Origin of the sequence: Ehrlichia canis str. Jake (assembly GCF_000012565.1) — a bacterium.
Taxonomy (GTDB): Bacteria; Pseudomonadota; Alphaproteobacteria; order Rickettsiales; family Anaplasmataceae; genus Ehrlichia; species Ehrlichia canis.
This window is the reverse complement of record NC_007354.1, coordinates 1,268,775-1,315,030: the sequence shown is the minus strand read 5'-3', so window position 1 is coordinate 1,315,030 and position 46,256 is coordinate 1,268,775. Positions and strand designations below refer to the sequence as shown.

Below are 46,256 nucleotides of genomic sequence, written 5' to 3'. Positions count from 1 at the left end.
TATTCTTATTAGGTAAATTGATAATTAAAACTGTTGTCATTACTAAAATTTATTATTTGTAATTAGATTGATTAGATAATATAGAAGGGGTGTCTATAAAACTTATGATTTGAAAGTTTAATTATTTAGTTTTATTGTAACAAATTATGATGATTTAACAGTTGCAAATATATTTGATATCTTTAATGCTTTGATATGCTTATTGCTTGGTAATTGAAGTGATAATTCAAAGCATTGGTGAGTTGTGTTGTTTAGTGTAGATTGGTAAAGGTATTAATTTTTTAAAGATCTGGATATTATGTATTGTTTAGTTATTTCATATTTGATACTATAAAAATCTTTGGATTTACGTTTTTAACATGTTTTATTATCAAAATTGTTCATCTAAATACATTATTACTAGTGAGTCTGTTTCTAGTGGGCATCCCGATAAAATTGCTGATCAAATATCTGATGCTATACTTGATTATTATATATCGTTGAATCCAATTGTTCATGCTGCAATAGAAACTTTAGTAACTAAAAATAAGGTAATAATTAGTGGCGAAATTTGTGGTGTTAATGTTAATAACTCTGATATAGAATGTATAACTCGTCAAGTTATAAAAGATATAGGTTATGAACGAGATGGATTTCATTGGAATTATGTTGTTATTGAAATTTTAATACATGAACAATCGCAGGATATTGTTGCTGGAGTTAATTTTGGTAAAAATCAAGGTGCTGGTGATCAAGGTATAGTGTATGGGTATGCAATAAATGAAACTGAAACTTTTATGCCTGCATCGATTTTTTATTCTCATTTGATTTTGAAAAATATTATTTCTGCGGTAAAAAACTTTGAGATACCAAATCTTGGACCAGATGCAAAAACTCAAATTACATTATTATATGAAAATAATGTACCTGTTAAAGCATCTAATATTGTACTTTCAATACAACATTCTGAAGATATATCACAAAGTCAAATAAGAGATATTGTATATCCATATGTTAAGAATACTTTACCAGATGGATGGATGTGTTCTGATAGTGATTTTTTAGTTAATCCAGCAGGTAGATTTGTTATAGGTGGTCCAGTTGGAGATTGTGGTTTAACTGGTCGTAAAATTATGATAGATACATATGGTGGGCACATACCTCATGGCGGAGGTGCTTTTTCTGGAAAAGATCCAAGTAAAGTAGATAGATCTGCTGCTTATATGGCTCGTTACTTAGCAAAGAATGTTGTTTCTGCTAAACTAGCAAATCAATGTTTAGTTCAATTATCTTATGCTATTGGAATTTCTCACCCTATTTCATTTTATGTGAATACTTTTGGTACTGGAGTTGTAAGTGATGATATTATAAAAAGTTTTATAGAAAATAATATAGATTTATCTCCTTATGGAATTTGTAAACATTTAATGTTGCTTAATCCTATTTATAAAATTACATCTTGTTATGGTCATTTTGGAAGAATTCCTGGTGAAAATGGCAGCTTCTCTTGGGAAATGGAAGATTTTGCTTTAAAATTAAGAAATGAATTTTATTTAAACTAATAATTTTTATTCTATTTTGTAAAGTCAATAGATATATTGCATTTGTATATCATCGTTATGAAGATTTATTTAATTTTGCATAGTACTTTTTGTTTTGTAATTTTTTTATAATTATTTGTTAGTGTGAAATTACAATACCTGTTAGTTGTGTTATTTTATATCTTTTTAGTATTTATGTTGTGATTATATAAAATACTATTCCATTTTTTAAATTATCATTTACTAATAAGAATTTATTTATTGGATTTTTTTTCTAATAGTAATTTATAAGTATTTGTATTGTACTACATTGATAGTACATCATATTTTTTTATTGTTACTTATTACAGGGTTTTCTATGTTCAATTATTTTGTAAATGATCTTTAAATTTATGTTATTTGTAATGTTTAACTATATTCATTTTTAATCACTTACTAAGTTATACTTAAATACATGTTTAGTTGAGTATAGCTATTGGTAAGTGTGAGTGTTTTTATTATTTGTTCTGATTTAATATTTGAACTATTTATGCATTAAAAGATGTACTTTTCGTATTTAATATTTTTTTTAAATATGTAATAATTTTTTAGTATTTATACCGTATTGATGTTTATAAGACCATTCATTAAATTACACGTAAAATATATGTTTAGGATTATTGGTATTTTATAAGTAATGTAATTCTTTAGAATACTTTTATTATTGTATTGTTTTGAACTATTTGTGAATTGCTGTACTTACTAAATCGCATATTTCAATATGTATAATCATTTACATTATTTTTATTGGGTTTAGTATTACACAATTTTTTGAATTATAACTTACTACTTAAATTACTATATTAGCTTTATTTTATAAATGATAATTTCTATTATTTGTACTGCATTTAATGTTTTATTTTTTCTTTATAGATTACTAAATAATTTACGTTTTTTACTATAATGTAATTATTTTATTTTAAACATATTACAATCTTACATTTATACTGTCATTGATGTTGTAGAGTTAAACTTGCTAAATCATAAATTAGATGTATGTTTAATTTTATTAGTTATTGATTTTTATAAGTAATCTTTTATGAGTATTTCTGCTATTTGTACTGCATTTAGTGCTGCGCCTTTTCTTAAATTGTCGCTTACTAACCACATATTAAGACCATGTTTTACTGTGTTGTCTTTTCTTAACCTTGATACGTAAACTTCATCTTCGTGTACACAATCTAATGGTGTTGCATATCCTCCATCTTCTCTTCTATCAAGTATTAGAACTCCTGGAGCATTTTCTAATGCTTCATAAGCTTCTTCTTCTGAAATCTCAGAGAAAAACTCAACATTTACTGATTCAGCATGTGATACAAATACTGGTACTCTAACGCATGTTGCGCTTACTTCTATATTGCTATCTAGTATTTTTTTTGTTTCTACAGCCATTTTCCATTCTTCTTTTGTTGATCCATCTTTCATAAAAATGTCTATGTGTGGAATACAATTGAAAGCAATTCTTTTTGTAAATTGTTTTGGTGCAATGCTTTGATTCATAAATGTACCTTTGGTTTGTGAATAAAGCTCATCCATTGAAGATTTTCCTGCACCAGAAACTGATTGATATGTTGATACAACAACTCTTTTTATTTTTGATATTTTATGTAGTGGATGTAAAGCTAAAAGCATTTGTATAGTAGAGCAATTTGGATTAGCAATTATATTATGTTTATGGTATTGAGATATATCGTTTGGATTTATCTCTGGTACCACTAACGGTATTTCATCTTCCATACGAAATAAAGAAGTGTTGTCTATAACTATACATCCTTTATTTGCTGCTGTTCGTGCATATTGCTGTGATATTGAAGATCCGGCTGAAAAAATTGCTATATCTGTATCAAAAAAATCGTAACTATCTAAATCTTGAGATTCTAGTATTTTATCTCCGTAACTTAACTTTTTTCCTACAGATTTTTTTGATGCTAATGCTATAACTTCCTTTGCTGGAAATGATCTACTTGATAAAACGTTTAAAATAACTCTACCTACGTTTCCTGTAGCTCCTACTACTGCTATCTTGTAATTCATAGTTTTTTGTTTTATATTCCAAATGGTAGCAGAGAGCTTATAAGGTTTTTATTGTAGTCGGATGACTTTTTCAGTGCATCGTTGAATGCAGCTCTAATTAAGTCTTCTATTAGAATAGCCTTTTCTTGTAATAATGATGGATCTAATTTTACTTCAGTTACCTGGTAACTTACCATATTAGATACATTAATTTTTACAGATACTTTCCCTCCAAGTGATGAACCTTCAAAAATTTGAGGTTTTTGATGTTCTTGAAAGTCAGAAAACTTCTTTTTTAACATTTCCTGTAGGCTAGATAATTGATCACTAGAATACATATATTACTCCTTAGTTATTGTTCTTTTTTTATATTTTCTATGTTTACAACTTTTGCACCATCAAATTCTTGCAATATGTTGCAAACAGTTGAGTTAAAGCTTTGATTATAACATGTGTTGCTATTTTTATTTATATTAAAATTTTGTTCAATTGATATATTCCATTTTTTATTTGTTGAGCTATTAAGAAAATTTGATAGATCATTATGTAAATCTTTGGATAATGTATTATTGGCTTTTATATTTAGTATTCCGTCATTGTAATTTGTTATTTCTAAGTCGGATTCATATATTTGATTATATAAATCTTGCATGTTATTGACTTTTAATAATTCAAGTAATTCTTCTTTATAATTATCAGATTTGTTATTTGTTTTTATATTGTCTTGTATTTTATCTATTATTTGTTTTGGAGATGGTAATGGTGATAGGTAACATAATCTGATGATTAGCATATTAGCAGCATGTTTTGTACAACTAGATAACTTTACTTCTTGTATTCCTTTGAAAAGCATCTGCCATAATCTCGATAAAAATGTTGTAGATAAAATCTTATCATTTTTTATATGTGTTATGACATTATTGTCAGATAAAGAGTCATTGTTTTTTGTTATAGAGAAATAGCATATTTCGTAAATAATCTGCAACATGTTATCTAGAATTATAACAGGACTATATGAATTGCATGATTCTTCAAATTTTTTAAGTGCTTCTAAAGTGTTTCCTGTAACTAGTGGTTCTATTATTTCTAGCAGGGTATGTCTACTGACATATCCTAGCATTTCTTTTGTGCTTTTTTCAGATAGAACTTTATTACTATATATAGCAGCTTGTTCTAATATAGATAGTGCATTACGTATTGATCCATCAGCATTATCTGCTATTAGTTTAATGCTTTCTTCATCAGATGTTATATTTTCTTTTTCTGATATTGCTTTTAAATGCTTTATAAGTTTGTCTGTAGATATTTTTTGAAAATCAAATCTTTGGCATCTAGATATAATTGTTACAGGTATTTTTTTTACTTCAGTTGTTGCTAAAATAAATTTTACATAATGTGCAGGTTCTTCTAACACTTTTAATAGTGCATTAAATGCACTGTTAGATAACATATGTACTTCATCTATTATGTATACTTTAAATTTTGAGCTAATTGGCATGTAGCGTGAATTTTCTAAAATCACTTTTACATCTTCTATACTTGTATTACTTGCTGCATCTATTTCTATTACGTCTGGATGATTGAAATTTTTAATTGATATGCAATTTTGACATGTGTTACATGGATCAGATGTTGGTCCAAAAGCACAATTTAAACACATTGATATTATTCTTGCAGCGGTTGTTTTTCCAACACCACTAGTACCTGTTAAAAGTATTGATTCTGGTATCTTGTCTAGGTGAAATGCATTATGTAAGACGCGAACTAAAACTTCTTGTCCTATAAGATCCTTAAAATTACTAGGTCTGTACTTTAATGCGAAACTCATTTTAAAGTGGTAAAATAAAAAATGGGCAATACAACCCAAAGGGACAATGCTACGGCTGCTTTATTCCTAACCTGACCGACTTCACAAGGCCTTTGCTCATATTACCCTCTGCATTATAATTTAACTAAAAGAAATATCAAATAAAAATTTATAATTTGTTTTTCTATATGTTTATTATAGATATATGCATTATTTATTATGCATATCTTTTAAGTATAATAACCTTTCCATTGCTGCTTTTAAACATGAACTAATTGTTTTAGGTAAATCTAAATTTAGTACTTGCAGTGCAGCTTGTGTTATTCCACCACGACTTGTTATGGATGATATAATATTACTAATAGTAGTTTTTCTTGTTTCTAATAGTTTAGCACTTCCTATAAATGTTTGAGATACTAATTTAATAGCATCTTCTTCATTGATGCCTGCTTCTACAGTGTGTTTTACTAGTTCTTCTGCAAGAGAAAAGAAGAATGCAGGACCAGAACCAGTAATAGGAGATAATTTATCAAAAATATCTTCCTTTTGTATCCAATATATGAGTCCTGTATCGTTAAAAATAATTGATACTTTTTGTTTTTCATTATGTGATTCTTCTTCCATATAAGAAAGATTTACACTTTTACTCAATGACATTGCAATATTAGGCATTACTCTTATTATTGTTGCTGTATTTCCTAAACATTTTTTTAATAAATTAACGTCAATTCCAGCACATAAAGAAATAAAAGATGCAGATTTACTGTAGATTCCATAATTTGGCATTACATCAAAAATTTGTTGAGGTTTTATTGCTATTACAACAACTTGTGGAACAAAATCTCTGCTTATTTTTTCGTAATCCTTTACAAATGTAACTTTAGTTATACTGTTGAAGGCATCTCTTTTTGATAAGCTTGGTTGAACTACAATGACTTTTGATATTTGGGCATTATGTGACCATTTGTTTAGTAGTATGCTTCCTAAGTTACCACATCCTATTAATAATATATTCATTGTTTATTAGATAAGTGATCATTGTGATATAAATTTATAGCATATATAGTACTCAAATAAATTTGTAAATTACAAATTGTTTTTATAAAATTAGCATTTAGTTAATAAAGGGTGTTTTATGAAGTTGAATTCTGCTGTTATTTTATCTGGTTGTGGTCATATGGATGGGTCAGAAATCAGAGAAGCTGTTTTAGTTATGCTTGAGCTTGATAGAAATAATGTGAGTTTTAAGTGTTTTGCACCAAATAAAAATCAGAAACAAGTTATAGATCATCAAAAGAAAGAATCCGTAGAGGAAGTGAGAAATATTTTGGTTGAATCTGCAAGAATAGCAAGAGGGTCCATATATGATATAGAGCAAATAAATGTTGAAGAGTTTGATATGTTAGTAATTCCTGGTGGATATGGTGTAGCAAAAAATTTTTCTAATTTGTTTGATGAGGATAAACAAGGTGAAAGTATATTACCTGAGTTCAAAAATGCTGTGTGTAAATTTTATAATGCTAAAAAACCTATAGGAGCAGTTTGTATATCACCTGCAGTAGTGGTTGAAGTATTAAAAGATATTGCGAAGGTTAAAGTAACAATAGGAGAGGATTCTAATAATTTAATAGATAAATTGGGAGGGATTCATGTTGATTGTCCTACTATTAAATCTGTTCAAGATGATGTGAATAAAATATTTTCTTGTTCAGCATATATGAGAAATGATAGTCTTTATAATGTATATCTTGGAATACAAGATATGATATCATCTATGGTAAATTCTATAAAGTAGCTGATTTTAATTTATGTGTTGATCTACAAAGTATAAATTTATATTGTTTAAAGTTACTTAGTAAAAAATATGTTTTAGTTATATTTTATAATAATTAGTAAGTATTTTATTATAAATATGTTTAATTTTTCGTTTATTTTGCAATAAGATATACCTACAACAACAGGAGCAACAAAAACCATTGATTTAATAATACCAGAACTAAAAGGAAAACTTAATGGAACAGCTATACGTGTACCAACACCGAATGTATCTATGATAGATTTAGTATTTAATTCTATTAAATCAACTTTTATACTATGAGTTAGTACAGTTATGTAATTTACTAATCTAGTTTTGTATTAATTCTGATAATAATGATACTATATCTAACATTCTCATAGCAAAAGCCCATTCATTGTCATACCAAGCTGCTATACGGCATAGGTTGTTATCAGTAACACATGTTTCATTTGCATCTACTATTGAGCTATATGTACTATGGCAAAAGTCTATAGATACCAATTTTTTATCCGTTATGCTTATAACTTTGGAGTTTTGTGATGAATTTTTTATGATATCATTTATTTCATTAGCATTAGTTGATTTAACAGAATTAAATACTAAATCTATCATAGATACATTCGGTGTTGGTACACGTATAGCTGTTCCATTAAGTTTTCCTTTTAGTTCTGGTATTATTAAATCAATGGTTTTTGTTGCTCCTGTTGTTGTAGGAATAATGGACATCATACATGCTCTTGCTCTTCTTAAGTCTTTATGGTTATTATCAACTAAATTTTGATCATTTGTGTATGAGTGTACTGTTGTAATGAACCCATTTTTTATTCCTACAGTATCATTCATTATCTTTAAAATAGGTGCTATACAGTTTGTAGTACATGATCCAGCTGAAATTACATTGTGTTCTTTTTTTAGCATTTCATTATTTACACCATATACAATTGTTACATCAGAATCTTGTACTGGTGCTGATACTATAACTTTTTTTACTGTAGAGTTAATGTGTTGTATTGCTAAAGATTTTTTGTTAAACTTCCCTGTACATTCTAGTACAATATCTATGTTATGTTTTTCCCAGAAAATGTTTTTTGGTTCTTTTTCAATTGATAGTGGAATTTTTTTATCGTTGATTATTATATAACCTTCTTCTGATTCTACATTATATGGAAATTTTCCATGTACAGAATCGTATTGAATAAGGTGTGCATGTATTTCTGATGATGTAGATCCGTTTAATGCAGATAATTCTATTGATGATTGTGTGTTTTCATATATTGCCCTTATTAAACATCTTCCTATACGTCCTAGCCCGTTTATTCCTATTTTCATAGATCTAACCTTTATTTTTTATATAATTATAGATATACTTATTACATTCTGTTACTTTATTTAGTATACAGTTATATAATTTCATAAAACTGAAAAAGTTAATAGCTTTTTGTTTTTTCTGATTTATAATATAAACTTGTGTTGCCGTATCTTAATATTAGGTTTAGTTGTGCATTTTTTATAGGAATAGTGAGGTGAAATAATTGATATGTTAGATAATAGTAATAAAAAAGGTAAAGGCATAGCTGAAGAGCAATTGTTAAAAACCCTTAACTATAGTTTATACAAATTAAATAGTCAAGACGTGACTAGAAAAAAAATTGTCCTGGCTGTATCTTTACTTTATGCATTAGTTTTTGCTTCAGGTGCTATTTTACAGTCAGGGATTCTGGGTATAAGTAAGGAAAATACAATTTTTCTTGGTTGTCTTGTTGAATTTGTAGCTTTGCTTTTATGTATATCTTTTCTTGTTACAGGTTTATATAATGTTTTGTATATAGAAAAAGAGAGAAAAAAATTAAATGAAAAAATAAAAAAGTGTAAAGGACAATATGATACAGTATCTTTTAGCAATGATGTTGCAGAGTTTTGTGATGGTCATGCAAATAAATTTGATTTAACTGGTGGATTCCTTACCACTATTATGCAAGCAGTTGCTGTATTTAGTTTAATGGTTACAACAATGTTTGATGTAACCAAGATTCCTTATGGTACTGCATTTAATTTGCAAGGGATTGTAGATACTGTAGGGAATATATTTTTCTTAATCGCTGCAAGTATGTTTTTAATTTCTTATTTAATTAGATGTAAGAATAGTAAGGATAGGGATGGTAGATCTTCAGGTAGTCCTGCTCAAGCATTTATTTTTAGTAGTATATTTTTTGGTACTTTTTTGATTTTTGCTGGGAAAGTACTGCTTTCTTTTGAATGTAGAGCTGGCGCAATGTATACAAATAGTCTTGGTCCTTTTGGTATGGATGCATTGCCATTAGGGTTTATAACTCGTTGTATTGGTATGATGATATTTTGTACAGGATATGCATTAATGTTACATTTCAGCATTAAATCTAATAAAGAATTATCAGCAAAAGTACAAATTGATGATGAACAATATATTGCTTCTGGTATGGAAGAAAGTTACGTTCAACATTTTTCAGATAAAGATCAAATCTTATCTGGTTCATGATAAATTAATATTGATATTTTTATATTTTTTGTTATAATTAATTGGCTTAAATTTTTTCTAAAGTGGAGTATTTATGGATAATTACAGTAATGTACGTTTTCAAAGTGCTTACTATAGTGTTGGTCTGAGGAATTATCTAGTGAAAGTATATAACTACATGGCTATGGCTTTAGGATTAACTGGTATAGTGGCGTTTTTTGTTTCTTCATCTTCCGCTCTTATGTCTGCGATATATAATACTCCTTTACACTGGGTAGTTATGTTTGCTCCTATAGGGTTAGTTTTTTTAATGTCGTATAAATTAAATGTTTTCAGTTTTCAAACTGTACTGACGGTATTTTTTAGCTTTGCAGCATTGATGGGTGTTTCCATTTCTTATATATTTCTAGTGTATACTTCAGCAAGTATTGCAAAGGTGTTTTTTATATCATCTTCTATGTTTGGTATCATGGCCTGGTATGGCAATGTTACCAAGAAGGATTTGTCTCAATTTGGAACGTTCTTATTTATGGGACTTGTGGGAATAGTTCTTGCTTCTTTAGTTAATTTATTTTTGCATAGTGGCCCATTGCATTTTGCTATATCAATTGTTGCAGTAGTTTTATTTACTGGTATGACTGCATATGATGCTCAAAGAATTAAAGATGTGTACTATAAGTTCAATGATGGAACTGATGTTTCTGTCAATAAAATGGCTATATTAGGTGCAACTACTTTATACTTTAATTATGTTAATATATTTTTAAGCTTATTGAATCTACAAGGTGAACGTAGATAGTTTTTATGCAGTTTATGGTATATAATTGCAATTTAAATATAATTCTGTTGACTTAGTTTTTTTAGAGAAACTAGCTCATTTTGTTGCTTTAAATTTAAAAAAGTGTGACTCTGTTTCTTTAGTTGGTGATTTAGGTGTTGGTAAAACTGCTTTTGTTAGGTTTTTAGTTAATACGTTAATTCCATCTGAAGATGTGAGTAGTCCTACTTTCAGTATTATTAATGAATATCATTCTAGTGAATTTATAATATACCATGTTGACCTTTATAGGATTAATTCTTTAAGTGAAGTATATGACTTAGGTTTAGATTGTATTTGTAATAACGGTATTTGTATTGTAGAGTGGCCTAACTTATTAGATAGCATATTAAATTTTAATTTAAGAATAAATATAAACTGTTCTATAAGAGAAAATCTTAGAGATATTGAAGTTATTACCAATGATAGTGATTGGTATAATGCTTTTAAGAAATTCATACATCAAAATAATTGAAGATAGCAATATGTTAATGTTCTTTTATTAAATTAGAAACAGTAATTAATTAGTGTAACTTGAACTGTTTTATAGGTTGTTTCAAGAAAATTGGATGAAATAAGTACATAAAGTTCTAACTAAGTATATATCATGTTGGAATACTGAAAATTACAATTATAAGATTATAAAACGCAAGTAAGTGATGTATAAAATTTTATGCACTATTTATTATTGGTAACTGATCTAATATGATGAATGATTAAGTCACTGTATTTATAAACTATATAACTTTACATTTTAGTAAATAGTAGATTATTTAAAAATAATTAAAAAAGAATTATCCACTATTGCACTTCATAATACTGAAAGTTACAAGTAATATCATAATAGGAAAATTTTTATATTTTCAAAGTGATATATTATTTATTGTGAAAAAATCAAATGCTATTGGAAAATATGTATAATTAATATCATTATTGTTGTTATCAAATTCAAGTGTTAAAAACATACTTAAATCTATGAAAAAAGAATATTATCAATAGTAAGAAAATATCATATTACATTAGTAATAAACTTTCTTAGATAAAAATATTATTGTAGAATTAAAGTAGAAAGTACTTATATTTCAATAATAACGTTAGACTATTAGTATGGTATTTTTATTAACATTTCAAAAAATAATCTACTCCATTTTATGGATTTTTGACTTTAGAAATTACTGTTAAATATAAAATTTTTTGAAAATGTGTGGTATTAGCTGAAATATTTCACAAAAATAATAAATTGTTTATAAATGCTAAGTATTGATATTTCAATTATGTAACTGTATAGGTTATTGATATTTAAACTTACTTATTTGCAATATTATTTCAGTAAAATTATAATTGTTTATTGTAGAGGTGCAAATGCTTACAATGAAATAAAGTTATTTATGTGTACTAAATTATTGATGTTTTAGTTATGTAGTGACTATATGGGTTGTAAAATCTAAAACTTGCTTTGAATATAGAAATTTATAACTTGGAATTCATGATATTGACTCAGGATATATTATTTGTGAATACTATAGTGTAATGAATATAGTAACTAAGTGTAAGTTGTGGATTCTTTAAGACTTAGTTTGGTGGTATATAGTTTACTGTCGAACTACATAATATTAATCAGATGTTCATTAATAAATGTTTTATAAACACTGAAGCTTATTGATATTTGAGATAAGGTTATAGGTTTTTAGCACTAGAATTTACTGATAGTTGATGTGACTGTGATAGTTTTTATATGAGGCATAATATTAATTACATTCACAGTTTATAAACACTGAAACTTATTGATATTTGAGATAAGGTTATAGGTTTTTAGCACTAGAATTTACTGATAGTTGATGTGACTGTGATAGTTTTTATATGAGGCATAATATTAATTACATTCACAGTTTATAAACACTGAAACTTATTGATATTTGAGATAAGGTTATAGGTTTTTAGCACTAGAATTTACTGATAGTTGATATGACTGTGATAGTTTTTATATGAGGCATAATATTAATTACATTCACAGTTTATAAACACTGAAACTTATTGATATTTGAGATAAGGTTATAGGTTTTTAGCACTAGAATTTACTGATAGTTGATGTGACTGTGATAGTTTTTATATGAGGCATAATATTAACTACATTCACAGTTTATAAACACTGAAACTTATTGATATTTGAGATAAGGTTATAGGTTTTTAGCACTAGAATTTACTGATAGTTGATGTGACTGTGATAGTTTTTATATGAGGCATAATATTAACTACATTCACAGTTTATAAACACTGAAACTTATTGATATTTGAGATAAGGTTATAGGTTTTTAGCACTAGAATTTACTGATAGTTGATGTGACTGTGATAGTTTTTATATGAGGCATAATATTAACTACATTCACAGTTTATAAATACTGAAACTTATTGATATTTGAGATAAGGTTATAGGTTTTTAGCACTAGAATTTACTGATAGTTGATGTGACTGTGATAGTTTTTATATGAGTGCATAATATTAACTACATTCACAGTTTATAAACACTGAAACTTATTGATATTTGAGAGTAAGGTTATAATGTTTTAACACTACTGTTAATTAGTGAAATTTGTGACAGAGTGTCATTTGCATGCATAGTATTAAACTCAATGTTTAAATATGTTTTATGGATACTAAAGTTTTGAAAATTATTAACTTTTTATTGTGAATAAAACAAATATAAGTTGTATGCCTAATATATTATTTTTGATTTACTAATGTGTCTTGAAAATGTAAAGCAGGTTATAATGCTACGGTAAGTACAGTTGTTAGTGACTTCAATATTGCGTTAAGATATTCTGTAATATTTGTAACAATAAATCTTTTACTAAAATAATGAACAGTTTTTTTTAGTATTTTTCTTTCAATGACATATATTGTAGATAATACTGACTATCATGTAAGGATTTTTATCATATTCTGTTTTATAGCAAATGCAAAAAATACTGTGTACTATAATAAATGAAATTTCTATAAAAATTCTATCCTATAAGTTGAAGAGTTTAAATTATTAAAACAGTGTAACAAATGTGTTGTTGCCTTAGGATTTATGCTTTAACTCTTGGTTTATAGAAGGAAATAAGAATACTATAACTTAGGTATTATAGTATTCTGTAGATGTTTATTTGGCAGTTAACACCATATTAATCAGATTTCCTTCCTTTTTTAGTAAATTTTCTGGCTTTGCAATGTCAGAAGTGTCCTTTATGAGTCTTTCTATAATCTCCATTCCAACTTCTGGGTGGAGTATTTCTCTTCCTATAAATCTGAGTGATATTTTTACTTTATCGCCTCTTTCTATAAAACTACGTAACATGTTTAGTTTTACATTATAGTCATTATCTCCAATATTAAGTTTGAACTTAAGTTCTTTTACTATGATGGTTTTTTGTTTCTTTTTTGAATCACTTATTTTCTTTTTATGGCTATACCTGTATTTACTGTAGTCGAATATTTTACATAGAGGATATTCATCATCATGTACTATTTCAACTAGATCTAAATTAACAGCTTTAGCTCTAGATAAAGCGTCTTCAATATCTACAACTCCAATCATAACACTATTTTGATCAACAAGTTTTACTTTTTTTTCTGTAATCATTTCGTTGATCCTGTTTTTATTAGAGAATTTATTTGTTTTCAAATCTTACACTCCTGACTAAAAATTACTAGATGCTAACACAAGTTAATAATGTTTTCAACGCTTTATCAATAGGCATTACTTGCTGTGTATTTGATTCTAAATAACGTATAGATACAGAATTTTCATTAACTTCTTTTTTCCCTACTATCCAAAACACAGGTATTTTTTTGTGAATGTGATTCCGTATCTTGTAATTTATTTTTTCATTTGTAGCATCAAGCTCAACTCTTATGTTATGTTCTTCAGCTTTTGTTTTTAAAGAATTAGCATATTCGATTGATTCTTCACTTATAGTTAATATTGATAATTGTGTAGGAGCTAACCATATTGGAAATTTACCTGAATGGTGCTCAATTAGTATTCCTATAAACCTTTCAAATGTGCCTAAAATTGCACGATGTAGCATTATTGGATGATGTTTTTTTCCATCACTACCTACATAGTATGCGCCTAATCTTTCTGGTAGCACAAAATCCATTTGTAAAGTTCCACATTGCCATTCTCTACCTATAGCATCTTTGAGTACAAATTCTAATTTTGGTCCATAAAATGCTCCATCTCCAGGATTTAAAACATAATTTAAATTAGCAGCTTCAACTGATTTTTTTAATGCTGATTCAGCTCTATCCCATGTTTCATCGCTACCAGCTCTATTTTCTGGACGGTCTGAAAATTTTACTAATATGTTAGTGAATCCAAAATCTTTGTATACCTCCATTAATAAGTTACAAAATTTTAATGCTTCAGAGATAACTTGACTTTCTGTACAGAAAATGTGTGCATCATCTTGAGTAAAACCACGCACCCTCATTAATCCATGTAGTGCTCCTGATGCTTCATATCTATGACATATTCCAAATTCTGCCATACGTATAGGTAAATCACGATAACTTCTAATTTTTGAGTTGAAAATTTGTATATGACATGGACAATTCATTGGTTTTATTGCTAAAACTTTGTCTTCTGCTTCACTTAAGAACATATTTTCACGAAACTTATCCCAATGTCCTGACTTTTCCCAAAGCTCTTTGTTTAGAAGCATAGGAGTTTTTACTTCTATGTAACCGTTGGTTTCTAGTTTCTTTCTTATGTAGTTTTCTATGGTTCGGTAAATAGTCCAGCCTTTTTTGTGCCAAAATACTTGACCACATGCTTCATTTTGAATGTGGAATAACTCTAGTTCTTTTCCAATTTTCCTATGGTCTCTCTTTTCTATTTCTATTAGGTTATTCAAATATGATTTTAGTTCTTCTTCATTACGCCATGCTGTACCATAAATTCTTTGTAATTTCTCATTACTTGAATTACCTTGCCAATAAGATCCAGATACTTTTGTTAATTTAAAAGATTTTGATGTTTTTGTTGAAGGTGCATGTGGACCACGACACAGGTCAATGAAATTTCCTTGTTTGTAAACAGTGATATTTTCATTGTTTGGAATTTTGGATATTATTTTAACTTTGTAATCTTCTCCTATGCTAGAAAAAAACTTTATCGCTTCTTCTCTAGTCCATACTTCACGTATAAAGCTTTCGTTTTTGTTTATAATTTCTATCATTTTTTTTTCTATTATCTCTAGGTCATTACTAGAAAAGTTATGTTCTGTTGCGAAATCATAATAAAAACCATCTTTAATAGTTGGACCAATTGTTATTTGAGTATCTGGAAAGATTTCTTTTACTGCTTGTGCCATGATATGTGCAGTATCATGGCGTATAATTTCGAGACCTTCTTCGCTATTTGTTGTTATGACTTCAAAAGTACAGTTTTCTGTAATTTCTCTTGATAAATCGTAAGATTCTCCATTTACTTTTACAGCTATTGCTTTATTTTTTAATTCTGGAAATAGATCAGCTACTACATCGTATCCTTTGATTCCACGATGAAATTGCTTACATAGATTGTTATTGAAATAAATATTTATCATCTTACATTAACCATAATTAAACATATAATTTTAAAGTACATAACCAATGTTTTGTTATTATATCTTATTTGTTTATGTATTACATTATAAACTTGTATAATAATTTAAGAATTTTTTTATTCTACTAAATGTATTTTTAATAATGATATCTTTGCAATTTTTATAACTAATTATATTGATTAAAGAACTTTATAGGTTTTAGGTTTATGGAAATGTAAGTATAATTTCTAATACTAGTAGTATATTTATTATATTTTGTTAACAGTTGTATAACACAATTTGTTTATTTTTAATTGTTTCACTACTTGTTAAGTGATATAAGTTTGTTTGTTGTTTATATAATGTTATTACGTGATAATAAAACAAGAAATATTAGAAAAAGCTAAAACATGTGTTTTAAAACTAGTAGAAAATAATTCTAAAATAGTAATAGCTGAATCATGTACAGCAGGATTGATGTCTTTTTTGTTATCTTGTATTCCAGGAGCATCAAAAGTATTAGATTGTAGTTTTGTTGTATATTCGAATGAAGCTAAAGCTAACATTTTAGATATTGATAAAGAACTTATTGATAAATGTGGTGCTGTGAGTTCAGAAGTATCTATTTTAATGTCAGTTGGTGCTTTAAAAAATTCAAGAGCTAATGTGTCTATCTCGATTACTGGGTTTGCTGGTCCTGATGGTGAGCAAGTGGGATTGGTTTATGTAGGTTATGCTTCAAATGTTGATAGTGATTATAAAAAGTGTTGTTTTAGTGATAATATGAGTAGAAATGAAATACAAATGTTATCTGTGAATGCAGCTATGGATTTTCTATTATACAAAATAAAATAGAGGTTTTATCATTAAAAACTTGGAATATGTAGAGTAAATAGCGTACAGTAATACATATTTTATCTTTACTATAAAGAAAGTATATGACAATTAAAAATATTTCTTAATAAAAACTTTAATTTATTACAATGCAAACTTGTAAAATACCTTAGCAAATGAAATATATAGAAGTAATACACTATGTTTTTACTGCAATGAATACACAACATCATAGCCTTAAAATGCTGTGCAATTTGCAAAATTAAGAAGCATGTCTTGCAACATTACTGCGTTCTTTTATTCTTGCAGATTTACCAAATAGACTCAGCATATAATAAAGTTTTGCTCTACGTACTTTACCAAATTTTACTACTTCTATGGATTCTACTGTAGGGGAATATAAAAATACTTGCAATTGTATACTTTCATTGTAGCTTATTTTTCTTAAAGTAAAAGAAGAGTGTAAACCGTTATTTCTTCTTTTTATGCATACACCTTCAAATACTTGTATACGTTCACTTACTCCATCAAAGATTTTCATGCTTACTCTTAGTGTATCACCTGCGCTAAACTTTGGTATTTCTTTATTGGACAACAATTTCATCTGTTGTTCATTGAACTCCTTAAGCAAATTACTCATATATATCTCCATTTATTGTATCAGTTAATTCAGGACGCCTTTGCTTCGTTATACAATAAGATTGGTTGGCTTTCCAAAGATTAATCTTTTTGTGATTTCCAGAGAGTAAGATATCAGGAACTTCTAATCCTCTCCATTTTGCTGGACGTGTGTACTGAGGGTACTCTAATTGATTATTTAAAGTAAAGCTCTCATCACATATACTTTGTGTATTATTAACTACTCCAGGTATAAGCCTGACACAAGCTTCTATGAGAACCATGCAAGCAACTTCTCCACCTGATAATATATAATCTCCAATACTTATTTCGTGAAAATCATAAAAATCTAAAATTCTCTTATCTATTCCTTCAAAGCGACCACATAGTACAGTTATATTAGAAAAATGTGTTAATTGTCCAGAAATATCTTGATTTAATTTTACTCCACTAGGAGACATGTATATTAGTTTTGTATTTTTATTTTTACTCAATACTTCATCTATTGCTGAACCTATAACATCTGCTTTCATTATCATACCAGGTCCGCCACCATAAGGTTTATCATCTACTGTTTTATGTTTGTCTTTTGCAAATGACCTTATATCAATAACATTTAGATTCCAAATACCTTTATTTAAAGCTCTTCCTATTACTGAATAACTTAGTGGACCTGGAAACATTTCTGGAAATATAGTTAGGACGTTAACATTAAGTGTCACTGCTATTCCCTATAGTTTCTGGTAAATTTATTATTATATATTTTTCTTTAATGTTTATATAAGGGAATATGTTTTTTGTAAAAGGTAACATAGTACTTTTTTTAGAATTGGAAAGACATATTTCTATAATATCACAAGATCCAAAATTATGAATTTTCTTTATATTTCCATAAACTTTGTTGTTTTCCAATATGACATTCAATCCTATTAAATCATTGTGGTAGAATTCATCATTATTTGTAAGGTTTGGTAGTTTGTCTTTTTCTATGAAAAGCTTTTTATTTCTTAGTAAATCTGCATCATTTCTTGATACTATGTTTTTGATTTTTGCAATTATTATATTTTGTGATATGACAGATACTATACTTATCTTATATGTATTTGTTCCATCAGTTAACATTCCATAAGATGTAAAATCTTCTGGACTTTCTGTAAAAGTTCTTATCTTTACATGTCCACTAATTCCATGAGATGATGTGATCACACCAAGACATATTAGGTCGTTTCTCATTTTATATGTATGTAATACGATTCAATATTATAATATGGTATATAAAATTATCTCAGTTGTAAATTTTTAGAATCATTTTAATTTTAGTTGGTGTGTTTTGAATTAAAAGACTTTATATTGGATTTTTTAATTTATCTAATATTGAATTAAATTGTTGTTGATTATTGTATTTTATAACAATATTTCCCTTGTGATTTAATCCTTTTATTTTAATTTTTAGTTTTAACATTTCAGATAGTGAATTCTCTAATTCTGTGAAGTTTTCTAAGATTTTATTTCTGTGTGGTTTTTGTAAGTTTTTGATTAGTAATTCAGTTTGTCTTACATTTAAGTTTGAAGAAATAATTTTTTGTGCTATTTCTTCTGGATTCTCTATATTTATTAAAGCTCTAGCATGTCCAAATGATATGAGTTTATCATTCACCATTGATTTTATAGAAGGTGGTAAAGATAGTATTCTTATCATATTTGTAATATGACTTCTACTTTTACCTAAAATAGAAGCTAAATCTTCGTGTGTATAAGAAAAAGTATTGATTAAATTAGAGTATGCTTCTGCTTCTTCTATAGGTGTTAAATCTTGTCTTTGTATATTTTCTATAATTGATAATTCTAAACACTGACTATCACTTATTTCTTTTACAATTACGGGTACTGATTTTAATTTTGCTAAAATGCTGGCTCTCCATCTTCTTTCTCCTGCTATTATTTCATAACCTTTTTTGTGTGGATTTTTCCTGATAATAATTGGTTGTATTATGCCGTGTTTAGAAATAGATTCTGCTAGTTCTTTAAGTGATGCTTGATCAAAAGTTTTTCTTGGTTGTGATGTACTAGGGTTTAATAAGTTTATTGGCATTGTTAAGTGATTGCTAGTATTAATGTTATTACTGGTGTTATTGTTGATTTCTAAATTACTATTTCCTATTAACTCAAAAATGCCTTTTCCTAGTCTTTTTGTCATTTTAAATACCTATTATTTTTTTTGTTTTTTTAGGATTTCTTTTGCTAGATATATATATGCTTGTGAACCTGCGCATTTGAAATCATATATAATAGCAGGTTTTCCATGAGATGGAGCTTCAGATAATCTAACATTTCTAGGAATTACTGTTTTATATACAGATTCTTTTAAATACTTTCTAATATCTTCTTCTACTTGTTCACTTAGCTTATTTCTTTTATCATACATAGTTAGAATAATTCCTTCTATTGATAAAAGTGGGTTGAGATGTTTCTTGACTATTTCTATGGTTTTTATTAAATGGCTAAGTCCTTCTAAAGCAAAAAATTCACATTGTAGTGGAATCATAATAGAGTCTGCTGCTATTAATGCATTTACTGTTAGTAGTCCCAAAGAAGGTGGACAGTCGATAAAGATATAGTCGTATGAATTTTTTACTTCGGACAAAGATTTTTTTAAAATAAATTCTCTTTGTTGTACTTGTGTTAACTCAACTTCTGCTGCAGATAGGTCTACTGTTGATGGTAATAAATGTAAGTTTGGTATTTCAGTTGTGACAACAGCTGATGATATAGGTAGATTATTGATTAATACTTCATATACTGTATTTGTTCTTTGTTCATATGTTATTCCAAAACCAGTACTGCTATTACCTTGAGGGTCTAAATCTATAAGTAAGGTCTTTTTATTTACTATAGAAAAAGCTGTTGATAAGTTTATACTAGTTGTTGTTTTCCCAACACCACCTTTTTGATTTACTATTGCAAAAACTTTGCTCATACAGATAATTTACATTTTTTTTAATTATATATTAGATGAAACTACTGTCACTGAATTTTTTATTTTAAGTATTGTATATTAGGATATGATACAAAATTTGCAAGATGAATGATTTTTGTTTTAATTTTTTGAGTAAATCATAAGATTTTTTTGTTACTGGTTTATATAATCATTCATTAATATATTGATATAATGGTTCTTTGTGTTTGTAAATGAAATAATAAGTGAGTAACATAATGTTTTTTTATTCCTAGTTTGTATAGTAATTTAACAGATTCCGTTATATTTGTATATTGAGTAGATGATGTTTAGTTATCATAATATGAAGTAATAAATGAGAAATATAGATCTTATTAATTGAATCTTTTGTTTGAGTGTTTATGTTTCACGTGAAACATAAGGGTTTTTTATTCCTAATTTGTCTAATAACTTAATTTCAATAGATTCCATTATATATTGATCTAATGGTTCTTCATGATCGTAATCTAAAATATGTAATAATCCATGAATCAACATATGAGAAGTATGATGTTCTATTGGTATATTAAGATCAACTGATTCATTCATAAGTACATCTAATGAAATAAAAATTTCTCCTAGATAACAATTTTTATCTAATTTATTGTATGGAAATGATAAAACATTTGTTGGTTTGTTTTTTTTTCTATATTCATAGTTTAATTGCTGTAATAATTTGTTATTTGCTAATACGATAGAAATTATAGGTTTGTACTCATAAATATTTAAATCTATTAGGGAAGTATTGATAATATTTTTCACGAAACTTTTTGGTTTTCTTATTACATTATACCACTTTTTGTAGTAAACATTAATTTCAATCACAATGCAGTTTCTCCTAGTTGTAAAATGCAATACCACTCTTGTTCTGTTATTGGAGAGACTGATAATCGTGGTTGTTTTAAAACAATCATATTTTTTAATGTAGAATTTGATTTTATATCTTTCAAAGATACTGTTTTATTTAATTTTTTATTTGTCTTTACTTCAACTACGCCAAACTTATTGTTTATGTCAGTAATGTAGAATTCTTTATATATAGCTACTATTCCTATTATTACTTTTTCTTTTCCAGAATGATAAAAAAAAGCAAGATCATTATATTTCATTGCTTTTAAATAGTTCTGTGCTTGATAGTTTAATACGTTATCCCACACAGTAACTTTATCATGCACCATATTATCCCAAGAAAAATCTTTAGGTTCTGTTTTTAAGAGCCAATAAGACATTGCACCTTATTTTTTTCTTAAAAAAGTTGGAATATTAAGTGATTCTTCATCCCAGAATTCGTTCTTATTGAATTGTGCTTTATAGGCTGATTCATATATTTTGTTGTTAGATACTTGATTTTCTATGTTATCTTGTTTCCTAATATGATTTATAGAATTAATCATATCTTGTCCTGGATCACTAGGTTTATAATAAGCAATTTCATTGTCTGATGGGTTAAAAGATTTATTTGATATTTCAGATAACTTATTATCTTGAGTTTCTTTGTTTTTAAGTGTGCTTTTGTTTTGTATGACTACTTCTTCATTATCTATCCCAGTTGCTAAAACAGATACTCTGATCTTTCCTTCACTTTCTTTGTTGAATGTTGATCCAAATATTATATTAGCATGGCTATCTACTTCTTCTCTAATGCGATTTGCAGCAGCATCAACTTCGAATAGTGTCATATCTAATCCACCAGTTATGTTGATTAATATTCCTTTTGCTCCTTTCATTGAAATATTATCTAATAGAGGATTAGATATAGCTGCTTCAGCTGCTAATATGGCTCTATTTTCTCCTTCTGCTTCTCCTGTACCCATCATTGCTTTACCCATCTCGCTCATTATTGCTCTAATATCAGCAAAATCTAGGTTGATAAGCCCTGGCATTACCATTAAATCAGTTATACCACGAACACCTGTATGAAGTACAGTGTCTGCAAGCTTGAATGCATCTGCAAATGTTGTTTTATCGTTAGCAATCCTGAATAGATTTTGGTTAGGGATTACTATCAATGTGTCAACATACCTTTGGAGCTCTTCTAATCCAAGCTCTGCTGTTCTCATACGGTGTGCACCTTCAAAATGAAAAGGTTTAGTGACAACTCCTATAGTTAGAATCTTGTTTTCTTTTGCAACTTTGGCAATTACAGGTGCTGCACCTGTTCCTGTTCCACCACCCATTCCAGCAGTTATGAACAACATATTGCTATCTGAAATTTCTTCGATAATTTCATTTATTGATTCTTCTGCAGCTCCTCTACCTACTTCTGGTAGTGACCCTGCACCTAACCCTTTTGTTAATCCGATACCTAATTGAATTTTCTTTTCTGATAAAGAAAGCTCTAATGCTTGTGCATCTGTGTTTGCTACTACAAAGTTAACACCATGTAGATTGGACTGTATCATGTTATTAACAGCATTACCTCCAGCACCACCTACACCAAAAACTGTAATTCTTGGTCTTAATAGGGATTGATCTGGTAAACAAATATTTAAAGACATACTGAACACATAATAACGATAACTTAATATACTACGTCAATTAAATAATGCAAATAATTTGATAGATATAAAATAAATTAAGTATGTATATTTAACTAATAATAAATTTATATAAATATATAGTTGTTTCTATTGGTAATTTATAGCGTAATAGTTACTCAGTGGAAGTATTGAAATTAGTTTGAACTAAAATATATATAGTGGAATTAAGATAAATATTGTATGTGATATTTAATATATTACAGTGCTAAAGAAGTAATAGAGTGTGAATACGTAAGAAGTTGTAATACGTAATTATTATATAAGAATAAACTTTATATAGGTTTGTTTACAACTGTATAATACTTGTGTGTGTTTATTAACATATTGTAGGTTATGTTATGAATAATGGTTATAATTATCATTATCATGCACATCAGGTTGACTTTTTGATTCAAAAAAGTGACAGTCCTAATATTGATTTTTATCATGGTGTTTTACATTTTAATGATGAAGATAGCAGGTACTTTGCTACTGCGGAGGTCATTAATGATTTGACAGGAGATAAAGGTACAATAAATATACTTGAATATGAAGACGGTATGTACTATGATGACGGGCATATTGCTAAATGTGATTTGGGAATTTTGCTTGAGCATTATGATTCTGTGAAATCTATTAATGAAGTTACATCAATTAATAGGGCTTTTCTACCTACTCTTCTTGGGAATTTAGATCAATTACTTATTGATCCATCTAAAGTAGATGCTAATGAAGCTGCTATTACTGTGCTTATACATAATGGTGTAAATTCTCAGATGATTTCTTTGGTGTGAATAATGAAGATAATCAAGTTGAATTATTAGAACTGTAAATGTAAATAATAAGTAGGTTTTTGTTATACTTCATTATTTTGTATGTAAATTGTATATGCCCACTGGAGGTTTTGAATTATTTAATAATTTAAACTCTAGTGTCATTATATTTAAGTATAAGCTTGTTATTGATAATTTGTATGTTGCAGGTTTTTTCTTCTATCTCGTTAAACATAAGTTAAATGTAATAAATATCTGGTATTTTAAATTAATAAAGTATATAGTTAATATATTAATATATTTTTTTAATAGAGTTTTATTATGGGTTTATATTATAATGAATATCAGAATGATCATCAGATTGATTTTTTAATTCAACAAAATGGCCATTCTAATGTTGATATTTATCATGGTACATTACATATCAACGGTAATGAAGGTAAATATTATGCTAGTGCATCTATTGTTAATGATTTGACAGGTGATAAAGGTACGATAAATATACTAAATCATGGTGTAAAAGGTATTTATAGTAATGAAAGTCCTAAATGTGATTTAGAAATTACTCTTGAACATTATGATCCTGCTAGTTCTGATAATATTATTACTTCAATTAATAAGAGTTTTATTGTTTCTGTATTTAGTAATTTACAGGATTGTCTGTTAATTGACTCACATAATCCATTGCTAATGGATCCATCTAAAGTAGAACAAATTAATAAAGAACCTGTTATTGCTGTGCTTGTGCACGATGGTATAGATACTAAAAAGATAAGAGATTCTTTCTTTAATGAAAAACCTGAAAATAAAGAACATAAAGCAGGTGGATGTACTTATGTTTATTCTCATGGCAAAACGGAAACTAAATGTGAGTGATAAATAATTTTCTTATAGAAATATTGTAGAGAGTTATTGCTTATTTGAATGATTGAAGTTTTGTGTTAATACATTGATATTTATTACATTGCTTTTTTCTACTGTTTATATCTATTAAGTGTAAGTAACGTAATTTGTAGTCTAGGGTATTATATTGTAAGTGAGGATTTATTATATTAATGCTTTTAGATAATTATTTAATTTATAGGAGGTGTTTATGAGTATAGATTATGATTCATGTCAGATTGACTTTTCAATTCAGAGAAGTGGTCATCCTGGTGTTGATGTTTATCATGGTATTATGCATGTTAATGAAGAAGGAAGTAGTTATTATGCTAGTGGACATATTGTTAATGATTCAGGAAATGAAGGGATAGTCAATATAATTAAGTACTGTAATAGAGGTATTTATAATGATGAACATTGTACTGAATGTGATTTAGAGGTTATTCTTGATGATCCTAATAGTAGTAGATATGTGTTTCATGTAAGTAAGGATGACACTTGTTTGATGTGTGATGAACGTAATATATTATCAATGATGAAACCTTCTAGGAAGGTACAAATTCAAAATGATGCTGTTGTTGCTTTAGATATATATGGTTGTAAAAACACTTAAAATGATTGAGTGTTTTTAATAATAAATATACACAAGAATAATCAATTAGTGTCTATTTTTGTTCAATATAATTACGTGTAAATGATTAGTTATGTATTGTTTATGTTTAAAAACTATTTGCTATATGTATTAAGTTAGCGATTAATCATGTGCATAATAAAAAACTTTTAATTTATTATAAACTCAAATATTAATTAAGTATTGTTGTTTTATAATTTGTTGTAGTAGTAGTTTATATTGTATGCTACTAAGGTTTATATAGATACTTTCTATATCAAATACAGTTGTAGTATATCTTTAAATGTTATACATATTAAGCGATTTTTGCTATTAAGTGATGAGAAGTATATTAGTGTTAATGTTGTTATTTTAGTTCTCATAATTCAGTGATTCTAATAATGACAGAGTATGTTTTTATATTAGTTATTATTATGAACCAAAATTAATTGCATATGATTCAATTTTTTGAATATTATAAGTACTAGATATGTTATTTTCATAGTTGATAATAGCATTGAGATTTTCATTAGAGTTAAACAATAGTTGTTGTTTTGTTGCTATTATAATAATAATTTTTATATTCTGAATTTGTTATTGTTTAATGTATAGTCTTCAGAAAAAGTAACTTATGATTTTGTTATTGCACTGATAGTGATAATTATTGTTGTTGCATACTTACATACCATGACAATGCTTGAATTTTTTTCCTGATCCGCATGGACATTTTTCGTTGCGTGAAATTTTAGTGTGATTAATGTTATATTCTGGTATTTGTGTTTCACTTAATTCTATATCAAATCTTAAGTGGGACAGTCTTTGTGTTATTAATTCGTAGAACTTATTCATCATGTTCTCGAGCATAGAAAATGCTTCAGCTTTAAACTCATTTAATGGGTCTTTCTGTGCTATAGATCTTAAATTTATTCCGCATTTTAAACTATCTAGTGCAGCGAGATGGTCTCTCCATAGATAATCTAATGACATGATCATGACTTTTTTTACTGCATAATCCCATAGTTTTTGATCTCTAGATTTAAATTCTTCTATCTTTTGTGTAAAATGTTCATCAACAATTTTGTTGAGATATTCTATAACTTTTTCCTTACTTTCTAATTCACTGATGATGCTGTAATCCAAAGTAAGAGCATATATTCTTGTAAACTCAGATGATAATATTTTATATGTTTCATCGTCTAAGTTGTAGTACTTATCGTGTATTATACTATTGACTATTTCACTGTTAAGATCTCTATATATAATAGAAATATCATAAGAATCATTATCTAAAATACGGTTCCTTTGGTCAAAAACAACTTTTCTTTGTTCATTTATTACGTTGTCGAATTTTAATAAAGATTTTCTGATATCATAATTTCTTGATTCTACTTTATGTTGTGCTTTTTCAATAGACCTACTTATCCATGTATGTTGAATTGCTTCATCTTTTTTCATTCCTAATTTTTTTAGCACACCTTTTATTTTGTCCGATCCAAATATTCTTAATAGGTCATCTTCTAATGATAAGAAAAACTTAGATAACCCAGGATCTCCTTGTCTTCCTGATCTTCCTCTTAATTGATTATCAATTCTTCTGCTTTCATGGCGCTCCGTTCCAATTACACATAAGCCACCAGCTTGTATTGCTATCTCTTTATCTTTTTTTACTTTTTCTGATAATTGTTTATATTTTATTTCTATTGCTTCTTTGTCTGTAGTATTGGCAAGTGCTGTTTTTGCCAACATTTTTAAGTTACCACCAAGCTGTATGTCTGTGCCTCTACCAGCCATATTTGTAGCAATAGTGATTGTTCCAGGTATGCCAGCTTGTGCTATTATGTATGCTTCTTGTTCGTGATAACGTGCATTAAGTACTGAATGTTTTAGTTTATTTTGCGTTAATAACTTGGATAACATTTCTGATTTTTCAATACTTACTGTACCTACTAATACAGGCTGTAGTTTTTGATGGCATTCTGAAATGAATTTAATGACAGCACTGAATTTTTCTTCTTCTGTACAATATATATCATCATTTAAGTCTATTCTTTGTACTGGTATATTTGTTGGAATTTGTACAACTTGTAAGTTATATATACCTAAAAATTCTTCAGATTCAGTTGCTGCGGTACCGGTCATTCCAGAAAGCTTTGTGTACATTCTGAAGTAGTTTTGGAATGTAGTAGAAGCTAGCGTTTGGTTTTCACTGTTGATGTTTAGTTTTTCTTTTGCTTCAAGTGCTTGATGTAGTCCGTCTGAATATCTCCTTCCATCCATCATGCGTCCTGTAAACTCATCTATGATTACTATATTACCATTTTTTATTATGTAATCCTTGTCTAAAGCGAAAATTTTATGTGCACGTAATGCTTGAATAATATAGTGCATGATTATAATATTATCTATGTCATATAAGGAAGTATTGGAAGGAATAAGATTATGTTTAGTTAATAAATTTTCAATTTTTGTCGTCCCAGCTTCTGTTAGGAAAATATTCTTACTTTTTTCTTCTAATTCGTAATCTTCCTCTACTAATTCATAAATCAGGTTATCTATTTTTTTATACATTTTGATATCTTGATCTACTTGTCCAGAAATTATAAGAGGTGTTCTTGCTTCATCTATTAGTATAGAATCTACCTCATCAACTATTGCATAGTTGAATCCTCTTTGTACCATTTCGCTTCTGGAAAATTTCATGTTGTCACGTAAGTAATCAAAACCTAGGTTATTGTTTGTTGAATATAATATGTCACATTGATATGCGTTTTTTCTTTCTAAGTCGTTTGTGTCAGTTAATATACATCCTACAGTAATGCCTAATGCATCATACAGTTCTCCCATCCATTCAGCATCACGCTTTGCCAAATAATCATTTACTGTGACTATATGAACTCCTTTTCCTTCTAGTGCATTTAGATATGCAGCTAAGGTTGCTACTAGAGTTTTTCCTTCCCCTGTCTTCATTTCGGATATCATTCCTTTATGTAAGACCATTCCACCTATAAGTTGTACATCAAAATGCCTCATATTAAGTACTCTTTTTGAAGCTTCTCTTACTACAGCGAAGGCTGGTACTAATATATCATCTAATGTCTTTCCATTTTTAAGTTCTTCTTTAAATTCTATAGTTTTATTTTTTAATGCTTCATTAGAAAGAAGTTGAAATTCGTGCTCTATTGCATTTATGTGTTGAACCACTTTATAAAATGATTTAATTATTCTGCTGTTTGCTGAGCCAAAGATTTTATGTGCAATACTAAGCATAATTAAATTAATATTTAATTTATTAGTTTGTGAATTATATGATTAAATAAGATAAAAGTACAACAAAATTAGCAGCAGTCTATGTAAATGTTTTTGATATTTCATGTACTATAGAAGTTATGTACAATAGCATTCAGAGTTTTTGTGCTTATACAAATTAATAATCAATACAAGCATCATTTAAAAGCATTATAGAGTTATATAAACTATATTCAATTTACTATGCAACACACTATAAAGCAGTTATTCGTAGAACTGAACAACTGCTTTACAAATATTACAGTTTATTAACTATGATAAAAAATTATATTAATAATAGTATTAGGCTAAATTGTTATTTATGTTTTGTTAGGTTGAGATGCGCCTTCTTTTGTTGGATCATTATTTACACCATCAGCAGGTGTAGGTACACTTTCTTGCTTTTCCTGAGGAGTATTAGCGGCAGGTTGTGGTGCTCCATCTTGATTTTCTTTTACATCAGTAACAGGTTTTGATACTTCTGCTTGACTTTCTTTTGCATTAGTGACAGGTTGAACTATTTCTGAATCTGATAATATAATTTTAATGTTATCATTACTATTGTCAAAAGCAATTTGGTGAGGTAAAGCTTCCTCAGCAGATGACACTATTTGTCCGTTAAATGAGTGTAGAATAGGTAATGTTGGATAAACTATACGTTGTTCAAATATGTACTCAAGAATATAGCTGTTTTCTTTTGTTTCATTATTTTGAGATATATTCCCACAAAGGTGACCTAGAGTATCTACACCGTCTGCCAAACTGAGATTAGTATCAAAATTTCCATTGTTATCTATAATAACTTTTCCTTCATATGTTGTTCCATTCACATGAACAGTAGCATTAAGTTCATTGCTGAAAATATCCATTGTAGCTTACCTGAATTTATTAATGATTACATTATATCTTGTTAAAGTAATAAAACAACATGTTTTATTTGATACAAAGAAATAAATTGTCAAAAATTATAAGCCTTTTTCCTGTATATCATAAACATTTACATTAAAAACTAAATTAATATCTGATATTAAAAACAATTGTACTATGTGTAATTCTTTCAATAATAAAAAGCACATTGGCATGACAAAACTTTAATATACTAAAGTGTTTGTTAAAACCTTAGATTCATTATGTGTTATTAACACGAAACAAAAATTAACTTAAAGAAGACCTTGTCAAACTTATTAGAGAAGACATAGATCTCCCTTACTGAAGTTTTTAAAAAATCAATAACATTCAATTATTGAGCAGAATCTTTGTTATCTATTACTTTTGTGCAACTTAAGCATAAATTTAACATATCTTCATTTAATACAATAGATATATCATCTTTGTTTAGGTATAACCTATGATCTGAATGATCTAATGAAGCTTCAAATTTCCCTGACTTATGCTCTACCAGACCATATGGTTGTTGTGCTTCATATTTTTTATATGAGAAAACAACAGAATACATACCTTCATCAATGTGTTGATCATGATACAATGGAACTGAAGGAGGAAGTATGGTGATTGTGAACTGAGAAATAAAGTTTTGATTGATAAAATTAGAAACAGAGAATGCATCATCTTCTGTATTATCAAATATATTAATCATATCCATTATCTTACCTAATACTAAATAGTATAATGCAATCTATATCAATTACTACAAAAAAGCAACATATTAAATCTTGTACTATTTAATTTTGTTGTATATTTAATTTCTTAAAGCAAAAGGTGAGTAACTTAATTGTAGGCGTTAAAAGAATTTAAATTTCCTACTATTGAGTATTATTTGGTTTTATATCTATTATATAATGTTATTAGTATTATGGAGTTTGTATACCAAAATTACACAATACTATATTGCTTATGCGATATTTGGGTTTATATGCAGTTATTATTTATTTCTATGTATTGGTTATTTTGATTTTCTTCTGACATGTAGTATGGGATTTAGTGAGAAATGTTTTATTTTAAAAATAATCATTTGTGATTTCAATTGTGTAATAAGTTTGTACTTATATGCTAAAAAGTGTATAATGAATAAACAATACTTTGCTAAATTTGCTTTTTTATCATATTATTAGTATGTTTTTATATAATTTGATAATTGTGTTTGTAGATTAGTAACATTTTTAGTATTTATCTAAGTTATATAAGTTTTTTTTCTAGATAAATTGAATTATGAAGTATGAGATTGTAAAACTTTGATTATATATATTAGAGTTATTAATACCTAGTTATATAAGCTTATTGTATTTTTTATGTGTATTATACAGTATGTACAATCATTTTTCGCTAGTGATTTTTTACAGATTTTATATGCTTTTTTAATAAGTGAAACACACGTGGTCTAAGAACTTATGAGATTATTTTATTAAAGAAAAGTCTTATTCTTAGTGCTGATAGATTGATAAAATATTATGGTAATTTATTTTTCAGAAGAGTATGTTCCAGAATATTGGTAATAATCTTCTTGGGTTACCACTTACATTTAAATATTTATGAAGATTTAACAGCTGATACTATAGGGCAATAAGAAACGTAATAATTGAAGATATTTTGCTTTAACTATAAAACTGATATTTTATATGTTGTTTTGACAAATCACATTATAAAATCTTACTCTTAATTATCATGACTTTGTAAAATATGGTACTATGCGTTATTCCTTTTTCTTTGATATAGGTGTCTGAGAAGACATTGTTAAAGTTTTTTACTCAATAGTATTGAAGCATTTCTTTAGTAGGATTATGGGTTGGTTGATTAATATCTCATGGATATTACCGTAGGATAATTGGTAATGAATAGGTATTGTGTAGTGGTACTGTAATGATATTCATTTTTGTTAGTACTTCAGCAGTAGTCAAACTTAATATTGGAATATTTTGGTATTGAGGTTAGTGTTAAGGTATTTGTATAGTAGATTAGTTAATATGGTTTTATTATTTTTTTGTTGTTGTAATAAAAAGTGAGATTTATATACTTTGCTAATTGTTAATAAGTGTTTTTATGTGCTTTGGATGTGTTCATTGATAACAGATAGAATTATTTACAATTACTTGACTTGGCATAGCTTGTTGTAGTAAATTATCATGGTTTACCTTGTTATTAATGGTTATTAAGATGAATTACAAAAGATTTGTTGTAGGTGTTACGCTGAGTACATTTGTTTTTTTCTTATCTGATGGTGCTTTTTCTGATGCAAATTTTTCTGAAGGGAGGAGAGGACTTTATATAGGTAGTCAGTATAAAGTTGGTATTCCCAATTTTAGTAATTTTTCAGCTGAAGAAACAATTCCTGGTATTACAAAAAAGATTTTTGCGTTAGGTCTTGATAAGTCTGAGATAAATACTCACAGCAATTTTACACGATCATATGACCCTACTTATGCAAGCAGTTTTGCAGGGTTTAGTGGTATCATTGGATATTATGTTAATGACTTTAGGGTAGAATTTGAAGGTTCTTATGAGAATTTTGAACCTGAAAGACAATGGTACCCTGAGAATAGCCAAAGCTACAAATTTTTTGCTTTGTCTCGAAATGCTACAAATAGTGATAATAAGTTTATAGTACTAGAGAATAACGGCGTTGTTGACAAGTCTCTTAATGTAAATGTTTGTTATGATATTGCTAGTGGTAGTATTCCTTTAGCACCTTATATGTGTGCTGGTGTTGGTGCAGATTATATAAAGTTTTTAGGTATATCATTGCCTAAGTTTTCTTATCAAGTTAAGTTTGGTGTCAACTACCCTCTAAATGTTAATACTATGTTGTTTGGTGGGGGTTATTACCATAAGGTTGTAGGTGATAGGTATGAGAGAGTAGAAATAGCTTACCATCCTACTGCATTATCTGACGTTCCTAGAACTACTTCAGCTTCTGCTACTTTAAATACTGATTATTTTGGTTGGGAGATTGGATTTAGATTTGCGCTATAGAGTTATTGTGTTGAGAAGTTAACTGGCGGATTTTTTTCAAATTTAGTGTTGATTGTATTATACTTCAATCTAAATGTTATTTGATTATATATAATCTATAAGTGTGTGTTTTGTGTATTACGATTATGCTGTTATATGTCTTTAAAATGAGTCTTAGAACTGTAATAAGTGACTTTAATTACTTGTATGTATGAGTAAAAGTGTAGAGTTGAAGACTTTATAGTTTTGCATTTATGTAAAATGAGTGTTGTTGTGGGTTTTGCTATATAAAAATCCTAAAGCTTTCTGTGTGTTAGTACTGCTGTCATGGTATCTTAATTTAATTGACTAAGTTTTGTTCTGTTAAGTTGGTGACTTCTTTGACTTTAGAATAAGAATGTAACTTTAATGTTTATATATTTCTGCTAATCTGTGTAGAAGGTGATTCATAATAAGATATGAGATTGATAACTACATGTAAATTATCTTTGGATGTATGATTGCTAATAAGCTCAACAATTAGCTAACAATTACAATGTGTGTAATATATAACTGGTTTCAAAATAATATAATTGTTAGCTACTTTACCATTGATATAACTTAGCTTTTAGTGTTACACTGGATTACTGTGAAAGTTATAAGCTAAATTAAAAAGTAAACCTGCCTCCAAGCTCTAGTCCGAAGTGGCATATGTTTAATGTTACTGTTGTAAACTGTGTGCCTTTAATTTCTGTTGCTCCAGCAGGAGTTATTGCAGGAATGTCTTTAAATTCATTACCTATAACTCTGTGAAAGTGTCCTCCAACAAAAACAGATGCTTCTGGGCTTATGGAGTAACTTACACCTAATTTTCCTTGATAAGAAATTTTAGGATTTGTAGTTTCAAACATCGAAACTAAGTCACTACCAATACCTGCACATATATATGGAGAAAATGGCATGCTGTCGATTGTTATATCATAACATGCGTTTATCATAAGTGATATGTCAAGTAATCCTTCATTTTTTAGGAAGACAAATTTATTTTGATGACCGGCTTGTGGCATACCTCCGGTGTGTCTTGATAAAGCGCAATATTTGTGAGCATCGTTCTTGTAACTGTTACCTTGGTTTTTTACATCAAATATTTCGTAAGACACTTCAAACTCTACCCTTGGACCACCCATTGAGTAGCCAATAGCTCCTGCAAACCCTAAAAATGGATTGTTTTCATATTTAAATGAATAATTTGAAATGGAGAATATTGTACTTGGGTCTATTGTGTGGCTGCTGCTTGCATCCTTTATTGTTGCTCCGTCCCAATCTTGTTTTAATCCGAAAACTCCAGTTGTTGTGTTTTTCTCTTCTTTAACTGAAAATACGCCAAAGTGTGAGGCACTTGGCATATACTTTGCACTAATGTAAAAGTTACCATTTATATTATCTTCATGTATTGATTCAGAAAAAGATACGCTAGGTAAGAAAGACATTAGTGATATCAATGCACTTGCTATGAAAAATCTTTTGCAATTCATATTATTATAACCTAATAGTGACAAATAAATTAAAAATAGTAGAAGTGCAGAAGAAAAGCAAGTCAGAATATATATTTTGGTATAAAATACTAGTGATTTTTGTAAGAGAAATTTAATATATTATATAAGATTGGTAATAAATAAAATATTTGAAGATAAGTTTTCCGTGAGGATATTACCTTCTGTTGTTTAGTCATAAATAGCGAGAAAAAACTTGAGAAGCATAGAAGATAAATTTGGTCCCCCCCCCCCCTCTTATTGCTACATTCTTTTGCCACTATTTTTCTTTTTTTGTATGTAGCAATAATAAAAACAAGTTTAGATCATTTTTAATATGTGGCAACAATAAAATTAGAAGTTAAATCTTCCTCCAAGTTCTAAACCAAAGTGACACACATTTAGTGTTACTGTTGCAAATTGTGGTCCACTTATTGTAGTTGAGTTACTAGGTACTATTGCAGGAATATCTCTAAACTCATTACCTATGATCCTGTGGAAATGCCCACCGATGAAAACAGAGGTTTCCGGATTAATAGAGTAACTAATGCCCAGTTTTCCTTGGTAGGAAATTTTAGGACTTGTAGCTTCAAACATAGAAATCAAATCAGTACCAATACCTGCGCATATATAAGGAGAAACAGGTACTTTGTCATTTATTATATCATAACATGCATTTATTGCAAGTGATATGTCAATTAACCCTTCGTTTTTTAAGAAGACAAATTTATCAGCTTCCATGGCTGCCGATGTGTGATGAGATAGAGCGCAGTACCTGTGCGCGTCATTTTGATAATTGATATTAGGACTTTTTACGTCGAATGCTTCATAAGATATTTCGAATTCTATTCTTGGGCCACCCATTGAGTAACCGATAGCTCCTGCAAACCCTAGAAATGGATTGTTCTCGTATCTGAACGAATAGTTTGGAACAGTAAAGTCAGCGTGTTTATTCTTAAGTATTGGACTTCCATCCCAATCATGTTTTAATCCAAAAACTCCAACAGTTGATTTGCTTTCTTCTTTAGCTGAGAAGCTACCAAAATGTGAGACACTTGGTACATACTTTCCACTAATATAGAAGTTACCACCCATGTTACCATCTTGTATAGTATCAGAAAAAGATATGCTTGGAATAGAGTACATTAATGATATTAATGCAGTTGTTATAAGAATTTTTTTGCAATTCATATTACACCTAAAATAGTGAAAATAAATTAACAATAGTGGAAGTGCAAAGTAAATACAAGCCAGAATATATATATTAGTATAAAACATTAGAGATTTTTGTAAGAGAAATTTAATATATTATATAAGATTGGTAATAAATAAAATATTAGAAACATATTTTCCTGGAAGCATTGAGTTGTGCTATTTGAATATAGTAAAGAATATTAGAAGAATAGAAGGTAAATTTAGTCCCCCCCCCCCCTCTTATTGCTACATTCTTTTGCCACTATTTTTCTTTTTTTTGTATGTAGCAATAATAAAAACAAGTTTAGATCATTTTTAATATGTGGCAACAATAAAATCAGAAGTTAAATCTTCCTCCAAGTTCTAAACCAAAGTGACACACATTTAGTGTTACTATTGCAAATTGGTTTTCTGGAAGATTTGATCCACTAGGAACCATAGCAGGGATGTCTCTAAATTCATTACCTATGACTCTGTGAAAGTGTCCACCGATAAAAACAGAGGCTTCTGAACTTATACTATAACCTAATCCTAGTTTTCCTTGGTAAGAAATTTTAGGATTTATAGCTTCAAACATGGAAACAACATCAGTACCAACACCTGCACAAATATAAGGTGAAAAAGGCATTCCTTCAATTATTATGTCATAGCATGCATTTATCATAAATGATAAGTCAATTAACCCTTCATTTTTTAAGAAAACAAATTTGTTACTTGCGGAGGACATGCTTGTTGCTGAACTATGATGAGATAAAGCACAGTATCTGTGTGCGCCGTTCTTATAATTATTGTTCTGATTTTTCACATCGAATGTCTCGTACAGAACTTCAAGTTCTATTCTTGGGCCACCCATTGAATAACCAATAGCTCCTGCAAACCCTAAGAATGGGTTGTTTTCGTATTTAAACGAATAATTTTGAACTGTGAATATATTTTCTGGAGAAGAGTTAGATATTGTACCTCCATTCCAATCATGTTTTAATCCAAAAACTCCAACAGTTGAGTTTCTTTCTTCTTTAGCTGAGAAAACACCAAAATGTGAAACACTTGGTACATATTTTCCACTGATGTAGAAGCTACCAGTGTTATCGTCTTGTATAGTATCAGAAAAAGATATGCTTGGAGCATAGTACATTAATGACATTAATGCAGTTGTTATAAGAATTTTTTTGCAATTCATATTACACCTAAAATAGTGAAAATAAATTAACAATAGTGGAAGTATAAAACAAATACAAGTCAGAATATATATTCTAGTATAAATTACTAGTGATTTTTGTAAGAAAAATTTAACATATTATGTAGAGTATTAATAAACAAAGCATTGATAAACACACTCTACAGTAGTGAAGCTAAGTGTACATTTCATTGTAAAGAGATAAAAGACACAAGAAGTTTTGTGAGAATAAGCTTGGTAAACTTGTACTGTCATATTGTTAGGTAATTTTCACTACTATTTTTTCTCTTGTATACAGCAGAGATAAAAAAACAATTTTAGCTTCGTGATATGTGTACCACGAAATTAGAAGTTGAACCTACATCCAAGTTCTAATCCAAAGTAGCATACATTTAATGTTACTGTTGCAAACTGTGGTCCTACTATCTCGTCTGAGTTAATAGGTACCATGGCTGGAACATTTTTAAACTTATTATTTATAATTTTATGAAAATATATACCAAAAGAAACCGAAGACTCTGCACTTACGAAGTAGGCCAACCCTAGCTTTCCTTGATAAGAAATTTTAGGATGTGTAGTTTCAAACATGTGAATTAAATCAGTACCAATACCTGCACATATGTAAGGAGAGAGAGGTATATTTTTGCTTGCTGTTTCATAACATATGTTTGTCATAAATGATATGTTAAGTAATCCTTCATTAATTAAATATACAAATTTGTCAGTTGCACTAGTCATGTCATCATCCGCATCATCTTGATGAGATAAAGCACAATACCTGTAAGCACCGTTTTTGTAATTATCACCTGGATTTTTCACATCAAATGCTTCATAAGACATCTCAACTTCTATTCTTGGACTGCCTATCGAGTAACCAATAGCTACTGCAAACCCTAAAAACTTGTTGCTTGCATACTTGAATGAGTAATTTCGAATGGTAAAATTATCATCTGGACTTTGACTAGATATTGCATCTCCTGCCCAGTTTTCTTTTAAGCCATATACTACAGTTGTCTTTTTTTTCTCTTCTTCAGCTGAAAAAATTCCAAAATGAGGAACACTTGGCATGTACTTTCCTGATATGTAAAAATTACCATACATACTGTTACCATATACTGGGTTAGAGTATGAGACATTAGGTAGGAAGTATATGGATGATATCAATGCACTTATTGTGAAAACTTTTTTACAATTCATATTTACACCAGAAACAGTGAAAGTAAATTAACAGTAGTAAAAATACAAATTAAATACAAGCCAAAGTATAGCTTTTAGTATAAAATACTAGTGGCTTTTGTAAGGGAAATTTAATATACTACGTAAAATTATTAATAAGTAACATTTATACTACTTTTAGTTGAGTATCAATGACAATGAAAAACATATGACTTTTCTAATATTTAACTTTCTAATTTATTACTAACTATTTCTCTCTTGCGTTTATAAACCACAGAAGCAAACTAGTACTATTTTTAACATGTACAATAGAAGTATTAAAAGAAAAATCTACTTCCAATCTCTAACCCGAAATGGCACACATCTAATGTTACTGTTGCAGACTGTTGTACTTTAATGTTTGATCCATCAGGTAATAGAGTAGGAATACCTTTAAATTCATTACCTATTACTTTATGAAAGTGCCCACCTGCAAAAACAGAAACTCTTGAGTTTATAGTATAGTTTAAACCTAACTTTCCTTGATAAGATATTTTGTTTTGTGTTGTCTCAAACATAGATATGAGATCAGTACCAATACCTGCACATATATAAGGTGAAAAAGGCATTTTTTCAGTTGTTATGTCATAACATGCGTTTAACATAAATGAGACGTCAAGTAAACCTTCATTTTTCAGAAGTACAAACTTATCAGTTTTTGCAGTGTACCAATCTCCGCTATTTCCATCACTGCATATGTGACTTCCATGAGATAAAGCGCAATATTTGTGAGAGTCATTTAAATAATTGTTTCCTGGGTTTTTAGTATCAAATATTTCATGTGATACTTCTAGTTCTATTCTTGAATTGCCTATTGAATAACCAATAGCTCCTGCAAATCCTAGAAATGGGTTATTTTTGTATTTAAATGAATAATTTTGAACCTTAAGACTCTTTGCTGTATCATTATTGTTTATACTATTATGTGATAATCGTTGATCTAACCCAACTAATACCTTAGTAAAACTTTGTTCTTCTTTAGCTGAAAAAATTCCAAAATGTGACGCTGTTGGCATATATTTTCCACTAATGTAGAAGTTGTGAATTGTACTGGCACGTGCTGGACTATAAAAAGGTATAAAATGTGTAAAGGAAGTTAATAATACTAATGCAGTTACTGTAAAAGTTTTTTTATATTTCATATTTACACCAGAAACAGTGAAAGTAAATTAACGATAGTAAAAATACAGTCTAAAACAAATTAAACGACATTTTTTAATGCAAAATGTTAGCAGTTTTTGTAATAGAAATTTAATACATTACAAGATAAATTCATTAAAAACCTCCTGCTGACTATTTTGTTTATAACAGCAATGAAAATGAATTAGATTTTGATATGTGTGGTAATAGAATTAAAAACTGACCCTGTACCCAAATTCTAACCCAAAATGACATATACTCAACTTTACTATTGCAAATAGATTATCTGGAGCGAGTCCTCCAGCAGTTAATAGAACAGGAACTCTAAACTCGTTGTTTGTTACTTTGTGAAAGTGCACACCCATAGAAATGTTAGCTTCTGGGCTTATTGGATAATTAAAACCTAATTTTCCTTGATAAGCAGCTTTATGGTTTATAGCGTCAAACATGAATATTAAGTCAGTACCAATGCCTGCACATATGTAAGGTGAAAAAGGCATTCTTTTGTTTATTATATCATAACATACATTTAACATGAGTGATATGTCACTTAATCCTTCATTTTTGAGAAAAACGAATTTACCACTTTTCATTGTTTTACTGGAATCATTGGATAAAGCACAATACTTATGTGCATCATTGTTAAACTTATCTCCTGGATTTTGTACATCGAATGTCTCGTATGATACTTCAAATTCTATTCTTGGACTACCTATTGAATAGCCAATTACCCCTGCAAATCCTAAAAATGGATTATTTTCATATTTAAATGAATAATTTGGGATATTAAAAGCTGCATGTTCTTTATCAAGGATGATACCACCAGTCCATGATTCTTTTAATCCAAAAATTCCAGTTGTTGTGTTTTTTTCTTCTTTAGCTGAAAAGTTCCCAAAATGTGAAATACTTGGTACATATTTTCCAATAATGTAAAAGTTTCCTGTAGTATTGTTTTCATGTATTGGTTTGGAGAAAGATATGCCAGGTAAAAGAATTGTTAGTGATACCAATGTAGTTGTTATAAGAATTTTTTTACAGTTCATATTATTCCTAGAATAATAATAGTAAATCAAAAATAGTAAAAGTATGAAATGAGTACAAGTTAGAATATGGCTTTTTATATAAAATACTGATGATTTTCTTAAGAGAATTTTAATATATTTTATTATTTGCACAGAAAAAAAAGATAGCTTTAATCACTTATGTATACTGCAAGTGTACTTTTACAGCATAGTTAAAGAAGAATATTTATAGTGCAACAATATACATAAAGACATAAGGGAAAACTTGAAATAACTTCACATTTTCCCTATGATATGAATTGCTAAAATTTTCTTTGTTACTACTTATTAGGTGTAACAAGAAATAAGTTAGAAGGTGAACCTCATTCCAATTTCTCCGCCAAAGTATCCAACGTCAAGAGTTACTGAAGCAGATGTGGTTTGAGGAGCATCATTTAATACTACAGGAGTTATTACAGGTATCTTCTCAAATTTATTACCAATAACGCCATGGTAGTATCCACCAATAAATGCAGAGACTTCTGGTGTGATAGGGTAACTAATACCTATTTTTCCTTGGTAAGCAAATTTTAGATTGAGGTCTTTAAAAATAGTGATAAGATCTGCTCCTATACCTGCACATGCATATGGTACGAAAGATACTCCTTCAGCTGTAATGTCATAGCAAGTATTAACCATCAATGACATAAAAGTTATGCCGTCATTTTTAAGTACTACATATTGCTGATCTTCCATTGCATCTTTACGAGATAATGCAAAATGTTTATAGTATTCACCATTATCAGTATCATTGTTATCGGTGTTTTTTGGATTAAATTGTTGATATGCAGCTTCAAGTTCTATTCTTGGTCCGTCCATAGAGTAACCAATACTTCCTGAAAATCCTGATATTAAGTTATTTTGAAAATCAATGCCTGGAGCTACTCTTGTAAAATCGTCTTTTTTTGTTATATCACCATCTTTCTTTAGTCCGAAAACTTTTTTAGTGAGAGAATTTGTTCCATTAATAGGAGTTTCTTCAGCAGAGAATTTTCTAAAGTGTGATATACTTGGATTGTACTTTGCACTAATGTAGAAGCCTTCTTTGTTATCATTAGTTCTTGAACCTACAGGATCTGCAAAAGACTGATATGGTAAGATTGACATTAATGAGATTAACGCGCTTCTTACTAGAATTTTCTTATAATTCATGTTAATAAACCTTTTATAAAAGATAATAAAAGTTTAAGAATAATAAAAGAAGTAAATAAAAGCAAGTCTAGAATATAAAATTTCTTTCAAGTTTACAATAAAAGTAATTGATATTTAAAACAATTAAAATAAAAACTTTAATAGAAACCGTAATTAACTTTATCAGTTAGTTAATAAAAACATTACTAGACTTACTTACTATAGTTTTACTACAACGCCTATTTTAGGCATATGGAAGCTGTATTTAGGCTTTTATTACATTAATTTTAGGTAATTAGTTTGACAGTATGAATGTTATAAACATACTTAGTATGTTCACTTATTATATTATAACATATCTTAATAGATATTGCATGGTAATTTAACTAAAGTTTTTTTCTATAATATCTTAGGTATTTTATTTAAAATATTTATAATGTGGTGCAAATCTTTTTATTTTAAACTGAGAAACTTAAGAAGTATAAAAATTTACATCTTTGTGTTTAATAGCGCATTAAATAAGTGAGAAACTAACAAAAAGTTTCTCATTATTCAATGATTTAAATAATTAAAATGTCAATCTTGCACCAATTTCACCTCCAAAATAACCAATATTAAGTGTAGCAACTGCGGATGTAATTTTAGGTATACTTGCAAGTTCAGCAACATGTTGGACATTTAAATTTTTAAATTGATTGCCCATTACTTTATGGTAATATAAACTAGCAAAGAGACTAATGTTAGATGGTAGAGAATAAGCAATACCTAGCTTGCTTTGATATGCAAACTTAATGTGTAATACATCGAAGAATTCTATAGCATCTACCCCTGCTCCTCCACATATGTAAGGCGATATTGACAAATTGTTCAAAGAGAAATCGTAGCAAACATTTACTATAACAGATATTATAGATAATCCATCATTTCTCATTACAGTGTGAAAAATACTATTAGAAACTTTTTCTTTAGGTGTAAAACTATTACCTTTCATTTCACGTGCTAATGCAAAATAGCGATAGGCATCACTTAGTGTATAGCCTCCAGGGTTTTTAACATCAAATTCCTCATAAGAACCTTCTATTTCAACTCTTGTACCTTCAGCAAAGGTGTAACCAATAGTTCCATTGAAATTGACAGAATTATCTTGAAATACAGCTGTATAGGGGATAGTAAAATTTGATGGGTTACTAATACCTACACTGGCATCAGTCTTGGTTTCAATAGAGTCAACATCTTTTTTTAAAGCTATAAGGTTTTTAGTTATGACATTGGTTTCTTTAACTGAAAAATTACTGAAAACAGAAACACTGGGTTTATATTGTCCACTGATATATAATCCGTAGTACTTTTTAGCGTTATTGTTTATGGCCTTTGAGGAAGATATATTAGGTAATGACAATAAGCATACTAATACTGTGTTTATTATAGTAAATTTGAGTTTATTATTCATAAAATTTCCGTATTTGTTTGTAGTTAAAATATAAATCTTATGCCAATTTCACCACCGAGGTAGCCAATATCAAGTGTAGCAATTGCAGATGTAACTCTTGGATACTCTTCTAAAGTATTAACGTATTGAACAGGTAAATTTTTAAATTTATTGCCCATCACTTTATGATAATATCCATCTGCAAATAAATTAACATTGGGAGATACAGAATAAGTAACACCTAACTTACCTTGGCAAGCAAACTTAATATGTAATGCATTAAGAAATTCTATAGCATCTATACCGATGCCTATACACATATAGGGTGACAAAGATAAACTTGGAAAAAAGAAATCATAGCAGCCATTTACTGTAGCAGAAGAAATAGATATACCATCATTTCTCATAACAGTATAATGTGTTCCTGTGTTATTATCTTTTGGATAAATGAGACTAACATGCATTTCACGTACTAGAGCAAAATATCTATAAGCATCTTTTATTTTGGTGTACTCACCAAGGTCTTTAGCATCAAATTTTTCATAAGAAAACCCCATTTCAATCCTTAATCCTTTAGAATAAAAGAATCCAAGTGCACCGCTAAGACCAGCAACATTATCTTGAAATTTTGGAGTATAAAGAACTGTGAAATTTTGTGGTTTGCTAATACCTGCGCTATTTCCAGTATCAACTTCAATAGAATCAATGTCTTTTTTAAGCGCCATGAGTTGTACTGTATGAACATTGGTTTCTTTTGCTGAAAAATTGCTAAAAACAGAAACACTAGGGTTATACTGTCCACTGATGTATAATCCAAGTTTATTGCTGTTTGTATTTTTTGCGAAAGAAACATGAGGTAGAAATAACATGTGAAATAATACTACACCTGCTGTCATTAGTTTGTATTTTTTGTACATAAAATTTGCCATTTTTAGTTATAATTAAAATATAATTCTTATGCCAGCTTCACTACCAAAATATGCTATATCAAGTGTAGCAACTGCAGATGTGACTTTTGGATTATCTTTAAGTTCATGTACATGTTGGACTTTCAGGTTTTTAAATTTATTACTTATTACTTGATAGTAATATACATCAATAAATAAGTTGATTTTACGTAATAGTTGATAACTAATTCCTGCCTTGCTTTGATAAGCAAATTTCACATGTAAAGCGTCAAAGAATTCTATGGCATTTATACCCATTCCTCCGCATAAATAAGGTGATATAGGTAAATTATTTAAAGAAAAATCGTAGCAAATATTAACTATATTGGATAAGATAGATAACCCATCGTTTTTCATTACGACATGGTAAATTCCACTACCTTCTTTTTGTTTTGGTTGGAATAGAGAAATATTTATTTCACGTGCTAAAGCAAAGTATCTATAAGCATCTTTTACTGTAGTATACCCTGTGGGATTTTTAACATCAAATTTTTCATATGATAATTCTATTTCAATTCTTGGACCTTCAGCAAAAGCATAACCAATAGAGCCATTGCAGTTAGTATGGTTGTCTTGAAATTCTGCAGTATAAGGGATTGTAAAGTTAGATGGGTTACTAATACCTGCTGTATTACCACCAGTATCAATTTCAACAGAATCAACATCTTGTTTAAGAGCTATGAGATGTTTTGTATGAAAGTTGGTTTCTTTAACTGAAAAATTACTGAAAACAGAAACACTGGGTTTGTATTGCCCGCTAATATACAAACCAGAATGTTTTTCGTTATTTACTTTTGAAAGAGATATATTAGGTAATGACAGCATGCATGTTAAAAATATAAATCTTATTAAGAATTGACTTTTATTATTCATAGAATTTCCCATGTTTAATTGTATTAAAGTGTGAGTCTTACTCCAATTTCACCTCCAAAGTATCCAACATTGAGAGTAGCAACTGCAGATGTAATTTTCGGGTTCTCTTTAAGTTCACCTATATATTGGACTTTTAAGTTTTTAAATTGATCACCTATTACTTGATGGTAATATCCATTTGTAAATAAACTAATGTTGTCTGATAATTGGTAAGTAGCTCCTATTTTACTTTGCAAAGCAAGTTTAAGATGCAGTGCATCAAAAAATTCTATAGCATCTACACCTATTCCTGTACAAAAATAAGGTGATATTGATAAATCATTGAGAGGTAGATTATAGCAGCCATTTATCATAATAGATAATATAGATAACCCATTATTTCTCATGACTGTGTAATATGTTTTACTTATATCATGCTCCTCCTTAGGACTAAGATGCTTATTATCATTTTTTTCTTGTCCCATTTCACGTGCCAATGCAAAATAGCGGAATGCATCATTTAAAATATAACCACCAGGATTTTTGGCATCGAATTCTTCATAAGAACCTTCAACTTCAATGTTTAGTTGTTCAAAAAGTGAATAACCAATAGCTCCACTGAAGTTGAAGGCATTGTCTTGAAATTCTGCAACATAAGGAAGATTAAAATTTGTTGCTTTGCTAATGCCTGTAGCACCATTACTGATGTTCATAGAAATAGAATTAACATCTTTTTTAAGAGCTACTAACTGTACTGTATGTGTATTTGTTTCTTTTACTGAAAATTTGCTAAAAATGGAAACGCTGGGCTTATATTGTCCGCTAACATATAATCCAGAATGTTTTGTACTATTGCCTATGAAGTTTGAGAGAGATGTGTTAGGTGATGATAATAAGCATATTAACGATGTACATATTGTAAAGAACTTACTCTTGCTATTCATAAAATTGTTCCATGTTTATATATTAAAATATGAATCTTACTCCAGCTTCACAACCAAAGTATCCAATATTAAGTGTTGCAACTGCAGATGTAACTTTAGGGAGTGCTGCAAGTGCACCTACATGTTGAACGTGTAAATTTTTAAACTTGTTGCCTTTTACTTTATGGTAGTATCCATCAATAAATAATCTTACTTCAGGGAATATTTGATAACTAATGCCTACTTTACCTTGATAAGCTAGCTTAACATGAAAGCCATTGAAGAATTCTATAAAATCTCCTCCTAGTCCTGCACATATGTAAGGTTCTGCTTGTATATCATTTAGTATGACATTGTAACAGCCATTTATCATAACAGATGAGATTAATAACCCGTCGTTTCTCATTACAGTAAATTTTTGACTTGTAGGAATATTATTACCATCCATGCCACGTGCTAACGCGAAATATCTATAGGAGTCTGTAGTAGATCCTTCAGGATTTTTAACGTCAAATTCTTCATAAGAAGCTTCTACTTCAATTCTGAAGTTTTCTGAATAAAAGCATCCTATTGCTCCACTAAAGCTCATTGCGTTATCTTGAAATTCTGCAACATAAGGAAAGTTAAAACTAGTATTTGTGTTAATACTACTGTTATTAGTTACTTTTATATCTTTTGTTAGCCCAACTAATTGCACAGTATTACAATGTGTTTCTTTGACTGAAAATTTGCTAAAGTGGGAAACTCCTGGCCTGTATTGCCCACTAATATACAGCCTAGGTTTAAAATGTGTATAATTATGTACTTCCATAGAAGAGGCATCAATTGGCAATAGTAGATTTATCAATAGAGACATACCTATTAAAAAAAAATTTCTTTTATTATTCATAATATTCCTTTAAAACATAAGTCTAATTCCAACTTCTCCACCGAAGTAACTAACATTAAGTGTAGCAATTGCAGATGTAGCTTTAGGTGCTTCTGTAAGCTCAACTACATGTTGAACATTTAAATTATTAAATTGATTACCTATAACTCTATGGTAATAACAATCGATAAATAAATTTGTTCTAGTGGAAAAAGAATAGCTAATACCTAGTTTACCTTGATATGCTAATTTAATGTGTAAAGCATCAAAAAATTCTATAAAGTCTCCTCCGATACCAATGCAAACATATGGTGATATTTCTAGCTCT

42 protein-coding genes, 1 other RNA gene and 1 pseudogene (1 of these 44 only partly in view) are annotated in these 46,256 nt (G+C 28.5%); 11 read left to right on the top strand and 33 right to left on the bottom strand.

Annotated features, from left to right (window positions below):
* Positions 1 to 359 precede the first annotated feature (359 nt).
* On the top strand, positions 360 to 1,541 hold the full coding sequence (gene metK / locus ECAJ_RS04845) for a methionine adenosyltransferase (RefSeq protein WP_011305049.1): 1,182 nt from the start codon (positions 360 to 362) through the stop codon (positions 1,539 to 1,541).
* A 1,041-nt stretch (positions 1,542 to 2,582) separates the two neighbouring features.
* Here the strand turns inward: metK and ECAJ_RS04840 are convergent.
* The 5 genes from ECAJ_RS04840 to ECAJ_RS04825 all read right to left on the bottom strand — a co-directional run bounded on the left by ECAJ_RS04840 (position 2,583) and on the right by ECAJ_RS04825 (position 6,396).
* Positions 2,583 to 3,593: an aspartate-semialdehyde dehydrogenase gene (locus ECAJ_RS04840; RefSeq protein WP_011305048.1), complete on the bottom strand. Its 1,011-nt coding sequence runs from the start codon at positions 3,591 to 3,593 to the stop codon at positions 2,583 to 2,585.
* Between the two features lie 11 nt (positions 3,594 to 3,604).
* On the bottom strand, positions 3,605 to 3,910 hold the full coding sequence (locus ECAJ_RS04835) for a YbaB/EbfC family nucleoid-associated protein (RefSeq protein WP_011305047.1): 306 nt from the start codon (positions 3,908 to 3,910) through the stop codon (positions 3,605 to 3,607).
* 14 nt (positions 3,911 to 3,924) lie between these two features.
* Positions 3,925 to 5,400 carry a DNA polymerase III subunit gamma/tau gene (gene dnaX, locus ECAJ_RS04830; RefSeq protein ID WP_011305046.1) on the bottom strand — a complete coding sequence of 492 codons (1,476 nt, stop codon included), beginning with the start codon at positions 5,398 to 5,400 and terminating at the stop codon, positions 3,925 to 3,927.
* A 17-nt stretch (positions 5,401 to 5,417) separates the two neighbouring features.
* Positions 5,418 to 5,510: signal recognition particle sRNA small type (ffs, locus tag ECAJ_RS04985), an RNA gene on the bottom strand.
* 79 nt (positions 5,511 to 5,589) lie between these two features.
* Positions 5,590 to 6,396, bottom strand: coding sequence for a pyrroline-5-carboxylate reductase family protein (locus ECAJ_RS04825; RefSeq protein ID WP_011305045.1), 807 nt, complete (start codon positions 6,394 to 6,396; stop codon positions 5,590 to 5,592).
* Positions 6,397 to 6,514: 118 nt separating this feature from the next.
* Here ECAJ_RS04825 and elbB point away from each other — a divergent pair, with 118 nt between their 5' ends.
* Both elbB and ECAJ_RS04980 read left to right on the top strand, forming a co-directional pair.
* A complete protein-coding gene (gene elbB, locus ECAJ_RS04820) occupies positions 6,515 to 7,174 on the top strand; it encodes an isoprenoid biosynthesis glyoxalase ElbB (RefSeq protein ID WP_011305044.1) in 660 nt (219 codons plus the stop codon).
* 150 nt (positions 7,175 to 7,324) lie between these two features.
* A pseudogene (locus ECAJ_RS04980) lies at positions 7,325 to 7,465 on the top strand (type I glyceraldehyde-3-phosphate dehydrogenase); the annotation flags it as partial.
* A 39-nt stretch (positions 7,466 to 7,504) separates the two neighbouring features.
* Here the strand turns inward: ECAJ_RS04980 and gap are convergent.
* A complete protein-coding gene (gene gap / locus ECAJ_RS04815; protein WP_011305043.1) occupies positions 7,505 to 8,506 on the bottom strand; it encodes a type I glyceraldehyde-3-phosphate dehydrogenase in 1,002 nt (333 codons plus the stop codon).
* 208 nt (positions 8,507 to 8,714) lie between these two features.
* Between gap and ECAJ_RS04810 the strand changes: the two genes are divergently transcribed.
* The 3 genes from ECAJ_RS04810 to tsaE all read left to right on the top strand — a co-directional run bounded on the left by ECAJ_RS04810 (position 8,715) and on the right by tsaE (position 10,963).
* Positions 8,715 to 9,692: a hypothetical protein gene (locus ECAJ_RS04810; protein WP_011305042.1), complete on the top strand. Its 978-nt coding sequence runs from the start codon at positions 8,715 to 8,717 to the stop codon at positions 9,690 to 9,692.
* Between the two features lie 73 nt (positions 9,693 to 9,765).
* Entirely contained in the window at positions 9,766 to 10,470 is a 705-nt protein-coding gene (locus ECAJ_RS04805; RefSeq protein WP_011305041.1) for a Bax inhibitor-1/YccA family protein, read from the top strand.
* 25 nt (positions 10,471 to 10,495) lie between these two features.
* Positions 10,496 to 10,963: a tRNA (adenosine(37)-N6)-threonylcarbamoyltransferase complex ATPase subunit type 1 TsaE gene (tsaE, locus tag ECAJ_RS04800; RefSeq protein ID WP_011305040.1), complete on the top strand. Its 468-nt coding sequence runs from the start codon at positions 10,496 to 10,498 to the stop codon at positions 10,961 to 10,963.
* A gap of 2,667 nt (positions 10,964 to 13,630) precedes the next feature.
* Here tsaE and infC read toward each other — a convergent pair.
* Positions 13,631 to 14,152, bottom strand: a complete 522-nt coding sequence (infC, locus tag ECAJ_RS04795; protein WP_081425143.1) for a translation initiation factor IF-3 — start codon at positions 14,150 to 14,152, stop codon at positions 13,631 to 13,633.
* A 25-nt stretch (positions 14,153 to 14,177) separates the two neighbouring features.
* Positions 14,178 to 16,079, bottom strand: coding sequence for a threonine--tRNA ligase (gene thrS / locus ECAJ_RS04790; protein WP_011305038.1), 1,902 nt, complete (start codon positions 16,077 to 16,079; stop codon positions 14,178 to 14,180).
* Positions 16,080 to 16,430: 351 nt separating this feature from the next.
* Here thrS and ECAJ_RS04785 point away from each other — a divergent pair, with 351 nt between their 5' ends.
* On the top strand, positions 16,431 to 16,913 hold the full coding sequence (locus ECAJ_RS04785; protein WP_011305037.1) for a CinA family protein: 483 nt from the start codon (positions 16,431 to 16,433) through the stop codon (positions 16,911 to 16,913).
* 241 nt (positions 16,914 to 17,154) lie between these two features.
* On the opposite strand, the gene rplS is transcribed toward ECAJ_RS04785, so the two are convergent.
* The 8 genes from rplS to ftsZ all read right to left on the bottom strand — a co-directional run bounded on the left by rplS (position 17,155) and on the right by ftsZ (position 23,003).
* On the bottom strand, positions 17,155 to 17,532 hold the full coding sequence (rplS, locus tag ECAJ_RS04780) for a 50S ribosomal protein L19 (RefSeq protein ID WP_011305036.1): 378 nt from the start codon (positions 17,530 to 17,532) through the stop codon (positions 17,155 to 17,157).
* Complete coding sequence (gene trmD, locus ECAJ_RS04775) at positions 17,525 to 18,232, bottom strand: tRNA (guanosine(37)-N1)-methyltransferase TrmD (RefSeq protein ID WP_011305035.1); 708 nt, start codon at positions 18,230 to 18,232, stop codon at positions 17,525 to 17,527. Before trmD ends, rplS begins: the two co-directional genes overlap by 8 nt.
* Positions 18,222 to 18,743, bottom strand: a complete 522-nt coding sequence (rimM, locus tag ECAJ_RS04770) for a ribosome maturation factor RimM (RefSeq protein WP_011305034.1) — start codon at positions 18,741 to 18,743, stop codon at positions 18,222 to 18,224. The genes trmD and rimM overlap by 11 nt, the downstream gene beginning before the upstream one ends.
* Positions 18,744 to 18,855: 112 nt before the next feature.
* The gene (locus ECAJ_RS04765) at positions 18,856 to 19,707 is read right to left on the bottom strand and encodes a ParB/RepB/Spo0J family partition protein (protein ID WP_011305033.1); all 852 of its coding nucleotides are present in this window, start codon (positions 19,705 to 19,707) and stop codon (positions 18,856 to 18,858) included.
* A 12-nt stretch (positions 19,708 to 19,719) separates the two neighbouring features.
* Entirely contained in the window at positions 19,720 to 20,487 is a 768-nt protein-coding gene (locus ECAJ_RS04760; protein WP_011305032.1) for a ParA family protein, read from the bottom strand.
* Between the two features lie 378 nt (positions 20,488 to 20,865).
* Positions 20,866 to 21,330, bottom strand: a complete 465-nt coding sequence (ybeY, locus tag ECAJ_RS04755) for an rRNA maturation RNase YbeY (RefSeq protein WP_011305031.1) — start codon at positions 21,328 to 21,330, stop codon at positions 20,866 to 20,868.
* Positions 21,327 to 21,734, bottom strand: a complete 408-nt coding sequence (locus tag ECAJ_RS04750; RefSeq protein WP_011305030.1) for an EVE domain-containing protein — start codon at positions 21,732 to 21,734, stop codon at positions 21,327 to 21,329. Before ECAJ_RS04750 ends, ybeY begins: the two co-directional genes overlap by 4 nt.
* A 6-nt stretch (positions 21,735 to 21,740) precedes the next feature.
* The gene (gene ftsZ / locus ECAJ_RS04745) at positions 21,741 to 23,003 is read right to left on the bottom strand and encodes a cell division protein FtsZ (RefSeq protein ID WP_011305029.1); all 1,263 of its coding nucleotides are present in this window, start codon (positions 23,001 to 23,003) and stop codon (positions 21,741 to 21,743) included.
* 380 nt (positions 23,004 to 23,383) lie between these two features.
* On the opposite strand from ftsZ, the gene ECAJ_RS04740 reads away from it, so the two are divergent.
* The 3 genes from ECAJ_RS04740 to ECAJ_RS04730 all read left to right on the top strand — a co-directional run bounded on the left by ECAJ_RS04740 (position 23,384) and on the right by ECAJ_RS04730 (position 25,292).
* Positions 23,384 to 23,818, top strand: coding sequence for a hypothetical protein (locus ECAJ_RS04740; protein ID WP_011305028.1), 435 nt, complete (start codon positions 23,384 to 23,386; stop codon positions 23,816 to 23,818).
* A 300-nt stretch (positions 23,819 to 24,118) separates the two neighbouring features.
* Complete coding sequence (locus ECAJ_RS04735) at positions 24,119 to 24,673, top strand: hypothetical protein (RefSeq protein WP_011305027.1); 555 nt, start codon at positions 24,119 to 24,121, stop codon at positions 24,671 to 24,673.
* 217 nt (positions 24,674 to 24,890) lie between these two features.
* On the top strand, positions 24,891 to 25,292 hold the full coding sequence (locus ECAJ_RS04730) for a hypothetical protein (protein WP_011305026.1): 402 nt from the start codon (positions 24,891 to 24,893) through the stop codon (positions 25,290 to 25,292).
* 675 nt (positions 25,293 to 25,967) lie between these two features.
* On the opposite strand, the gene secA is transcribed toward ECAJ_RS04730, so the two are convergent.
* From secA to ECAJ_RS04715, 3 genes are all read right to left on the bottom strand, one after another.
* The gene (gene secA, locus ECAJ_RS04725; protein WP_011305025.1) at positions 25,968 to 28,556 is read right to left on the bottom strand and encodes a preprotein translocase subunit SecA; all 2,589 of its coding nucleotides are present in this window, start codon (positions 28,554 to 28,556) and stop codon (positions 25,968 to 25,970) included.
* Positions 28,557 to 28,894: 338 nt separating this feature from the next.
* Positions 28,895 to 29,443, bottom strand: coding sequence for a hypothetical protein (locus ECAJ_RS04720; RefSeq protein ID WP_011305024.1), 549 nt, complete (start codon positions 29,441 to 29,443; stop codon positions 28,895 to 28,897).
* Positions 29,444 to 29,814: 371 nt separating this feature from the next.
* Positions 29,815 to 30,177, bottom strand: a complete 363-nt coding sequence (locus ECAJ_RS04715) for a hypothetical protein (protein WP_011305023.1) — start codon at positions 30,175 to 30,177, stop codon at positions 29,815 to 29,817.
* A 1,508-nt stretch (positions 30,178 to 31,685) separates the two neighbouring features.
* Here ECAJ_RS04715 and ECAJ_RS04710 point away from each other — a divergent pair.
* A complete protein-coding gene (locus ECAJ_RS04710; RefSeq protein WP_231243039.1) occupies positions 31,686 to 32,501 on the top strand; it encodes a P44/Msp2 family outer membrane protein in 816 nt (271 codons plus the stop codon).
* Positions 32,502 to 33,127: 626 nt separating this feature from the next.
* Here ECAJ_RS04710 and ECAJ_RS04705 read toward each other — a convergent pair.
* The 14 genes from ECAJ_RS04705 to ECAJ_RS04645 all read right to left on the bottom strand — a co-directional run.
* Positions 33,128 to 33,994, bottom strand: coding sequence for a P44/Msp2 family outer membrane protein (locus tag ECAJ_RS04705; RefSeq protein ID WP_011305021.1), 867 nt, complete (start codon positions 33,992 to 33,994; stop codon positions 33,128 to 33,130).
* Positions 33,995 to 34,083: 89 nt separating this feature from the next.
* Positions 34,084 to 34,272, bottom strand: a complete 189-nt coding sequence (locus tag ECAJ_RS05065; RefSeq protein WP_155799215.1) for a hypothetical protein — start codon at positions 34,270 to 34,272, stop codon at positions 34,084 to 34,086.
* A 73-nt stretch (positions 34,273 to 34,345) separates the two neighbouring features.
* Positions 34,346 to 35,182 (bottom strand): P44/Msp2 family outer membrane protein, encoded by an 837-nt coding sequence (locus ECAJ_RS04700; RefSeq protein ID WP_011305020.1) that lies wholly within the window; start codon positions 35,180 to 35,182, stop codon positions 34,346 to 34,348.
* A 340-nt stretch (positions 35,183 to 35,522) separates the two neighbouring features.
* A complete protein-coding gene (locus ECAJ_RS04695) occupies positions 35,523 to 36,365 on the bottom strand; it encodes a P44/Msp2 family outer membrane protein (RefSeq protein WP_011305019.1) in 843 nt (280 codons plus the stop codon).
* Positions 36,366 to 36,707: 342 nt separating this feature from the next.
* Positions 36,708 to 37,559, bottom strand: a complete 852-nt coding sequence (locus ECAJ_RS04690; protein ID WP_011305018.1) for a P44/Msp2 family outer membrane protein — start codon at positions 37,557 to 37,559, stop codon at positions 36,708 to 36,710.
* A gap of 296 nt (positions 37,560 to 37,855) precedes the next feature.
* Positions 37,856 to 38,719, bottom strand: coding sequence for a P44/Msp2 family outer membrane protein (locus ECAJ_RS04685; RefSeq protein ID WP_011304941.1), 864 nt, complete (start codon positions 38,717 to 38,719; stop codon positions 37,856 to 37,858).
* Between the two features lie 210 nt (positions 38,720 to 38,929).
* Positions 38,930 to 39,760, bottom strand: a complete 831-nt coding sequence (locus ECAJ_RS04680; protein ID WP_011304940.1) for a P44/Msp2 family outer membrane protein — start codon at positions 39,758 to 39,760, stop codon at positions 38,930 to 38,932.
* A 327-nt stretch (positions 39,761 to 40,087) separates the two neighbouring features.
* Entirely contained in the window at positions 40,088 to 40,930 is an 843-nt protein-coding gene (locus tag ECAJ_RS04675) for a P44/Msp2 family outer membrane protein (RefSeq protein WP_011304939.1), read from the bottom strand.
* A 547-nt stretch (positions 40,931 to 41,477) separates the two neighbouring features.
* Entirely contained in the window at positions 41,478 to 42,359 is an 882-nt protein-coding gene (locus ECAJ_RS04670; RefSeq protein ID WP_011305017.1) for a P44/Msp2 family outer membrane protein, read from the bottom strand.
* A gap of 23 nt (positions 42,360 to 42,382) precedes the next feature.
* Positions 42,383 to 43,255, bottom strand: a complete 873-nt coding sequence (locus tag ECAJ_RS04665) for a P44/Msp2 family outer membrane protein (protein ID WP_044262236.1) — start codon at positions 43,253 to 43,255, stop codon at positions 42,383 to 42,385.
* 24 nt (positions 43,256 to 43,279) lie between these two features.
* Positions 43,280 to 44,158 (bottom strand): P44/Msp2 family outer membrane protein, encoded by an 879-nt coding sequence (locus ECAJ_RS04660; RefSeq protein ID WP_011305015.1) that lies wholly within the window; start codon positions 44,156 to 44,158, stop codon positions 43,280 to 43,282.
* A gap of 23 nt (positions 44,159 to 44,181) precedes the next feature.
* Positions 44,182 to 45,081, bottom strand: coding sequence for a P44/Msp2 family outer membrane protein (locus tag ECAJ_RS04655; protein WP_011305014.1), 900 nt, complete (start codon positions 45,079 to 45,081; stop codon positions 44,182 to 44,184).
* Between the two features lie 22 nt (positions 45,082 to 45,103).
* Entirely contained in the window at positions 45,104 to 45,949 is an 846-nt protein-coding gene (locus tag ECAJ_RS04650) for a P44/Msp2 family outer membrane protein (RefSeq protein WP_011305013.1), read from the bottom strand.
* Positions 45,950 to 45,958: 9 nt separating this feature from the next.
* Positions 45,959 to 46,256, bottom strand: partial view of a P44/Msp2 family outer membrane protein gene (locus ECAJ_RS04645; protein WP_011305012.1) — the 3' portion only. 542 nt of this gene lie beyond the right edge of the window; 298 of the gene's 840 nt are visible here — the last part of the coding sequence; the start codon falls outside the window, past its right edge; the stop codon is at positions 45,959 to 45,961.

Bases quoted from the DNA above. Each gene is read 5' to 3' on its own strand.
- metK (WP_011305049.1), top strand. From the start codon at position 360: ATGTTTTATTATCAAAATTGTTCATCTAAATACATTATTACTAGTGAG.
- ECAJ_RS04840 (WP_011305048.1), bottom strand. From the start codon at position 3,593: ATGAATTACAAGATAGCAGTAGTAGGAGCTACAGGAAACGTAGGTAGA.
- ECAJ_RS04835 (WP_011305047.1), bottom strand. From the start codon at position 3,910: ATGTATTCTAGTGATCAATTATCTAGCCTACAGGAAATGTTAAAAAAG.
- dnaX (WP_011305046.1), bottom strand. From the start codon at position 5,400: ATGAGTTTCGCATTAAAGTACAGACCTAGTAATTTTAAGGATCTTATA.
- ECAJ_RS04825 (WP_011305045.1), bottom strand. From the start codon at position 6,396: ATGAATATATTATTAATAGGATGTGGTAACTTAGGAAGCATACTACTA.
- elbB (WP_011305044.1), top strand. From the start codon at position 6,515: ATGAAGTTGAATTCTGCTGTTATTTTATCTGGTTGTGGTCATATGGAT.
- gap (WP_011305043.1), bottom strand. From the start codon at position 8,506: ATGAAAATAGGAATAAACGGGCTAGGACGTATAGGAAGATGTTTAATA.
- ECAJ_RS04810 (WP_011305042.1), top strand. From the start codon at position 8,715: ATGTTAGATAATAGTAATAAAAAAGGTAAAGGCATAGCTGAAGAGCAA.
- ECAJ_RS04805 (WP_011305041.1), top strand. From the start codon at position 9,766: ATGGATAATTACAGTAATGTACGTTTTCAAAGTGCTTACTATAGTGTT.
- thrS (WP_011305038.1), bottom strand. From the start codon at position 16,079: ATGATAAATATTTATTTCAATAACAATCTATGTAAGCAATTTCATCGT.
- rplS (WP_011305036.1), bottom strand. From the start codon at position 17,532: ATGAGTAATTTGCTTAAGGAGTTCAATGAACAACAGATGAAATTGTTG.
- rimM (WP_011305034.1), bottom strand. From the start codon at position 18,743: ATGAGAAACGACCTAATATGTCTTGGTGTGATCACATCATCTCATGGA.
- ECAJ_RS04765 (WP_011305033.1), bottom strand. From the start codon at position 19,707: ATGACAAAAAGACTAGGAAAAGGCATTTTTGAGTTAATAGGAAATAGT.
- ECAJ_RS04760 (WP_011305032.1), bottom strand. From the start codon at position 20,487: ATGAGCAAAGTTTTTGCAATAGTAAATCAAAAAGGTGGTGTTGGGAAA.
- ECAJ_RS04750 (WP_011305030.1), bottom strand. From the start codon at position 21,734: ATGTCTTATTGGCTCTTAAAAACAGAACCTAAAGATTTTTCTTGGGAT.
- ftsZ (WP_011305029.1), bottom strand. From the start codon at position 23,003: ATGTCTTTAAATATTTGTTTACCAGATCAATCCCTATTAAGACCAAGA.
- ECAJ_RS04740 (WP_011305028.1), top strand. From the start codon at position 23,384: ATGAATAATGGTTATAATTATCATTATCATGCACATCAGGTTGACTTT.
- ECAJ_RS04735 (WP_011305027.1), top strand. From the start codon at position 24,119: ATGGGTTTATATTATAATGAATATCAGAATGATCATCAGATTGATTTT.
- ECAJ_RS04730 (WP_011305026.1), top strand. From the start codon at position 24,891: ATGAGTATAGATTATGATTCATGTCAGATTGACTTTTCAATTCAGAGA.
- secA (WP_011305025.1), bottom strand. From the start codon at position 28,556: ATGCTTAGTATTGCACATAAAATCTTTGGCTCAGCAAACAGCAGAATA.
- ECAJ_RS04720 (WP_011305024.1), bottom strand. From the start codon at position 29,443: ATGGATATTTTCAGCAATGAACTTAATGCTACTGTTCATGTGAATGGA.
- ECAJ_RS04715 (WP_011305023.1), bottom strand. From the start codon at position 30,177: ATGGATATGATTAATATATTTGATAATACAGAAGATGATGCATTCTCT.
- ECAJ_RS04710 (WP_231243039.1), top strand. From the start codon at position 31,686: ATGAATTACAAAAGATTTGTTGTAGGTGTTACGCTGAGTACATTTGTT.
- ECAJ_RS04705 (WP_011305021.1), bottom strand. From the start codon at position 33,994: ATGAATTGCAAAAGATTTTTCATAGCAAGTGCATTGATATCACTAATG.
- ECAJ_RS04700 (WP_011305020.1), bottom strand. From the start codon at position 35,182: ATGAATTGCAAAAAAATTCTTATAACAACTGCATTAATATCATTAATG.
- ECAJ_RS04695 (WP_011305019.1), bottom strand. From the start codon at position 36,365: ATGAATTGCAAAAAAATTCTTATAACAACTGCATTAATGTCATTAATG.
- ECAJ_RS04690 (WP_011305018.1), bottom strand. From the start codon at position 37,559: ATGAATTGTAAAAAAGTTTTCACAATAAGTGCATTGATATCATCCATA.
- ECAJ_RS04685 (WP_011304941.1), bottom strand. From the start codon at position 38,719: ATGAAATATAAAAAAACTTTTACAGTAACTGCATTAGTATTATTAACT.
- ECAJ_RS04680 (WP_011304940.1), bottom strand. From the start codon at position 39,760: ATGAACTGTAAAAAAATTCTTATAACAACTACATTGGTATCACTAACA.
- ECAJ_RS04675 (WP_011304939.1), bottom strand. From the start codon at position 40,930: ATGAATTATAAGAAAATTCTAGTAAGAAGCGCGTTAATCTCATTAATG.
- ECAJ_RS04670 (WP_011305017.1), bottom strand. From the start codon at position 42,359: ATGAATAATAAACTCAAATTTACTATAATAAACACAGTATTAGTATGC.
- ECAJ_RS04665 (WP_044262236.1), bottom strand. From the start codon at position 43,255: ATGTACAAAAAATACAAACTAATGACAGCAGGTGTAGTATTATTTCAC.
- ECAJ_RS04660 (WP_011305015.1), bottom strand. From the start codon at position 44,158: ATGAATAATAAAAGTCAATTCTTAATAAGATTTATATTTTTAACATGC.
- ECAJ_RS04655 (WP_011305014.1), bottom strand. From the start codon at position 45,081: ATGAATAGCAAGAGTAAGTTCTTTACAATATGTACATCGTTAATATGC.
- ECAJ_RS04650 (WP_011305013.1), bottom strand. From the start codon at position 45,949: ATGAATAATAAAAGAAATTTTTTTTTAATAGGTATGTCTCTATTGATA.